The organism is Sphaerisporangium rufum, assembly GCF_016863395.1.
GTDB lineage: Bacteria > Actinomycetota > Actinomycetes > Streptosporangiales > Streptosporangiaceae > Sphaerisporangium > Sphaerisporangium rufum.
In genome coordinates this window covers 1-56,163 of record NZ_BOOU01000096.1, presented here as the reverse complement: position 1 = coordinate 56,163, position 56,163 = coordinate 1, and the positions used below count along the sequence as shown (strand labels likewise).

The 56,163-nt window shown below is 68.3% G+C and carries 37 protein-coding genes, 1 tRNA gene and 1 pseudogene; 28 read left to right on the top strand and 11 right to left on the bottom strand.

Features of this window, described 5'->3' with window-relative positions:
- The 8 genes from Sru01_RS31815 to Sru01_RS31780 form a co-directional block, all read left to right on the top strand.
- A partial coding sequence (locus tag Sru01_RS31815) for a hypothetical protein (RefSeq protein ID WP_203993588.1) occupies positions 1–342 on the top strand: 342 nt, incomplete at its 5' end.
- A gap of 35 nt (positions 343–377) precedes the next feature.
- Entirely contained in the window at positions 378–1,511 is a 1,134-nt protein-coding gene (locus Sru01_RS31810) for a hypothetical protein (protein WP_203993585.1), read from the top strand.
- Positions 1,508–3,964 carry a lantibiotic dehydratase gene (locus Sru01_RS31805; RefSeq protein ID WP_203993584.1) on the top strand — a complete coding sequence of 819 codons (2,457 nt, stop codon included), beginning with the start codon at positions 1,508–1,510 and terminating at the stop codon, positions 3,962–3,964. Before Sru01_RS31810 ends, Sru01_RS31805 begins: the two co-directional genes overlap by 4 nt.
- A gap of 2 nt (positions 3,965–3,966) precedes the next feature.
- A complete protein-coding gene (locus Sru01_RS31800) occupies positions 3,967–4,860 on the top strand; it encodes a thiopeptide-type bacteriocin biosynthesis protein (protein WP_203993578.1) in 894 nt (297 codons plus the stop codon).
- A complete protein-coding gene (locus Sru01_RS31795; protein ID WP_203993576.1) occupies positions 4,817–6,166 on the top strand; it encodes a YcaO-like family protein in 1,350 nt (449 codons plus the stop codon). The genes Sru01_RS31800 and Sru01_RS31795 overlap by 44 nt, the downstream gene beginning before the upstream one ends.
- 16 nt (positions 6,167–6,182) lie before the next feature.
- Positions 6,183–6,839: a hypothetical protein gene (locus Sru01_RS31790; protein WP_203993574.1), complete on the top strand. Its 657-nt coding sequence runs from the start codon at positions 6,183–6,185 to the stop codon at positions 6,837–6,839.
- Positions 6,836–8,545, top strand: coding sequence for a nitroreductase family protein (locus Sru01_RS31785; RefSeq protein ID WP_203993572.1), 1,710 nt, complete (start codon positions 6,836–6,838; stop codon positions 8,543–8,545). The genes Sru01_RS31790 and Sru01_RS31785 overlap by 4 nt, the downstream gene beginning before the upstream one ends.
- A 157-nt stretch (positions 8,546–8,702) precedes the next feature.
- The gene (locus Sru01_RS31780; RefSeq protein WP_203993568.1) at positions 8,703–9,278 is read left to right on the top strand and encodes a hypothetical protein; all 576 of its coding nucleotides are present in this window, start codon (positions 8,703–8,705) and stop codon (positions 9,276–9,278) included.
- 113 nt (positions 9,279–9,391) lie between these two features.
- Here Sru01_RS31780 and Sru01_RS31775 read toward each other — a convergent pair whose 3' ends face one another.
- The gene (locus Sru01_RS31775) at positions 9,392–9,703 is read right to left on the bottom strand and encodes a winged helix-turn-helix domain-containing protein (RefSeq protein WP_203993566.1); all 312 of its coding nucleotides are present in this window, start codon (positions 9,701–9,703) and stop codon (positions 9,392–9,394) included.
- Between the two features lie 355 nt (positions 9,704–10,058).
- Positions 10,059–14,210, bottom strand: coding sequence for an nSTAND1 domain-containing NTPase (locus Sru01_RS31770; protein WP_203993564.1), 4,152 nt, complete (start codon positions 14,208–14,210; stop codon positions 10,059–10,061).
- Between the two features lie 507 nt (positions 14,211–14,717).
- On the opposite strand from Sru01_RS31770, the gene Sru01_RS31765 reads away from it, so the two are divergent.
- Both Sru01_RS31765 and Sru01_RS31760 read left to right on the top strand, forming a co-directional pair.
- Positions 14,718–20,048, top strand: a complete 5,331-nt coding sequence (locus Sru01_RS31765) for a LamG-like jellyroll fold domain-containing protein (RefSeq protein ID WP_203993562.1) — start codon at positions 14,718–14,720, stop codon at positions 20,046–20,048.
- Positions 20,049–20,120: 72 nt separating this feature from the next.
- Entirely contained in the window at positions 20,121–20,711 is a 591-nt protein-coding gene (locus Sru01_RS31760) for a DUF6461 domain-containing protein (protein WP_203993560.1), read from the top strand.
- 64 nt (positions 20,712–20,775) lie between these two features.
- Here Sru01_RS31760 and Sru01_RS31755 read toward each other — a convergent pair whose 3' ends face one another.
- The 3 genes from Sru01_RS31755 to Sru01_RS31745 all read right to left on the bottom strand — a co-directional run bounded on the left by Sru01_RS31755 (position 20,776) and on the right by Sru01_RS31745 (position 25,853).
- Entirely contained in the window at positions 20,776–23,475 is a 2,700-nt protein-coding gene (locus Sru01_RS31755) for an RICIN domain-containing protein (RefSeq protein ID WP_203993558.1), read from the bottom strand.
- Between the two features lie 1,269 nt (positions 23,476–24,744).
- Positions 24,745–24,963 (bottom strand): DUF397 domain-containing protein, encoded by a 219-nt coding sequence (locus Sru01_RS31750; RefSeq protein WP_203993555.1) that lies wholly within the window; start codon positions 24,961–24,963, stop codon positions 24,745–24,747.
- 32 nt (positions 24,964–24,995) lie between these two features.
- Positions 24,996–25,853 carry a helix-turn-helix domain-containing protein gene (locus Sru01_RS31745; RefSeq protein ID WP_203993552.1) on the bottom strand — a complete coding sequence of 286 codons (858 nt, stop codon included), beginning with the start codon at positions 25,851–25,853 and terminating at the stop codon, positions 24,996–24,998.
- Between the two features lie 155 nt (positions 25,854–26,008).
- Here Sru01_RS31745 and Sru01_RS31740 point away from each other — a divergent pair, with 155 nt between their 5' ends.
- The 10 genes from Sru01_RS31740 (at position 26,009) to Sru01_RS31695 (ending at position 42,631) form a co-directional block, all read left to right on the top strand.
- Positions 26,009–26,929, top strand: coding sequence for an ATP-binding protein (locus Sru01_RS31740; protein WP_203993549.1), 921 nt, complete (start codon positions 26,009–26,011; stop codon positions 26,927–26,929).
- A gap of 503 nt (positions 26,930–27,432) precedes the next feature.
- The gene (locus Sru01_RS31735; protein ID WP_203993546.1) at positions 27,433–29,604 is read left to right on the top strand and encodes an AAA family ATPase; all 2,172 of its coding nucleotides are present in this window, start codon (positions 27,433–27,435) and stop codon (positions 29,602–29,604) included.
- 89 nt (positions 29,605–29,693) lie between these two features.
- Positions 29,694–30,797, top strand: coding sequence for an McrC family protein (locus tag Sru01_RS31730; RefSeq protein ID WP_203993543.1), 1,104 nt, complete (start codon positions 29,694–29,696; stop codon positions 30,795–30,797).
- Positions 30,798–32,171: 1,374 nt separating this feature from the next.
- Entirely contained in the window at positions 32,172–33,587 is a 1,416-nt protein-coding gene (locus Sru01_RS31725) for a DNA sulfur modification protein DndB (RefSeq protein ID WP_307812095.1), read from the top strand.
- A gap of 394 nt (positions 33,588–33,981) precedes the next feature.
- Positions 33,982–35,157: a cysteine desulfurase family protein gene (locus Sru01_RS31720; RefSeq protein WP_203993537.1), complete on the top strand. Its 1,176-nt coding sequence runs from the start codon at positions 33,982–33,984 to the stop codon at positions 35,155–35,157.
- Positions 35,158–35,214: 57 nt separating this feature from the next.
- Positions 35,215–36,339: a DUF4007 family protein gene (locus Sru01_RS31715; RefSeq protein ID WP_203993534.1), complete on the top strand. Its 1,125-nt coding sequence runs from the start codon at positions 35,215–35,217 to the stop codon at positions 36,337–36,339.
- A gap of 2 nt (positions 36,340–36,341) precedes the next feature.
- Complete coding sequence (locus Sru01_RS31710) at positions 36,342–39,953, top strand: putative type IV secretion/conjugal transfer ATPase (protein ID WP_239137914.1); 3,612 nt, start codon at positions 36,342–36,344, stop codon at positions 39,951–39,953.
- Positions 39,950–40,786, top strand: a complete 837-nt coding sequence (locus tag Sru01_RS31705) for a phosphoadenosine phosphosulfate reductase family protein (protein ID WP_203993530.1) — start codon at positions 39,950–39,952, stop codon at positions 40,784–40,786. The genes Sru01_RS31710 and Sru01_RS31705 overlap by 4 nt, the downstream gene beginning before the upstream one ends.
- Positions 40,787–41,438: 652 nt before the next feature.
- Positions 41,439–41,948 carry a helix-turn-helix domain-containing protein gene (locus Sru01_RS31700; protein WP_203993528.1) on the top strand — a complete coding sequence of 170 codons (510 nt, stop codon included), beginning with the start codon at positions 41,439–41,441 and terminating at the stop codon, positions 41,946–41,948.
- Complete coding sequence (locus Sru01_RS31695) at positions 41,945–42,631, top strand: integrase core domain-containing protein (protein ID WP_203993526.1); 687 nt, start codon at positions 41,945–41,947, stop codon at positions 42,629–42,631. Before Sru01_RS31700 ends, Sru01_RS31695 begins: the two co-directional genes overlap by 4 nt.
- 37 nt (positions 42,632–42,668) lie before the next feature.
- Here Sru01_RS31695 and Sru01_RS31690 read toward each other — a convergent pair.
- Positions 42,669–42,741: transfer RNA gene (locus Sru01_RS31690), tRNA-Arg, on the bottom strand.
- A gap of 1,695 nt (positions 42,742–44,436) precedes the next feature.
- Between Sru01_RS31690 and Sru01_RS31685 the strand changes: the two genes are divergently transcribed.
- Positions 44,437–45,534, top strand: a complete 1,098-nt coding sequence (locus Sru01_RS31685; RefSeq protein WP_239137911.1) for a D-alanyl-D-alanine carboxypeptidase family protein — start codon at positions 44,437–44,439, stop codon at positions 45,532–45,534.
- A gap of 249 nt (positions 45,535–45,783) precedes the next feature.
- Positions 45,784–46,404: a class I SAM-dependent methyltransferase gene (locus Sru01_RS31680; protein ID WP_239137910.1), complete on the top strand. Its 621-nt coding sequence runs from the start codon at positions 45,784–45,786 to the stop codon at positions 46,402–46,404.
- A 237-nt stretch (positions 46,405–46,641) separates the two neighbouring features.
- Here the strand turns inward: Sru01_RS31680 and cpaB are convergent, their stop codons facing one another.
- Together cpaB and Sru01_RS31670 are read right to left on the bottom strand one after the other, a co-directional pair.
- Positions 46,642–47,280 carry a Flp pilus assembly protein CpaB gene (cpaB, locus tag Sru01_RS31675; RefSeq protein WP_203993522.1) on the bottom strand — a complete coding sequence of 213 codons (639 nt, stop codon included), beginning with the start codon at positions 47,278–47,280 and terminating at the stop codon, positions 46,642–46,644.
- 24 nt (positions 47,281–47,304) lie between these two features.
- Positions 47,305–48,111: an S-methyl-5'-thioadenosine phosphorylase gene (locus Sru01_RS31670; protein WP_203993520.1), complete on the bottom strand. Its 807-nt coding sequence runs from the start codon at positions 48,109–48,111 to the stop codon at positions 47,305–47,307.
- Positions 48,112–48,689: 578 nt separating this feature from the next.
- Between Sru01_RS31670 and Sru01_RS36505 the strand changes: the two genes are divergently transcribed.
- Positions 48,690–48,872, top strand: a complete 183-nt coding sequence (locus Sru01_RS36505) for a hypothetical protein (protein ID WP_307812096.1) — start codon at positions 48,690–48,692, stop codon at positions 48,870–48,872.
- A gap of 14 nt (positions 48,873–48,886) precedes the next feature.
- On the opposite strand, the pseudogene Sru01_RS36500 reads toward Sru01_RS36505, so the two are convergent.
- Together Sru01_RS36500 and Sru01_RS31660 are read right to left on the bottom strand one after the other, a co-directional pair.
- Positions 48,887–49,027, bottom strand: a pseudogene (locus Sru01_RS36500) (FmdB family zinc ribbon protein); the annotation flags it as partial.
- 456 nt (positions 49,028–49,483) lie between these two features.
- The gene (locus Sru01_RS31660) at positions 49,484–50,986 is read right to left on the bottom strand and encodes a potassium/proton antiporter (RefSeq protein WP_203993515.1); all 1,503 of its coding nucleotides are present in this window, start codon (positions 50,984–50,986) and stop codon (positions 49,484–49,486) included.
- A gap of 124 nt (positions 50,987–51,110) precedes the next feature.
- On the opposite strand from Sru01_RS31660, the gene Sru01_RS31655 reads away from it, so the two are divergent.
- On the top strand, positions 51,111–52,205 hold the full coding sequence (locus Sru01_RS31655) for an LCP family protein (RefSeq protein WP_203993512.1): 1,095 nt from the start codon (positions 51,111–51,113) through the stop codon (positions 52,203–52,205).
- Between the two features lie 46 nt (positions 52,206–52,251).
- Here the strand turns inward: Sru01_RS31655 and Sru01_RS31650 are convergent, their stop codons facing one another.
- Complete coding sequence (locus tag Sru01_RS31650; protein ID WP_203993509.1) at positions 52,252–52,875, bottom strand: 5-formyltetrahydrofolate cyclo-ligase; 624 nt, start codon at positions 52,873–52,875, stop codon at positions 52,252–52,254.
- A 12-nt stretch (positions 52,876–52,887) separates the two neighbouring features.
- Here Sru01_RS31650 and galU point away from each other — a divergent pair, with 12 nt between their 5' ends.
- From galU to Sru01_RS31630, 4 genes are all read left to right on the top strand, one after another.
- Positions 52,888–53,799 carry a UTP--glucose-1-phosphate uridylyltransferase GalU gene (gene galU, locus Sru01_RS31645; RefSeq protein ID WP_203993506.1) on the top strand — a complete coding sequence of 304 codons (912 nt, stop codon included), beginning with the start codon at positions 52,888–52,890 and terminating at the stop codon, positions 53,797–53,799.
- 166 nt (positions 53,800–53,965) lie between these two features.
- Positions 53,966–55,201: a molybdotransferase-like divisome protein Glp gene (gene glp / locus Sru01_RS31640; protein WP_203993502.1), complete on the top strand. Its 1,236-nt coding sequence runs from the start codon at positions 53,966–53,968 to the stop codon at positions 55,199–55,201.
- On the top strand, positions 55,198–55,677 hold the full coding sequence (gene moaC / locus Sru01_RS31635) for a cyclic pyranopterin monophosphate synthase MoaC (protein ID WP_275412231.1): 480 nt from the start codon (positions 55,198–55,200) through the stop codon (positions 55,675–55,677). The genes glp and moaC overlap by 4 nt, the downstream gene beginning before the upstream one ends.
- Positions 55,674–56,150, top strand: a complete 477-nt coding sequence (locus tag Sru01_RS31630; protein WP_203993499.1) for a MogA/MoaB family molybdenum cofactor biosynthesis protein — start codon at positions 55,674–55,676, stop codon at positions 56,148–56,150. The genes moaC and Sru01_RS31630 overlap by 4 nt, the downstream gene beginning before the upstream one ends.
- Positions 56,151–56,163 lie beyond the last annotated feature (13 nt).

Below are 56,163 nucleotides of genomic sequence, written 5' to 3'. Positions count from 1 at the left end.
GGGCAATTGGTTCCGCAGGCGGAATCAATTGCCCAGCCGATAGTAATTTCTGAGACCTGTATTTGTGATTCACGTCACACTTCACCTGATCTGCCGGCGCATGCAAGACTGCATTTGTCCACAGAATGGCAATTGGAAAGGAAGGGATTCGTCATGCAGGATCACGGCCTCGCCCCCGATTTCGCCGCGGATTTCGAGCTCTTCGCTCGCGAACTCTCGGGTGACGAGATGGAAGCCGGTCGTTCGTTCGGTTCGAGCCTGAGCAGTGCCTTCACCTTCTCCACCGGCACGTGCAGCAGCGCGAGCAGCGTTTCCAGCGCCGGATCGTCCATCACCGGCTGAGTCTGAGGATCGGTCAGAGGGGAGGTCCCAGTCCGATGTCGCGCCTCGATTCCAGGTCCGCTCCGGCGGGTGATGCGCAGTTGGCCTGGGATCTCCCGGTCGCCTTCGCACCGTCAGTGGAAATCGTCGCCGAGAACGAATCGGGCCTGTTGCTCTACCGGGCGGACAGCGGTCGTTATTTCCGGCTCGGCCGTAGTTCGCGGATGTTCATCAGGTATTTGCAGGAGGGGGTGACCCCCCGCTTTCTGTCGCGGCAGGTCTCGCGCGTTTTTCAGGTAGAGGAGTCGGTCGCCGCGAGAACCGTTGCGGGTTTCCTGTCGGAGATCCGCGGGATAGGACTGCTGGATGTCGCGCCTGCGGCGGAAGGGCTGCGCAATAGAGCCGCCCGCGGCCTGGCGGAGATTCCCATGCGGCGCCTGGTCCTGGTGCGCGACTCCGCTCCACCGGCCGCCGCGGGCAGGCCCGGGACATCCCGGAGCCGGGCCCGGACGGTCGCCGGAGCCCTCGTATGCGTGGTCGCCATGGCGGCGACCGGTGTGGCCGCGGCAGCGGCGATCCGACTGCTCGACGTCCGGGCCCTCGGTACCGCCTCGATCGCGGTGCCGTTCATTCTGCTGCTTCACTTGATGGCGCACGAGGCCGGCCACTGGCTGTCGTGCCGGTACTACGGTGTCACGGTGCCCGAGGCCGGGATCGCCTTCTGGTTCTGGTTCCTGCCCCGGCCTTACGTCGATCGCTCACATGCTTACCGGCTCGACCGCCGGACACCGCTGGTGGTCATCACCATGTCAGGAATCATCATCGATGCCCTGAACGCCGGTGTGGCCGGAACTCTGGCCTTCGCCACTGACGACCCCACACTCCGCGCGCTCGCCGCGGCGGTCGCCTACACCCTCCTGCTGACCTTGGCCAACGACGTCAACCCGTTGTTGCCGAGTGACGGCTTACACGCGCTCGAAGCGGCGACCGGCCACCACTCGTTCCGTCGCAGGGCGATCCAATACCTGTTGAGCATCGTCCTGCGCACGCCCTTCTCGCATCATCACAAGACCGCCAGTCGCCGGCTTCGCCTGCTGTACCTGGGATACGGCGTGCTGGCAGTCGCCTACCTAGGGGTAATGGCCTTGTTCGTCGCTCGCTTCGTCGCCTCCGTCGGAGGATCGACATGACATTTCAGGAATCGGCGACCATCGCCCCCTTCGTCGTCATCCGCTGCTCCGGGTACGCGGCGACCGGGCCATCACGGCTCCGCGCGAATCGCTCGCTGGCCACGCTCGACGAGGCCCGGGTGCTCAGGTCCCAGGCCGCGAAACTCGCCGCCCCGCTGACCGACGCCTTGTACGAACTCGTGCCCACCCTGCCCGCGGCTGAGCGCCGTGCCGCAGTGAGCCTCCGCAGGGACGTGCACAATGGCCGCCTCCCGCGGATCACCGCGGAGGCACGCGACCGGATCGCCGACCGGCTCGCGCCGGACGCACGCCTGGCGCTGGCCCGATGGCTGGCGTGCCTGGAGGGCTCCGAGGCGACCGGCGCGGCCTACCTGGAGATCTTCGCGGCGGAGCTCGCCGAACTCGAAGCCGGACTGTTCGAGCAGGCTCGCACGGATGAGATGCTCCGGGCCCTCTCCCTGGCAGCGCCTGAGGTCATCGCCGCCGTGCTGCGGGGCGGTCCGGCCGTCGCCGGGGCCAAGTCGAGGCGGAGACTGGTGCGCACGCTCTTCAACTACCTCGTGCGGGCGACGGTCAAGACCAGTCCTCTCGGTTGGTTCAGCCTGGTGGCAGTAGGTTCGTTCGGCGGCGAAGGCCCTGAAGGCACCACCGAGGGCGGTTCCTACCGAGCAGTCGCGACGCTGCCCCAGCCGCTGTACGTTCGCCTCCTCCAGCGTTTCTCCGCACACGAGACCGCCGGCCGCCTCTTGCGCTACCACCCGGCGGTTCGTCTGGACGGTAGGCGCATGCTGCGCGCCACGTACTCCCACACCGGGACCAACAGCTTCTTCTGGCGAGAGGATCTGCTCACCGACCTGACCGTCCACCGCGGCCAGGCACCCGCGATGTCCCATGCCATGCCGGGTGCACAGGTGATCGCGGCATTACGCGGGGAGGACGCGGAGGCGGGCTGGCCCCGGGTGGCCCGGTTGACCGACTCGGGTCTGCTTCGCCTGGAGTCGGTCTGGGCCCCCGGAGATTATGACCCCCACCACTCGATGACCGCGCTGGCCGAATGCCCCGGAGTCACCGAGGCGATGGGGAGCGAAGTGGCCGACGCGCTTCGCGACATGCGGGAAGGCCTCCTGAGGTTGCCTGTGGCCGCGCCCCGGGTGCGAGCCGCTCTGGTCTCGCGGATCAGGCGCCGGGCAGCCGAACTCGACGCGATGACGGCCACGGCCACGGCGCCACGGGTCCCCGACCTGGCGGTTCGGGAAGATGTCGTCCGGAACGAGGCCCTCCCTATGCTGCCCAAGTGGGTCGAGGAAGCCCTCGCCGGTTATGGCCGACGACTCTCGGCCTGCCTGCGGGTCCTGCCGCAGTACGTGAGTGCGGTCGATTTCTGGCGGCGGCATATGGCGCCCGTCCACGATTCTCTGGCGCTGCCGGCGTTCCTCGCCCACTACATGACCACGCCCGGCCCGCACCTGCGGCGCAACGTCGACATCAGGCTGCCCGCGGAGTCGGTCGCCGACATCGGCATGGGCCCCTCGACGCTGCGGCCCGCCTTCGCGATCCTGTTCCAGCTCGCCACCCTGGAAGACGGGGAACAGGTGATCGTTTTGAACCAGCTAATGGACGGCGTAGGAGGTGTGGCCGCCCGCTTCCGCAAACTGCCGGCCCCCGGGATCCTCGAAGATCCGCTGAAGGCATGGCTGGAACATCTGGTGCCGGCGGGTTCGCGGCCACTGGAACTCACCGTGGCCGCGGACTGGAACCCCGTCCAGGGGCGGTGCACGGGGCGCGCCCCGGCACTCGACGTCGGCGGCGGACTGGTACCCGCAGGAGCTTCGATGGCCCTGGACCGGTTGCGGATCCGGCTGGACGAGCGCTCCGGAACGCTGGTCGTGGCGGACGAGCACGGCCCGGTCGTCCCCTTCTACTCGGGGATCGTCCCCCGCCGCATCCTGAACGGGTCCGCCAACGTGCTGGCCACCATCGCCAGCCCGTGGTACTGCTCGGCGCCTGAAGCACCGGGGACCGCCTCACTGTTGCTCGATCTTGAGCGGTCCGCCGGAGTCACGCACCGGCCTCGCGAGCGCATCGGCTCGGTGATCACTCGTCGAGCCCACTGGATGGTGGACGCGAACGAACTGCTGGCCGAGTTGAAGGCGCCCGACCCGGCCCTGACTTTCGCCGCCTACCGTGAGTGGGCTCGGGCGCACGGCCTTGCGGACGAGCTTTTCGTCCGCCGTGGGACGACGGAACCCGACCTGTTCGCCAAGTCACGTAAGCCCCTCTGGCTGTCCGGCGCCGTGCCCCTCTCCGTCCTGGGCCTCCTGGACACCCTCACCCCGGGTGAGATCCTCATCATGGAGGAGGCCCTCCCTCGGGCCGGGGTCGACTCCCCGTTGATCGACGGACATCCGCGTACCACCGAGTACGTCGCCCACCTGAGCTGGAACGGGTCCTGATCATGCATTCCTGGCTCTACTGTGCGATCTATCCCGGCGCCTTCGAGCGGCTGGACGGGGTGGTTCAGGATCTGGTCGCGGGGACACACCACCGGCTCGAGACCGCCGGCGAGCATGGCCGCTGGTTCTTCCTCCGGTTCCTCGACCTCGGCGGCCCGCACATCAGGCTGCGCGTTCAGGGGCCGGCCGCACTCCTGGACGACGTTTACACCGACCTCACCGGCCGCTTCCCCGGCTTCCTGCGGGAGATGCGGAGCGATCCGAGCGCTCCGGTCGAGTCCCTGCCGGGACCACTTCCCATGGATTACTGGGAGGCGGTCGACGTCCGGCTCTACGAGCCCGAGTCGCGCCGGTACGGCGGCGCCGAAGGAGTTCATGCGGCCGAGGGCGGCTTCATGCGGTCCAGTGAGATCGCGCTGCGCGCGGTGTGCGAGGAACTCGACCGTCCCCGGCGCCAGGCCCTTGCGGCGCTGACGATGAAGAACGTCCTCCGGCACTGCCTGCCAGGTGCGGAGGAGCAGTTCTGGTCCAGGTACTTCTGGTACTGGACGGGCCGGGACGAGCCCCTCGCGTCCGCCGGCCGTGCGGCCGCGGTCGCGGCGGCCACCCGGCTGGCGCCCGCGATCCGGGCCGCCGAAAACGGCCTACCGCCGCAACTGGTGCTCGACGCCGGGGATTACGGCGACGCGGTCCGCGCCACCGCGGCCGGGGCCATCGCGGCAGGCGTGTCGCTCACCACGTGGCAGTGGGTTTTCCACCTCCTGCACCTGCACAACAACCGGCTGGGGATCACGCCGGCCGACGAAGCCGTACTCGCCGCCCTGCTGGGCGGAGCACCGAAGGAGGACGCCAATGGGCACCGCTCCGATGGGCGGCTCGCCGCCGTCCACCCTTGAGGAGGCGCTAGGGCGGCTGGACCCGCTCATCGACGCCCGAGGCGCCCTCGTCAACCTTGTCACCCGGATCCCGATGACCACCGGGCGGCAACGCTTCCCGGTGTTCACCGCGGCCATGGGCGACCTTGGACGGATCCTGCCCGGCACGACGGAAGCGCCCCAGCGCATGGCCTGGGGCGCCCTTGACGGGGCGGGAAGCGGGCTCGCCGAGGAAGGTGCCCGGCTGACCGCCACGGTGGAGGCGATCGAGCGCTACTCCAGCTGCCTGTGGGACCCCGAGCAGTTCATCTGGGCCAGCGCGCGATCCCTCGGGGACGAGGCGCTGGACCTGAGCCGCGTTCCGCGATGTTCCGACTCGGAGCTGGCCGAGCCCGCCTGCCCGCTGCTGGCACCCGACCCGGACGCGCCGATGCGCTGGGTACGCGGTGTAGACCTCATCAGCGGGCGACCTCGGTGGTTGCCGGCGGTCATGGTCTACCTGCACATTCCCTTCGTGAGCCGCGGCGAGCGGTTCTGGCTGCCGATTTCGACCGGTACGGCGGCGCACTTCGACTACGACAACGCGTTGCTGGGCGCGGTGCTGGAGTGCGTCGAGCGAGATGGCATCGCGCTGACCTGGCTGCAGCGGCTGGCCCTGACGAAGATCGAGATCGACGTCTCAGATCCGGTCCTCGACGAGGCACTGGAGCTCTCCGCCCGGTCCGGCCTGCGCACCCATTTCTTCGACGGGACGACCGACCTGGGCATCCCGACGGTCTACAGCGTGGACATAGATCCACGGGCGGCGAAGGTTCGCACATATGTGATGTGCGCCACGGAGCTGGACCCCCGGCGGGCCATGGTCAAGGTGATGCGGGAGTCGTCCTCCGGGCGGGTGGCCATGCAGTACCGGGAGGCCGACGACAAGCCGCTGGACGATTACCTCGACGTGTTCGACGGGGCGGTTCATATGGCGGCGGCGGAGCGCGCGCAGGCGTTCGACTTCCTCCTCGACTCCCCGCGCCGGCGCCGGCTGTCTGACATGATCCCCTCGATTCCGGAGTCCCCCGCCGAGCGCCTGTCATGGGTGCTGCGCAGGCTCCGGGACGCCGGGTGCACCGCCTATGCCGTGGACATCACCTCCGACGAGGCCAGGACGGCAGGGGTGCGCGTGGTGCGGGTCATCGTCCCCGAACTCGTCCCGCTGAGCTTCGCCTACCGTGCCCGGTTCCTCGGCACCGCCCGGCTCTACGAGGCCCCCGCACGGATGGGCCTGCCGGTGCACGCGGAGCCCGACCTGAATCCGTGGCCGCAGCCCTTCGCCTGATCAGTCCGGAGACAAGATGAACCTGACACATGTCATCGCCATCGGCCCATTCGCGGCCGACGTGGCCAGGGTGCTGCAGCGGCGGAACATGGACGACCGGCCGACCTTCTTCGCCCAGGGACACGGCGTGGCGACCAGCCTGCTGCCCCCGGCGGACGTCTACGTCCTGGTGACCTCGCGGCACGACTCGACGCTGGTGGTGGAGATCGGCGACCTGATCGGGAAGTGGGGTGCGGCATTCGTCCCCGTGGTACATGAAACACGCTGGCTCAGGGCCGGGCCGCTGTCCGTGCCCGACGGGACCGGGGCGTGCGCCGAGTGCTTCGAACGCCGGTCCATCCAGCATTCGGTGATCGGCGGCGCCCTGTCCGACCTGCATGCCTTCTACGCACGAGATCCGGCCGGACCCGGCGGTCATCTTCCCACCCAGGTGCTGACGGCCGCCGGGCTGGCGCAGTGGGGGGTGGATGCGATCCGCAGCGGCGGGTCCGCGGCGCACGGTGCCTACCGGGCCATGAACCTGGCGAAGCCGCAGTTCATGCGGGGCCGGACGCTGGGCGTGCACGGCTGTCCCCGGTGCCATCCGAGATCGATCGCAGCTCCGGACCGCTCGTGGCGCGGTCTGGCCGACCACCTCGCCGCCGTAGGCACCGGAGCGAAGGAGGGCACATGAACACCGAAAGCGCTCTGGACTCGCGGCACATCGCCGCAGCCCTCGCACGTGACCCGCAACTGTCTCTTCCGGACCGTCTCAAGGTCGTGGACGGGCTGGTGATCGCGGAGGTTCGCAAGGGCGAACTTCTCGTCGAGGGCATCGCCAAGCCCCAGCTCTTCACCGGCCGGCACGTCGAATTCGTCCGGCGCCTGCTCCCTCTCCTGGACGGCCGCCGCTCCACGGCTGAACTGGCCCGCATGCTCGGTCTGTCGTCCACCGAGGTGGTCCGGACGGCGCTGTCGCTGCTTTACTCCTGCGGCATGCTGGAGTCCGGCCCGGCGCCCGAAGAACTGCGCGCCCTGGAGCGCACCGCCGTACCGCCTGCCGTGGTCGGCTATCTGAGCCGGAACGTGGACACCACCCGCGACAATCCCTCCGGCGTCCATGCCGCGCTGAAATTGGCACGGCAGGCGGTCGTGGTCGCGGGTCCGCCCGCCACGTTACGGTCGACACTGGTGGAGACGCTCCGCGAGTGCGGCGTGCCGTCGGTGCAGGAGGAGGAGGTGCACCTCGGATCCGCGCCGCTGCCGTCCGCTCCCATCGCCGTCGTGATCGACGACGGCACGCTGGACCTGGACCGCTTGCGCGTGTTCGACGCCTCGGTGCGGTCACGCGGGGGACGCTGGTTCCTGGTCTCGCCGGCCGATCCGGGCATCGTGATCAGTCCGCTCTTCGAGAACGGCTGGTCGGGCTGCCTGTCGTGTTACCTCGCGCAGCGCCCGCTGCCGCGATCCGCCGAGCCGGTGAAGATCCCCGCCTGGCAGGAAGACCTGCTGGCGGGACTGCTGGGCAACGAGGTGTGCCGCCTGGCGACCGGAGTGCAATCGCTGTACGACGAGTCGGCCGTCACCGTCGTCGACGCCGGCGCCTGGACGTGCGAGATCGAAACCTTCGTCCAGCTCCCCGGCTGCCCTGACTGCCTGCCGGGCACCGAGCCGATCGACCACGACGACCTGATCGTGGTCGCCTTCGAGCAGGAGGTCACCCAGCCGCCGCGCCGCTACATCCATGCCAGCTCGCATCAGGGCCACTACAGCACCGCCAACCTGGAGCTGCAGTTCTTCGACCGCCCACGCGACTGGGAGCCGGTCACCGTCACCGGCCAGGTCGGATCGGAGCTCAGCGCCCTGCTGGAGTTCTCCTTCGGCATCCGCGAGATCATTCCCGCGACGACGACGCGAGGGCCCACCCGCCGCCGCTGGGCTCCCACCGGTGGCAACCTGGGTTCCCAGACGGCCTACCTGATCCCCCTGGAGACCGGGCGGGTACGGCTGGAGCCAGTGGTGCACGTATACGATCCGGTGGCCAACCGCCTGCTACGCGGCGGGAACGCGGTCCCCGAGCAGTTCTTGGTCGATGCCGTCCCGGGGGCGGGGACGCGGGCGGAGGCGGTGCTGGTCCTGGTCGGTGATTGCCTGAAGCTCGTGGACAAGTACCAGAGCTTCGGGTATCGGATCATCAACCTGGACGCCGGGGTCGTCACCTGGCAGCTGGCGTTCAACGCGGCACGTCTCGGATGGAGGGTCACCGCACTCGCCGACTGGGACGACAGCCGGTTGATCGACCTCCTCGACATCGACGTCCGGCAGACGCCCATCACCGCCGTGCTCACGCTGCGCCGGACACGCATCGGTCCGGAACGAGGAGGTGTCACCCATGACTGATCGGACTCCCGGGTACAGGCCGAAGGAGATCGTGCAGGACCTCATCGCCCGATCGCGGTCCCGACGAGACAGCGGACCTGCCCGGGGGCGGAATCCCTCCGCCGGGCGGGGCACCGGACATCTCCTTCCGCCGGCGAGCACTCCCACGATCGATCCGATGACCGTGCTGGCGCTGCGCCAGGCCACTCGCTTCTACCGCCCGACCGGCATCGACCAGGCGGCGATGGCCGGCGTGCTGCAGGCCCCTTCCTCGGCCCGGGCCGATCTCGACACCGCGGCGACGGTTCCAGACGTGCGGATCATGGCCGCGGCCTACCGGGTGGAGGGGCTGCGGCCGGGGCTCTACGCGGTGGATCCGGCCGGGAGGCGGATCGACTACCTGGCGGTTCTCCCGCCCGCCCGGGAGTGGCTGCTGCAGGACGAGTTCGCCGACGCGGCCCTGGTGACCGTGATCACCTGCGATCTGCCCGCCGTCGCGACGGCCGGTGCCCATGCCCACCGCCTGGTCATGCACCAGGCGGGGGTGGCCGCGCACAGCATGTGGCTGGCAGCGGGCCGACGTGGGCTCGCCGGATCCATATTCGGCGGGTTGGTTCCATGGGGCGTGCCGCTGTCCGATTTCCGGCCCGGGGGTGTCCGGAGCCCTCTCCTGGCGTTCGCCTGCGGCTTCCCGATGTCCGATCCGGCGGTCAGTCCTTGGGGTACCGCGGGCGGGTGGACAGGTGACTCCTGACCGACGTGAACGGCGCCGGCCGGGGATCTTCCGGAAAGACGTCCGCCGCCGGCGGTGCGCGGGCGCGGATGGGGCCGGCCGGCGGGGCCCGCCGCCGGCCGGCCTTTCTCTCCTCAGGCCAGGCCGCGCGAGATCGCCAGCAGCGCGGCGGTGTGCCGTTGGAACACGGCCGATCCCTGGTCTGTTATGGAAAGCCAGGTGCGCGGCCGCTTCCCCGCGTAACCCTTCTGGATCTCGATGTACCCGGCGGCTTCCAGCGGTGTCATGTTCTTCGACAGCGCGGCCGCGCTGATACCCACCGCATCACGTATTTTGCCGAACTCGACCTTCTTTTGTCTGGATAGCATCGCGATGATCGAGAGTCGAATGGGTGGATGGATCACGGTGTTCAGCTGCTTATGTAAATGCCCGGTGGACTTGTCCATTCGGCGACCCCACTTCCTCTCCCTATCGGATATCGGCGGTACGGGAAGAACCCGAAGCCGGTGTCGTGCCGATTGACGCATGAGTGTGGCGCCGAAGCGACGTGGCCGAGCGGCACTCAGGGTATTTCCGCTGATGAAGACGGTCTGATGACCTTTTCGGACCCGTTCGGTCCGAGAAAGCCGCCAGATGGATCCGACAAGTTCCGGCGCCCCGAGGACACTGGTGGATGACGCCGTTCCCAGCCGTTCGAGCCGCCCCTGGCCGGACGTCGCATCGCCATGAAACGCCACGAAAGACCGAGCGAATCGGATTCAGAGATTATTGTGGCTCATGGAGCCATGGGCGGTTCGTGCGTCAGCGGCAGACCGGGCGGAAGTCCACCTCGGATACGTACTGGGCCCATTCGGCGCGGGTGACCGGGCGGGCGGGAACCGCGCAGACGGCGGCGAACAGATCCTTCGGCATCCCTATGTCCCACAGCCTCGTCGTGCCACCGCCGTTGGTGGCCAGGGTCTGCCCGTCTGGGCTGAAGGCAAGCGAGGTGATCGAATCGGTGTGGCCGGCGAGTGGCGCGCCGATGGGGGCGCCGGTCGTGGTGTCCCACAGGCGCACGGTGCCGTCCGGGCCGCTGGTGGCCAGCGTCCGCCCGTCCCGGCTGAAGGCGAGCGAGGTGATCTCGTCGGTGTAGCCGGCGAACGGAGTGCCGACGGGGGCGTGCGTGTCGACCCGCCACAACCGCGCCGTGCCGTCCCTACCACCGGTGGCCAGGATCGTTCCGTCCGGGCTGAAGGCCACCGAGGTCACCGGGCCGGGGTGGCCGGTCAGCGGAGGGCCGATGGGAGTGCGCGTCCCGACCCGCCACAGCCGTACCGTGCCCGCCCGGCTGATGCTGGCCAGGGTCTGCCCGTCGGAGCTCAGCACGGACCAGATGTTCTGTTCGTGGCGGTCGATGAGCGGAGCGCCGACCGGCTCACCGGTCCGGACGTCCCACGCCCCTGCGTTGCCGTCCTTGCCGGCGACGGTCAGGGTCCGTCCGCCGGGGCCGAAGGCGACCGAGGTGGCCAGGAAGGTGAGCCCGCTGAGCGGCGTGCCGATGGGTTCGCCGGTCCTGCCGTTCCACAGCCGCGCGGTGCCGTCGACGCTGCTGGTGGCGAGGCTCCGGCCGTCGGGCCCGAAGGTGATCGAGGTGATCGCGTCGGTGTGGCCGGTCAGCGGCGCGCCGATGGGAGTGCGGGTCACGGCATCCCATAACCGTACGGTGCCGTCGAGGTGACCGCTGGCCACGATGTGCCCGTCATGCCCGGCGGAGCCGAGGGCGACCGCGGTGACCTGGCCGGGCCGGTCGGCCGGCGAGGCTCCGATGGACGTGTGCCGCCGGATGTCCCACAACCGCACGGTGTCGTCCGCGCTGGTGGTGGCCAGGGTCCGCCCGTCCGGGCCGAAGGCGAGCGAGGTGACCCGGCCGGTGTGGCCGGTCAGCGGCGCGCCGATGGGGGCGCGGCTCTCGGCGTCCCACAACCGCACGGTGCCGTCCGAGCCGCCGAGGGCGAGGATCGGCGGCGACGCCGGGCTGAAGGCGACCGAGACGTCGCCCCGGGGGTGGCCGGGGAGGGTGATCTCGATCGGGGTGCGGGTGCCGACCTCCCAGAGTCGCGCCGTGCCGTCCGGGCCACCGCCGGCCAGCAACCGCCGGTCGGCACTGAAGGAGAGCATGGTGACCGCATCGGTGTGGCCGGTCAGCGGCGCGCCGATGGGAGTGCCGGCCGCGGCGTCCCACAGCCGTACGGCGCCCTCGGAGCCGCCGGTGGCCAGCGTCTTTCCGTCCGAAGTGAAGCTGAGGGCGGTGACGGCGCCGTGCTGCGCGGCGAGTGGCGCGCCGGCGGGGGTGCGGGTGGCGGCGTCCCACAGCCGTACGGTGCCGTCGAAGCCGCCGGTGGCCAGCGTCCGCCCGTCGGGGCTGAAGGCCAGCGCGGTGACGGCGTTGCGGTGCGCGGTGAGCGGGGCGCCCAGCGGGACGCGCCGGGCGACGTCCCACAGCCGGACCGTGCCGTCGTCGCCGACGGCCAGCGTCCGCCGGTCCGGGCTGAAGGCCACCGACGAGACCCAGCCGGTGGCGCCGGGCAAGGGGGCATCGAGCAGCCTGCGGGACCTGACATCCCACAGCCGCGCCAGGCCGTCCCCGACGCTGGCCAGCGTCCGCCCGTCGGTCCCGAAGGCCACCGCCGAGATCGGGAAGGGGGCGGGCAGGACGGCACGCTGGGGGCGGCTGAGGACGTTGAGCATGGCGGCGCGGGCTTCGGGAGTGGGGCTGATCCGCCAGGCCGTCGCCGCGAGCAGCGCGGGAAGCGCCGGGTCGCCGAGGGTGAGGACCTCGCTTCGGGCGGCCAGCCGGCGGGACAGGGCAAGGTCACGCTGACCGCTGATGTCCCGCTGGGCCTTGACGGCCATGCCCGCCGTGGTCGACGCGATGACCAGCAACGTGGCCAGGGCCGCGGTCACCGTGCGGCGCAGCACCGTGGCCCGGCGGCGCGCGACGGCGGCGGCCGCCAGGAACTCGGCCGCGGTGTCCGGCAGGGCCGGGTAGCGGTCGGGATGGGCCTGCCAGCGCGGCCGGGCGCGCAGGACGGAGGCCAGCCGCTCACCGTGGTACAGGAACGACGCCCGCCGCCGGTTGCGGGCCCAGTCCTCGGCGTCCTCCAGCAACCGGTGATACAGGGCCTGGTCGGCCGGGTCCTGCTGCAGCCACCCGCGCAGCCGCGGCCAGGCGTGCAGCAGCGAATCATGGGTGATCTCCGCGGCCTGCTCGCCCACCACGATGAGCCGCTGCGCGGCGAACGCCTCCACCACCCGCTCGACATCGGCGGGATCTGCGCCTCCGCGCCGCTCGACCGGCGGATCCCCGGGCCGTGCGACGGGCCGACGCTGGTAGGGCATGGGCCGGCGGACGGCCCGCCCGTCGGCGGTGAGCTTGGTCAGCCGGTGGAAGACCTGCCGGGCGACGGTCCGCAGGTGGGCGGGCAGCGCGGTGTAGACGGCCTCCGCGCTGGTCTGGACGGCGTGCGCCACCCCGCCCGACAGCCCGTAGCTGCGGCTGGTCAGCCGGTCCCCTTCCCGGTGCTTCCAGGTGACCCGCATCGCCTCCGACAGCAACGGCAGCGCCCCCACCTCGTACCGGCCCTCGGTGGCGACGGCCGGTAGATCGCTGAGGATGGTGTCCACCAGCGCGGGGGAGATGCGTGCCCCGGCCCGCTCGGCGGGACCGGTGACGGCCAGGCGCAGTTCCGGTCCGCTCATCGGGCCGACCAGGAACAGGCCGTCCCGCACCGCGTCGGCCAGTTGCGGGTAGGCCGCGCAGTCGGCCAGGAAATCACTGCGTACCACCGCGATGACCAGAGCCGCGGGGGTACCGTCCGGCCCGCACGGCCGGGTCGCCATCGCGTGCAGCGCCGCGATGAAATCCGCCCGCTGCCCCTCGGCCCCGCCCGCGCCGCCGGACTCGGCGTCCTCCGGCAACGTGAAGATCCGCTCGAACGGGTCCACCACCAGCACCAACCGATCATCACTGGTGGTGGCCGGCCCGCCGGCCGTGGTGCGGGCGACCACCGCGTCGCGCACCAGGGTGTGCGCCTGGTCGGGCGCGGTGCGCAGTTCCTGCCGGATCGGACCGGGGTCGCGGCCGGCCGGCGCGGCCAGCACGCGCGCCAGCTCGTCCCGCGGGGTCGCGGTCGGATGCACCACCGCGACCGGCCAGCCGGCGGATCCGGCGCCCAGCTCGCCGCGGGCCAGCGCCGGTAACAGCCCCGCGTGCACCAGCGAGGACTTGCCCGCCCCCGAAGCCCCGGTCACCACCAGGATCCCCGGCCGGTGCAGCCGGGTGGCCAGCGCGTCGACCAGTTGCGCGGTGAGCTTCTCCCGGCCGAAGAACACCGGTGCCTGGGCCCGCCCGAACGCCGCCAGTCCCGGATAAGGACACTCCCCGAGCGCCGACCGGACCGCCGCCACCGCCTCGGTCACCCCAGCCTCGGCGCCCGCCGCTCGCGGCCCGGCCTCGGCGGTCCCGGTGGTCTTGCACCCGTCGGCCGCGGCGGCCTCGGTGGTTCTCCGCCCGCCGGCGTCGGCGGCGACCTCGCGCACCCTGGCCGGTTCGGCGGTCACCGGATCGGGCGGAGAGGACCGGGCCGCGCGCAGCCAGCGCCGCCACTGCTCCTCGTCGAGCAGCCCGGGGCTCGTCCGCCCGGCCGGCACCCGCCGGCCCCGGCAATGCTCGATGAGCACCCGGACCGTCATCAGGAACGCCGCCTCCGACTCCGGCAGGTGGCGGCCGCGCTTCCAGTCGCTGATCCGCGGCCCGCTCACCGGCCGCCCCCGCCCGGCCGGCCGCCGCCGGTTCACCTCGCCGACGAGGCTCTTCACCGGCAGGTCGGCGGCCAGCTCCAGCAGTTCGGCCAGCCGGGCGGCGAACAACCGCCTCGGCGTCGGCTCCGCGCCATCCTCACCCTCGCTCATCGCCGCCGCCTTTCGGTCCGAACCGGTCCGAGAAACCCGCCGCAACTCCCATCACCTGGGGAAACGCCGCCGAGCTGCGCCCGATCAGGTGCCCCGGTCACTGCACCTATGCGTCAATCGGCGCGATATCACCACCAAGTGATCCACGCCGAGCGTAGTAGGTGAAACGGTCGCCTGCGATCCGACGAAAGGGGCGCGCGCCAGTCCAGAAGGACCAGCCGATCCAGGTGAGCCTGGCACCGATGACACCGTGCGGACCGACCACGCCGGCGACGGCCGGCCACCTCGGATTTCCCGCCGCCGTGCGCTCCTCGGCCGGCGGCACCAGGCCTGCTCCGGCCGAGACCTCTCCCAAGGTCGCGGAGGCCCTCCTCGGCCGCTGCGCCCTGCCCCGGCAGGTGCGCAGAGATCACCAGCGACCCCCTGCCCCGAAGGGTTGTGATGGACACCCATCAACCAGCGTCCGGCCGCCCAGGCCGGACGCGCCGTCGTGCCGCCCTGCTCACGATGCTGGCGCTTCCGCTCTCCCTGCTGAACGCGCCCGCGATCGCCGAGGGCCCCACACCGTCCCCCGCGTCCACGACCGCACCGGCCGCCACCCCCGAGCTGACCGCCGCCTGGGACAAGGCGGCCAAGTCCGGTAAGCCGGTCGAGGTGCCGTCCAAGTTCACCGAGACCATGAAGGTCTGGGCCAACCCGGACGGCAAGCACATGCGAGCCGAGATCTACACCCGCCCCGTCCAGCTGAAGAACCCGGCCGGCGCCTGGGAACGGATCGACACCCGGATCGTCACCGAGGACGGAAAGCTGCGCGCCGCCCGGGTCAAGACCCCGTTGACCTTCGGCGGGCGCGGCGCCAGGCAACTGGTGGCCGCGACCGGCCGCCAGGGCACCAGCGGGCTGAACGTCACCCGGCCCTTGCCGGAACCGAAGATCTCCGGCGGCACCATCACCTATCCGGACGCCGTGGCCCCCGGCGCCGACCTGGTGGTGCAGGCACAGGCCGACGGCTTCGTCTCCCAGGTCGTCTTCCGGCACCGGCCGGCCGCTGCGGTGACCGTACGGCTGCCGCTCACCCTGCCCGAGGGCACCAGGTTCGGCAAGACGGCCGACGGCCTGCCGCAGCTCAAGGACGCCAAGGGCGAGGCGAAGGCCGCGCCGATCGTGCTGACCGCGATGGACGCCAAGCTGGAGGCCTCCCCCGAGGAGGGCAAGAGCTCGCCGGTCACCGCGCGGGTGGAGACCACCGGCAAGACCTCGGAGCTGGTGTTCACCCCGGACCAGAAGTTTCTGGCCGACCCGGCGGTGACCTACCCGGTGACGATCGCGGCCGCCTCGGAGTGGTTCGGCGGCGGCGTGCCCACCGACGCCTGGGTCAGCAAGAACAGCCCGTCCACCAACAACGCCGCCGCCGGATGGCTGCGGGCCGGCACCACCTCCACCAGCGCCGACGTGGCCCGGGTGTACCTGAAGTTCAACACCGACGACCCGGCGCTGCAGGGCGCCACCGTCGTCGACGCCGACCTTTGGGTGTGGAACTACAAGTCCGGCGGCCCCAACGGCCAGCTGTGCGGCGACCCCCTCGGGGCGGGCATCGCGGCCGCCCGCGTCACCTCCTCCTGGACCACCTCCGGGCTGAGCTGGTACAACCAGCCCTCGATCTCCAGCACGATGGAAGGCGGCAACAAGGCCGGCTACAACTACGAGGCCGCCGCCGGCAGCTGGTGCGCCAAGGAGGAGCAGCTGGTGCACCGGGTCACCGGGATGGCCCGCGCCTGGATCGAGCAGGGCGCGCCCAACCACGGGCTGGTGCTGCGGGCCGCCACCGAGACCGCGTCGATCAACTGGCGCCAGTACTACTCCAGCGAGTACAGCGGCGACCCGTACCCGGGTTACCGGCACCCGCCCGCGCTCGTCGTCGAGTACGTACCGGCCGTGGCCGAGTATGTGAGCATGTGGATGGGCTCCAGCAGGCCGCTCAACCGCATGCCGAGTTATGAAGAGGCGGTGGCGGACCAGATACCCGGCTATTCCGGCATTCCGCAGCTCCCTGGCCGGACCGCCGAGGAGGTCAACGCCGCCAGCGGCAGCGATGACCCCTACGACGTCGATCGGGAGGCGCTCCAGCCGCTGCCAGGCGAGGATCCCGAGGTGGAGGCCGAGGTGCCGTGGCCGGCGACCTCACCCACCGCCACTCCCGAACCGGACTCGACCCCACCGGCGGTGAAGGCGGTCACTCCCGCCGCGAACGCCACCGGCGTGCCGGTGGACGCCCGGATGAGCGCCCAGTTCACCGAAGCGGTCACCGGAGCGGAGCTGACCCTCGCCGACCCGTCCGGAACCGCGGTTCCCGGAGATCAGGCACTGGACCCGGGCAACGGCTTCGTCGTCTTCTCGCCGCAGCAGAGCCTGCGCGGCGACACCGTCTACACGGCCACCGTGCGGGGCGCCAAGGACTCCGCCGGCAATCCGATGGCGGCGCCGCACTCGTGGTCGTTCACCACGGGTCCGCCCGACACCGACGCACCCGCGGTGACCGGGGTCGAACCCGGCAGGGACGCCACGAACGTGCCGCCGAGCGCCGCGGTCAAGGTGACGTTCAACGAACCGGTCTCCGACGTCCAGATCGCGGTCAAGGATCCGTCGGACACGACGGTGGAAGGGGCGCTGACCAGCGACAACGGCAACGCCCAGTGGATCCTCGCGCCGGCGTCGCCGCTCGCCGCCTCGAAGGTGTACCGGGTCGAGGTCAGCGGGGGCAAGGATGCCTCGGGCAATCCCATGGCGCCCTACACCTGGTCGTTCACCACCGCGGCGGAGCCGCCACCCCCGGTTCCGGGGCTGGTGGCGGCCTACGGGATGAACGAGGGGTCCGGCGCGAGCGTCACCGACTCCTCCGGCCAGGACAACACCGGTACGGGCAGCGGCACCGCCTGGACCGACGGAAAGTACGGCAAGGCGCTGACGTTCGACGGCTCCGCCGCCTGGGTCACCGTTCCCGACGCCGCACCGCTGCGGCTGACCACCGGGATGACGCTCTCCGCCTGGGTCAACCCGGTCACGGTGACCGGCTGGAGCAGTCTCATCACCAAGGAACTGGCCGCCGGTGCCTCCTACAGCCTGTACGCGGGCAACGGCGACTCGGTGCCCTCCGGCTGGGTGCAGACCGGGCCGGAAGACCCCTCGACGGTGAGCGGGACCTCCCCGTTGCCGGTGAACGCCTGGAGCCACCTGGCGCTGACCTATGACGGGACCACCCTGCGGCTGTTCCTCAACGGACAGCAGGCCGCCGAGACCCCGCTCAGCGGTGGCCTGCACGACGACGGTGGCGCGCTGCGGATCGGCGGCAACTCCGTCTGGGGCGAGTACTTCCGCGGCCTGATCGACGAGGTGCGGATCTACGACCGCGCCCAGACCGCGGCTCAGATCCGCACCGACATGAACACCCCGATCGGTGCCACCACCCCGCCCACCGCCACCCCGACCGCCACTCCCACCCCCGGTCCCACCGGGAACCCGACTCCGGTGCCGGGCCTGGTGGCGGCCTACGGCATGCAGGAGGGCACCGGAACGACCGTCGGCGACTCCTCCGGGCGCAACAACACCGGCGCGGCCCGGGACACCACCTGGGCGACCGGCAGGTTCGGCACGGCGCTGTCGTTCAACGGCACCTCCAGCCGGGTCACCGTCCCCGACGCGGCGGCACTGCGGTTGACGAACGCCATGACGCTCTCCGCCTGGGTGCAACCCACGGCGCTGGGTGAAAGCTGGCGAACCGTCATGATGAAGGAGCACGCCGCCGGCGGTTCCTACGGCCTCTACGCCTCCAACGGCGCCGTCCCGGCGGCCTGGCTGCTGAACGCCGGCGGCCCCGGCGGAGCGGAAGGGACCGCTCCGCTCCCGCTGCGCCAGTGGAGTCACCTGGCGGTCACCTACGACGGCGGCACCAGCCGCCTGTACGTCAACGGGACCGAGGTCGGCCAGGAAGCCGTCACCGGCCCGCTCGTCACCGACGACGGCGTCCTGCGGATCGGCGGCAACGACTACTGGGGTGAGTACTTCAGCGGCCTGATCGACGAGGTGCGGATCTACAACCGGGCCCAGAGCGCGCCCGAGATCCAGACGGACATGAACACGCCCATCAGTGCCGCCGGTGCCGCCGTGGCGAGCAGCGCGGCGCGGTCCACGGGGACGACGGCCACCGCCGCTGGAATAGCCAAGCTGACGGTGCGGAACGGCCGCACCGCGGGCGGCGTCACCGTCGCGTCCACCGCCACCCCCCAGCTCACCGCCTGGCTCGCCGGCCGGCGCGATGGCGCGGCGAAGGTGCAAGTGGAGGTCATCCGGGAGAACGTGGCACGCGGCAGGTCGGCCAAGGTGGCAAGGGCGGCGGGGAGCGACCCGCCGGTCTGGTCGAGCGAGACGATCGCCGAGCCCGGCGATTCCCAGGTGACATTGCAGGTGGCCAAGGGCCGGCTGCGGAACGGCGAGAAGGTGCGATGGCGCGCCCGCGTCGCCGGTTCGGGGAACTCCGGCGCCTGGACCGACTGGCAGTCGCTCGCCGTACAGCAGTCCGCCGGAGCGGGGACATCGGCGGCGGCCCCGCTGGCGGCGACCGCGCAGTTCCCCTACGGATACCCTGACCTGCAGTCGGGGCACCCGACCGCGGAGTGGTGCGAGAACGAGCAGTTCAGGATCGTGTCCAATCGCCCGGAGGGCGCGGTGGGATACGTCCGCCCGTACTTCTACTGCTACAGCCAGTGGCTGGTGCTCCCGGTCTTCAAGGAGACGACCGACCGGGCGGGCAAGAAGACCAGGGTCGGAGTGGGTGCCTTCCAGTTCTCCGCGACGACCGTCATGCACACCTATGTCGGTGACGGGGCCGGCGTCAACGCCATTCCCGACCACTACGGCACTCCGGCGGGCGGAACCGGGCCACGAGACATGAAGGCCTGGATCAAGATCAGCCAGCCGCTCTGGCTCGATACCGCGGGTAACGTCATGACCACCCCGCCGCAGACGTCGATCAAGGCCACCATCAAGGCCGCCCCGGAACCGGGGCATACCGCGGCCGAGTGCCAGGAGATCAACCCCAGGTCGGAGGCACAGCGGACCAGGAGCATGGCGTCCTGGCAGTCGGACAAGTACGAGGAGTTCCTCTTCCGCTCCGGCGGCGGCCTGGGCCCCGACAAGACGGCGACCTGCAGCCTGCGGCCGTGGATCCAGGTCACCTCGTCGCTGGCCACGGTCCCGATCGACACGGTGCCGCTGTTCCAGCCGGAGATCACGCCCGATGTCTACTGCGACACCAGCCCGGCGATCGTGCGTTACAAGGGCGGTTGCCGCCTCAAGTACGCCCGGATGATCTACCAGATGAAGCGGACCGACCCCCTCATCGGCCAGGTCGCCCTCCACGTGTGGCAGGCGTTCTACCAGCCGGAGACCACCAGGCCGCGGGCAGACAACAAGATCGTTCCGGGGAACGCGGACTTCCTGCCCGGACGCCTGCAGGAACCGAGGGACCCGCGGGCGAAGGCGCTGCATCGGGCCGCGCGCTACAAGGACCTGCCGGCCGGCTGGTCGGATATTCCCACCAAGAACGGCAAGAGAAAGGACACGCTCTGCCTGACCGAGTGGTCGGCGGCGGAGAGAAGCGGAAAGCAGTGCGACGAGTATCCTTTCGCGACGACGCATGAGGGTGCCTACTCCGCCGGGACCAACGTCTCCGTCAAACCGATCGACCGCTTGCACAACAGGGATGCGGGCAACGATCTGAACTTCTTCTACGAGAGATTCCGGATTCTCGACGGAGACAGGTTCTGGGTGCGCATCAAGTAAGTCACGGCTCGACTCCGGGCGGCTCCCGTCACGCGACGGGGGTCGCCCGGCCCGGCTGATCGATGAGGTTCTGTGAACGCCAGAGAAGTGACCGGCATGCTGGAGAACGCGGGACTGTTCGAGCAGTTCTGCGGGACGTGGGTCCGCGGCCTGCCGGCCGAGGACGTGGCCCGCGTGCTCGGCGCGGATCCGTGGTCCGCCGGCCTCCGCACGATGCACGAGTTGAACGCCGAGCGCTGGCGGCTACCCGCCGACCGGCCCGTCCTGCTCGCCGGGCCCATCGGCGACACGCACACGCTCGTCGTCGAACCGCAGAGCTACCTGGGCGCGGAGCCGGATCGCCTCCGCGCCCTGTCCCGCGACGGCGGGGAGGCGATGAACATCCACTGGACCGTCAATCTGGACAGCGGCCTGGCCCTGGCGCGCGACGGCGTGATCGTGACCGCGCTGTCGCTGACCGCCGCGGCGGCCGGGCGAGAAGGAACCGATCCGGCGCACCTGGACCAGGAGCTGGCGGCCGCCGGATTCGCTCCCGGACAGGACCTCGGCGAGCGCACGGCGGTGGCCTTCACGGTCGCCGGCCGCCTGACCGGGCGGATGCTCGGCGCCGATTGGTTCGGCAGCCCGCAGCGGGCCTATCTCGGGACCAGGCGACGCCGCTGAGACCGGCCGGGTGGGCCGCGGGCGGTGCGTTGTCGACCGCCCGCGGCCCGGTCAGGACCTCACGTCAGCTGCGCAGGGTCCACTGCTGGTTGGTGCCGCCGTTGCACGCCCACAGGATGATCCGGGTGCCGTTGGCGGTGCCGCCGCCGTAGGCGTCCACGCACAGCCCGGACTGCACCCCGGTGATGGTGCCACTGGAGTTGATGTTCCACTGCTGGTTGGCCTGCCCGTTGCAGTCCCAGATGACCAGCTGGGTGCCGTTCGAGGTGCCCTGGTTGGAGGCGTCCAGGCACTTGGTGCCGAACACCTGCAGCTGCTTGCCGGAGGTGTAGGTCCACTTCTGGCTGGTGCCGCCGGTGCAGTCGGCCAGCTGCGCCTGGGCGCCGTTGGTCGCCGCGCCGCCGCTGACGTTCACGCACCGGCCCGACTGGGCGCCCACGATCGTGCCGCTCTGCCCGCCGGGGTTGCCGCCGCCGTTCCCCTGCCGGACCAGCGACTTCGACTCGGCCGACCGGTTCCCCTGGGCGTCCACCACGTAGAGCCGGTATTCGCCGGCCGTCGTCGGGACGGCGATGGAGGTCGCGGTGCCGTCCGCCCGGGTCATCGTGGGGCCGGCGGTGAAGCTGGTCGTGCCCAGCGGAGCCAGCCAGACCGACTTGCTCGCGTCCCCGGTGCTGCGGATGGGAATCGACGTCGTCCCGGCCGCGGTGAACGTGCTCGCCGGCAGCACGTAATCCGGCAGCGAGAGATTACTCTGCGGGATGATGCCCCGGTACGCGTCCTGCAGCCCCGAATTCACCGCGATGCCGTAGGCCGCCGCCGGCCAGACATAGTCGGAGGACACGATGATGTCCTGGACCGTGCTGTTCGGCAGGTTCTTGTTGGAGACCTTATTGATGGGGCCGTACGTCTGCGTGATGCTCAGGTCGTGCTTGCGGCCGAAGTCGTCGGAGTTGATGAGCCAGGTGACGTTCTTGTCGACGCTCAGCACGTTGTCGCGGAACGTCATGTACGCCGAACCCTCGTCCGGGTGCAGCCCGTACTTGTGCCCGGACGGGACGCCCTGCAGGTAGTTGTTGGTGATCGTGGTACCCGGCTGGGCGCCCAGCGTGTAGATCGGCGCGGTGTCGCTCAGCCGCTGCACCGTGTCGATGATGTGGTTGTAGGCGATGGTGTTGTTCTTCGCTGTGTTGGTCGGCCGGTTCGGCGCGATCGAGCCGGACGACCCGTCGAAGTTCCACCACCCCCAGCCGAGCGTAATGCCCGACCACGGGGACTTCTCGATCCGGTTGTGCTGGATGGACAGCCCGTCGGCGAAGTACGCCGTGATGGGGCTGTGCCCGTTGAACAGCACCGCGCTGTCGTAGATGTAGTTGTTCTCGATCTTGATGCTCTTGGGCGCGCCCTCGACCGCGACCGGGTACTTCTCCCGGTTGGAGGAGGTGTAGTCGCCGATGTAGACGTGCTGGGGGTGCCCGACGGCGATGGCCGACCCGGCGATGTCGTTGGTGGAGTTCCCGATCAGCTGGGTGTTCACCACGTCATTGGTCAGGCTGATCCCGTCGACCCCGGTGTGCTGGACCCGGTTGTTCTGCAGCACGAGCCCGTCGGCGTTGTCGACCTGGACGGCGCCGGGCGCGGTGTCGACGTTGCGGTAGTAGTAGGCGTGGAAGTTCTGCTTGGCGTACGCCTGCGCGCCGAGGTTGCCCTGCTGGGCCTGCTTGAGCACCGACCCGGCCACGTTGAACAGATTCCAGTCGGAGTGCTGCACGGTGAGCCCGGAGAAGGTGATGTTCCGCACCCGGTTGCTCGTCGAGTTACCGGTCACCTTGAGCAGGGTCGACACGTTGTTCGGCGCGTAGACCGTCGCGGTCGACATGTTCTCCGACGCCGCCTTGTAGTAGTACAGCGTCCGGCTCCACTTGTCGAAGAAGAACTCACCCGGCGAATCCAGGAACTCGTAGGCGTTCATCACCTTGTGGCTGCCGCCGGTCTGCGCGTTCCCGTTGAAGGCGCCCTGCGCGATGGCCGCACCCGGCTGCTGGAACTGCGCGATCCGGTTCGAGTTCTCGGTGATCACCCCCCGCACGCCCACGATGGCCGTGGTCCAGGTCGTCGACGTCTCGATCTCGATGTCGTCCTGGTTGCCGCCGATCACCGGGAAATCGCTCGTGCTGTACTTCGCGCCCGCGCACTGCGAACCCGACTCCCACGCCCAGGACGCCTGCCCGGCCGTGATGTTGTAGGTGCCCCAGCAGCCGGCCGAGTTCATCGTCTTCGACGCCATGAACGCGCGCTTGTCGTTGACGTAGAGCGCCCGCAGCTTGTTGGCGCGGTTCAGCGGCGCCTTCCAGATGTTGCCGCTGTGCTGCGTCCACCCGGTCACCTGGACGCCGCCGTTCAGCACCGGCGTCTCGTTCTGGTAGGCGGAGTAGAAGACCCGGTAGCCGTTCGTCCCGGAGTCGGCCGGTGTGAAATCGATCGTGCTGCCGACCGGATAGTTACCGCCACGGAGATACACGTAGATGTCGCCGGTCATATTGGCATTCACCGTACGAACGACGTCCCGCGCGCGCTGCACGGTCTTGAACGGTGCCGCGAGCGTCCCAGGGTTGGCGTCGTCGCCGTCGGGGGCGACGTAATAGGTCGCCTGGGTCGCCGCCGAGGCGGCGGTACTCCCTGCGAGGGCCGGCAGCAGCACCGCGGCGACGAACACCGCAAGCGCTGCCAGCGCCTTCCCAGTGGTGGACAGGGCTGACTTCACGCTCTGTTCCTTTCGCTGGTTCCGGGCTCGTCGGAGAGACCGGATGTCATTGCCGCGGGTTCGCCCACCGGGCATTCGCCGCAGGCGGCTGGTGGGCTCTAGGTACGCGAAGGGGATCTCTGCGGCGCCGGCGGAGCCCTGGCCGTCCGCCCGGCGCCGCGCTGACCAGGGTCACCGCCGCCGGGGCGCGAGAGGTCTTCTCATGACACGCCCCAAGAAGCCATGGCAAACGCAGCGTTACGTGTGTGACGCCATAACGTATGACGTATGCCGATTGATGTCTGGGTAATGTCGCATTAACAAAGGTGTCTGGCAACAGTCGAATGCGCGGGGAGAGCGCGCCTTGGATCACCCGGGCGCCGCGGCATCCGATGATGTTGTAAAGCGCGGTGCCGGCCCCGCCGGCCGGGGTGGGGCCTGACAGGTTCCGCTCGCCCTTCCGCCCGACGGCCCGCGGCCCCGATCACCCAGGTCAAGAGCCGCTCATGCCGCCCCCGTACCGGTGGCCGGCGCCCCGGCGGGGTCCGGACGGCGGGGCCTCCAGTGCGGCCTCATGACGGACAGGCCGGAAGCGGAGACCGCTCACATCGGCATCGATTAAGCGCCGTTATCGATGAAAATTTCAACGACCTTGATCGCCCACCCCGGCCGTCCCGGGGCCGCCATGCTCACCCGCAAGCCCGCTCCGGACGCCCCGGGGACGCCGTGCCCACCCGCGAGCCCGTTCCGGACGCCGTCGCGCCTTCGGCCGCCCCAGCTCGGCCGGCCCGGTCACCCCGGCCGGCCGGTCAGCTTGGACACCTGGTCAGCCGGTCGATCCGTTGCCCGGTCCCGATCAGTCGTTCGCGCCGGTCACCCAGCTCGCGCCGGCCTGCCGCTCGCGCTGTTCACTCCCAGCCTGGCCAGTCCGGTTGTTCTGGTCGGCCGGCCAGTCCGATTACCTGGTCGGTCGGGTTCTGCCCGGCCCCGGTCGATCACTCGCATCGGTCCCTCATCCTGCTCCGGCCAGCCGCTCACGCTCGCGCCGGTCAGCCGTTCGCGCCGCTCGCGCCGGAGAGCCGGTCGCGTGGGAGAGTCGGTCGGATCGGTCGCACTGGGATAGCCGGGGAGCCTGGGCACGTCCGATCGGAAGACCCTCCCGTTTCCGTCCGCTGGATGGTGGTACGGCGGCGGCGGTACGCGAGCTGGCGTCCAGAGCACCAGGTGACTCGCGTACTTGGTGATTCGCGCACTCGGTAACTCGCGTACCACCGCCCGGTCGGCGTTTCGTCAGCGGAGCGTACCGGCGCTGACGCCGTGCAGGAACGCCGTCCACTCGGCGAGCGGAAGAGCCAGCACGGCGCCGTCGGGGTTCTTGGAGTCCCGGACGAAGCGGAGCCGAGGACCGGCGCTGCCCTGCCCCGGCCCGGGCGTCCCGATCTCGACGCAGTTGCCGCCCTGTGCGCTGCTGCGCCGGCTCTTCCGCCAGGTGACCTGTGCCATGTCCATCCGTGACCCCACTTCTCCCGTGCGTCGAGGCGTCAGACCAACTCTTCGGCCACCTTCGTGATCAATGCGCACGACTCGTCGGGACCGAGCGCACGAGCCCGAAGATGGTCGAAAATCGCGTTGTAAGTCTCTACCTCGTGTGGGTCCTCCAGATAGAGGCATCCTGCCCGATACTCCACATAGACGACGTCCGGATCCTGCCGCTCGGGGAACTCCAGGATGGAGAACGAGGTGTCCATTCCTGGGTGGGAGCCCACCTCGAAGGGCAGGACCTGCAGGGTGAGATTCTTGTGTCGCTGAGCGTCGACCAGGTGGCGAAGCTGCTCCCGCATCGTCGCTCGGCCACCGACGAGGCGACGGATGGTCGCCTCGTTAAGTACCACCCAGAGGGCGGGCTCCCCTTCATCAGGGAACCTCCGCTGCCGCTCCTTGCGAAGGGCCACCCGGCGCTCGATCTCCTCCTCGGTCGGAATCGTCGTCTCCGTCAGCATCGTCGCGCGGGTATATGCCTCGGTCTGGAGGAGCCCGGGAATGAGCTCTGACTCGTAGGCCCGGATCGCGACCGCCTCCTCCTCCAGACTCACGTAGGTCTCGAACCACTCGGGCAGCGCGGCGTTGTACGGATGCCACCAGCCCCGCTGGCGTGCCTCCCGGGCCATTTTCAGCAGCGCGTCCCGCTGCTCCCCGGTGACCCCGTAGATCTCCAGCATCAGGGTGACCTCGCCGACCCGCGGACCGGATTGCGCGATCTCGTACCGGGTGACCGTGGCGGGGGCGCACATGAGCGCCTCGGCCACCTGCTCGCGGGTCAATCCCGCTTGCTTACGGAGCCGGCGGAGTTCCGCGGCGAGCCGACGGCGCCGCGCGGTGGGGCTGGTACGTGGACTCATCAGGGGTTTCCTCCCGGTTCGTGGACAACGACCCTTCGGTGCACGAAGAAAGAGCGAACTAGTTCACTGCATTCGCCCTACGCCGCTTGCTAACCCTGTGCACACTAGCCCTCACAGAGCGTGCCCGTCCGTGGCTTGGCGCAATTGTCTGCACTTTGGAGGTCGAGATGAAGCGGGGACGGCACCACCACGGCAAGCCCGTCGTGCGGGTACCCCCGCGAACCTGGGACCCCGCGCAACAGGCCATCGCCCGCCGCCTGAACGCGACGGAGCCGGAGTGGCTCATCTGGTACGGAACCTGGAGCCGGCACTTCTACGCGGCGCCGCTCCACCCCACGCCCAGCACCCCAGTCCTCCAGGCCCGCACCGCAGACGAACTCCACGAACTCCTACGCGAAGCCGAATCACCGCGCCCGGCGGACGAACAACACGAACCGCTACGCGAAGCCGAAATCCGGCGTCCAGCCCACGACCAGCACGAACTCCTCCGCGAAGCCGCAAGCCTGCGCCCGGCGGACGAATTCCACGGACGGCGGCGCGAAGCCGAAACACCGCGTCCGGTCGATCCGCCCACTCCCGGCCGCGGATCCATCAATCCACAACGCCCAGCGACCGCCGTACCCCTACCACCAGAAGGAGCATCGATGATCGAAACGCCAAGCGGGTTGCGTACGGTCTGCTGGGACCTGCCGGATGACCTGGCGATGATCGGTAAGACCCGCCGGCTGGTCGGCGTGGTTCTGGCCGGTTGGGGCCTCGCCGACCTGGCCGACGACGCAATCCTCGTCGTAGGAGAGCTGCTGGCGAACGCCGTCACCTACGGCGAGCCACCGATCAGGCTCTCCCTATGGGCGGCACCCGACCGGTTCTGCATCCGCGTCACCGACCACGGCCCCGACCAGCCCCGACGCCTCGACCTCGGCCTGGACGCCGTACACGGCCGCGGCCTCTCCATAGTCGCCGCCCTCGCCCACGAGAACGGCGTAACCCGACCCGCCACCGGCCCCGGCAAAACCCTCTGGGCCTGCTGGCGCCTCCCCACCTACAACCCCACCCGAACCCCCACCAACACTTGACAGGCCGGAGCCCGCTATCAATCGTCGGGACCGTACGGACCGCCGAGGGCCATCAGCAAGCCAGGTGGCTTCCTGTCGTTCAGGAAATCCGACGAGATGGACCTGGAGCGGCCGGCGGCTTGTCCGGCTATCGACTGTGCTTGTGGCGAGCTGCTGCATGGCTCTACCTGCGTATGCCACATCGCGCTGTGGCCGAAGAAAATAGTCGAACTCCGCCGACAAACCGCCCGAAAGGGGATGAGGCTGCTGATCGTCGAGAAAGCGCATCTGCTACCTGCGAGAAGTACCAATCGTCCGATTTATTGCCCTGCTGAGGCTCTCGTGAGCCGTCCTTCGGGTGGTGATGGCCTCATCCCGATCGCGGTTAATGATCGACGCGCTGGAGATCCCCAAGTGCGGCAGTCCGTCAAAACTTAATGACGAGAAACCTTTGCCGTCTTCTTTGGGTAACGTGAGACAGCAGGCCTGTGGAGTCACCGGAGATGTACGAGGAAGGATCTGCAGTGGGCTGGGACGAGGGCATGATCGTATGTCGCGCGGCGCGTAAGGTGGTCGAAGGCGGCGTTCTGACCGGTGAATCATCGTTTGTTCCCGGCTTACGCACCTGGACACCGGGTGCCGCAGACGAGCTTTTCCGTCGGTTCGTAGAGAACTTCGACGGGTCGCCTGACGAGTTCCTGGTCAAGCTCAACCGGCAGATCGCCGAAGGTGGCAACGAGGCGATCGTGCTTGCCGCCGAGCTGCTCTATCTCAACGTCATGCCGCTGAGCTTGGCCACAATCGGCGTCAATCGCAAGCTCGAGATCTTGAACAGAGTGCTGTCATGGGCATCCTTCGAGGTGAAGGTACCCGACGAGTTGGCTGCGGCGGCCTCACCGGGTTATCTGAAGGGGGGCCAGGCGTTCCTCAACTACCGCTGGGCCCAGTTCGCGTTCCTCATCCGCCTCACGCGCCTTTTAGTGAAGCTACCGTATGGCGAACGCGAATCGGCTCTACGAGATCCGTGGCGCTTCCGAGATCTGGCCGAATCGGTGATTCCGGACTACGACGGCAAGTCACGGGCTCGTGCCCAGTTCCACGTGCTGCTGTTCTTACTGTTCCCTGACGTGTTCCTCCCGGTCTCGGTCGAGAATGCCAAGCGGCTGATCCGGGATGCCTTTGCCGATCTGCTGGCCGAGCCGTCGGAGGATCTAGATCGCGACCTGTGCACCATTCGCCGGCGGATAGAAGCAGAACACGGACGGTTCAGCTTCTATGACGAGCCCTGGAGGTCTCGATGGGAGCCACGGCGGCCGCAGAAGGGCTGGCTGGTGCGCGGGGCGAACGTCGACGGTGTCAATGCGATCACCCAGTGGCTGGCCGAAGGTTTTTGCTCGGTAAGCTTTTGCGAAATTGATCAGCTTCCGGCCGGTGCGTCCCGCCAGCAGATTAAGGAGGCTGTCGCTACAGGTCTTCCTGACGCCAACCGAAACAGTAAGGACGTCACGGCCGGGCAGCTGTGGCGTTTTCTCAGCGTCTTCCAGCCCGGTGATCTCATCGCAACCGTCGACGGTGATGCCATCTATGTCGGCACCATCACCAGCGATGCTTACTACGACCTTTCCGCTGGCCGTGGCCTGGCTCGCCGCCGCTCGGTCGAGTGGAACCCGAACGCGATGAGCCGTCGGACCCTCCCTGAGGAAGTCCAGGCCAAACTCAAGACCGCGATGACGATCGGCGAGCTGACCAGTGTGATGGCGGCACTAGCGACCAGTGCCGGGCTGGAGGAAAAGCTCACCGACGAGGTGCTGGCCCAGGACGAGACCCGCAGCCTGATCGTCCCAGTACTTCCCCAGAGGTTCGCCGACGACCTGCTCATGCCACTTCCCTGGTTGCAGGAGACCGCCGACTTGCTGACCGCCAAACGACAGATGATCCTCTACGGCCCACCCGGTACAGGCAAGACCTACTTGGCCACCAAGCTCGGAGAGGAGCTGGCCGGCCCCGATCGCACAAGCCTGGTGCAGTTTCACCCTTCCTACGGGTACGAGGACTTCGTCGAAGGCTTCCGCCCTCGGCTCGGTGAGAATGGCATGGTCGGCTTCGACCTGGTGCCCGGCCCGTTCAAGAACGCCGTGGAGGCCGCCGAGAAGGAGCCGGAGCGGCCGTACGTGCTGCTCATCGACGAGATCAACCGCGCTAATCTGGCCAAGGTGTTCGGCGAGTTGTACTTCTTGCTGGAATACCGCAACCGCGAGATCACTCTGCAGTACTCGCCGGACGACCCGTTCAAGCTGCCCAAGAACGTTCTCGTCATCGGCACGATGAACACCGTCGACCGCTCGGTGGCATTGATCGACGCTGCCATGCGCCGTCGATTCGTCTTCCGTTCCCTGGCCCCAGATCGAGCCCCGGTCGACGGGCTGCTACGCCGCTGGCTGGAACGCGAGAAACTTCCCGTCCTGCCCGCGCTTCTGCTGGAAGAGGTCAACCGCCGCCTGAACGATCCGGATCGCGCCGTCGGTCCCTCTTACCTGATGACCCCCAACGTGGCCACCCGGCGCGGACTGGAACTCATCTGGAAAGGGGAGATCCTGCCCCTGCTGGAAGACCAGCTCTATGGCAAAGTCGATGACATCGAGGCCGATTATGGCCTGCCGGTCCTACTTGCCGCGCTCGGCCACACTTTGCCGTGACCCTGCGTCTTCACCTAGCCGAGGCCACCGCCGGCCCGTCCCGGTCCCTGACTCCAGCGCAGGTTGTCACGCTGGCCACCGTTCCCGACTTGGTCACCATCAACCCGACCGCGGGCGGGCGGTGGCGGCTCGCGGGACGCCAGCGCGTTGGGACCATACGGCTTGGCCGCAACGACGGTGCCGTTGAGCTACGCATTCAGCCGAAACTGCCCGTCCGGCGAATCTTCAGCCTGCTCGGTGACTACGACGACATCTGGCAACACCGCCAGATCTCAGCCGCTACCGACGACCTGTTCGTGGCCGCACTGGTCACCGTGTTCGCTCGCGCGGCAGAGCGGGTTCTTCGCGGTGGTGTTTTGCACGGTTACGTCTATCGCGAGGATGCTCTCCCCGTCCTGCGAGGCCGAATCCGGACCAGCGCTCAGCTGAGCCGCCGGATGGGGTTGCCAACTGCGATCGAGGTTGCCTACGACGACTACCTGACGGACATTCCCGAGAACCGGATACTGCTAGGCGCGATCGACCTCGCTCAGGCCCTGCCCGGGGTCGCGGGCACCACAGTCGCGTTGCTGCGTCACCTGGCGGGACGACTTGTCGGCGTTACCCCCATCCGGCCAGGTGCACTGCTGCCGCCGTGGTGGCATACCCAGCTCAACGAGCGCTATGTCCCCGCACTCCAGCTGGCCGAACTTATCCTTGCCGGGGCCTCTCTACAGCCGGAGGGATCACAGGCGATACAGATCGACGGATTCATCCTGAACATGGCACAGATCTTCGAGCGCTTCCTCACTCGGCGACTAACCACAGCGCTTCCGCAGCACAGTCTCCGCTGCGTCTCTCAGCAAGGGCACCGGCTCGATCAGCAGAAGCGGGCACGCTTCCAGCCTGACATCCTCATCTACCGCGACGGCCGGCCGATCGTGGTGGTAGACGCGAAGTATCGGAACCTGGATGGTACGCCGCCGACAGCGCATCTATTTCAGATGATCTCGTACTGCACTGCCCTCGGCCTCACCGAGGGGCACCTTGTCTACGCTGCTGGCACGCCGCCGGCGGAGCCATACCGAATCAACAACTCGGATATCAGGGTCCACCTGCATGTCCTCGATCTCAACCAGGAGTCCACTGACCTTGCAATCGCCGTAGCCACATTGGTCGACCGGCTCGCAGCATCTTCCGAGGACCAAGCGTAACGACCTCCCTCAGCCCGACACCCACAAGACGGACTCGTAACCACAGCTACCTCCTTACACACCCGAAGTGACAATCTCGGCACCCGCTTTAGGAGAGCGCGGGCGGAGGCGCTCGTCCACATGGTCTGACCTGCTGAAACATCATGATTAGCCCGGACAGTTGACTTGATCATCTCGCGCATGTCCCGCATCGCCCGTTGACACGCTGAGTGAGCACGGTCATCACGTCACCCCGGACGGCAACACCTGATGATTGCGATCTCTAAGCGCTGAAGCAGCGTCGCGCACTGCAAGACAAAGGCTCACGGGAAGCCGACTGGTGGCCGGCATCGTTGCCACCGGCCCACTGTGTCCAGAGACGAAGCCCGACGAGGCCTACCCGAGGTAGAGCCGATCGCTCTCCTGTGCTACCAGGTGTGAGCTTGCTCCCCTTCGACAGCAGCGTCGAGGTCCTGCCCTTCTTCCATGCCCTACGTCAACGCGCCACCGATCACGCTCGTACACCCGCAACCACGGAGCAACCGCCCTGGTCTACTTGCCCTCGCCCAATCCACCGCCTGCAGCCGAACATGCTCCGGCTGCTCCTGTTGGCGGACGTGGACCGACAGTGTCCAACCGCGTAGTACGTCATGCCACACCAAGAGCAATCTGTCACGGATTCATGACTCTATGTGGTCAACTTTCGTGGCTATGACGCAGCTCTAACGCTCCGCGGGTGAGCCTACGGTGATGAAGCTGGAGTTAAATCTTTATACACGCTTACGTCTGCTCTTGGCCTAGTCTAGTCATCTGGAGGTGAAACCAAGCATCCAATGCAGGACAAATCGCCAAGAAACGGCATATCGGACCCCTTCGGGTCATTGGTTAGGCGGTATGGAGACGTCCCCAGCCCGAGTCTGCGACTCGACCTGGGCTTACTCCGTCTGCTGGATCGAGCACACTGCCAGAGCCTGGAACAAGACCTGCAAAGATTCGCAGGACCATGGGAAGTGAGGACGGCCACGGATCAGCTTGCAGAGACCTTGCCGGACATGCCGGGTTTGTACATGTTCGTCTGGCGACCACCATTCACATTCAAGCTAGCTAGAGATGGCAACCGCGAAGGGCCGTGCTTTACCCTATATATAGGTCAAGCTGGAGGTGATAAGTATTCTTCAGGAACGCTCCGAGGAAGGTATAAAGGATATCGGAAATACCTAAATGGTGACCCTGAAGACATATGGAGCGATGGAACGGTCCCTACTAAGAGAGACGGACTTCTTGCCCGATATCTTCCACTTCGCCCCCTCGAATACTGGTTCACGCCAATGGAAGATCAAAAAAGGATAACACTGCTCGAAGATCGTTTAATCAAGCTTATCAATCCGCCTCTGAATGTTAGCCAAGGCCCGAAGCTGCGTCCGCAGCCTCCTAAGCCAGCATTCGACGTTGGCTCCTAAGCTGCTAAAAAAGGAGAGTGTCATGCCAACTAAGACTTTCGTGCCTGCGTTTAAGGCTAGAGTAGGCGAATGGGAGTACTACCTATGCCTTATGAGTTATGCCCAGGTCGCGCGGGAGGTGCAGTTTGCATACGAGCTCGGCGGAAACAAGGACCTTGGCACAATGATTCAGCGTGGCGTGGGTGCCCGCACGGCTGAGATCACCGAGTACCTCCTCACGAATCCTCATCGCTTCCTAGGGTCACTTGTTGTAGCGGCATGGGGAGGGCATCCTGAGTACATTCCCCTCACCATGGAAGAATCCGCGGAACAAGGGATGCTTGCGGGGGTAGACAGGGAGTTCGGCGTACTCACCTTTGATGGGACGCACCAATTCTTTGCGCTCGACGGGCAACATCGCCTCCGAGCAATTAAAGATGCGATCAAGAGGAAGCCTGATCTAGGTAGCGAAGATATTGGCGTGGTGGTCGTTCCCCACTTCGATAGCGAAGAAGGAAGAAGGAAGACGCGTCGCCTTTTCACGAATATCAACAAGAACGCTGTAACAACAAATAAGCAAGAGAATATCGCCCTAGACGAAGATGACGGTTTCGCCATCCTGACCCGTCGCTTCCTAGATGATCACGAGTTCATCTCCAAGCAGGGGGTTGTGCAAGTATTTAGCAAACAAGGAACCGAAGGGGAACTTAAGCTAGCGACTCGACAGGTGCCCGTTGGGCAGTCGGCGTGGACAACGATCGGAGTTCTCTATGACATACTACGAGAGCTCGGGTTCGATCTAGACGGCAGCATGCATAAAGTGTCAGTGCGTGCCACCGATGAAGTGCTGGATGAAAGCTACGAGATCCTTTCGGAGCGCATGGAAAGCCTCTTAGATTCTTGTGGCGAGCTGCGCCGGCTTTACCTCGGTGCAGCATCTCCTAAAGAGCTCAGGACGCCTAAGGGGCATGAGCACGATGGCCACCCCTTCATGAGGCCTATCGTCCAAACTGCTGTTGTTAAGACGCTTCGGCACGCGATTGAGCAAGGTACTATCGATTGGGACGAAGGATTCCAAAGACTCTCCATGCTGGACTGGAGAATGGGTGCAGCCCCGTTCGTGGCCGCCTGGAATGAAACCCCCGGCGAAAGAGCGACGGGTAAGATGGCTACGGGCAAGGATATATCCGATCTGCTGCTAGAACTACTTTCTGCTCATGTCGCGCCTAAATCGAAAGCGCAGATCGAGAGGGCAATCAGATCATATCGTTCCGTTAAAGGCAAAAGGTATCCGGTTCCTATCGACGATCTCGTAGATGGAATTATTATTTCCCCTGTGGCGTCATCGATGGCGGCTGAGGAAAATAATTGATAATCCCTCCGGTCTGATGGCCAGATGAAACGCTGGTTCATCTGGCCATGTAGATACACTACGAATGCGCGCTCTAGCGTAATTCATCCAAGGATCTACCTTGCAGTCCTGGTTGCACTTTTCGATCGGCTTGCCCCCTCTTGGGTCGGCCAGTGCTGCGAGGGCAGATCTGCACGCTTGTTCAGCGATGCAGCCGCTACGTTGCTCACAGTCACGAGTGTTGACGTTCTGTTGACAAGCCCTCCTCGGTAAGAGGCGTTTTGTTACGCACGAAGCCATCCGCAACGGAGAGGGTTCGCTAGGATCTCAGTGCACTCCTGGCGAGAGAAGAGGTCGAGGCGACAGAACCCTCCAGGAGTGCCTTGGGGAAGCGAGGCGGCACTTGGAGCTGAATATGTCGGCTGAGGCCAATCGTGCGGATGTGGTGTATCTGGACTACAACGCCACTTCCCCTCTACGTCCAGAGGCGCTCGAAGTGATGTTGGACACTCTGCGAAGCGTCGGCAACGCTTCTAGCATCCATACAGCAGGCCGTGATGCGGCCGCTCGTGTCGATCTAGCACGTCAACAGGTTGCTCACCTGCTCGCCTGTGCGCCCGGCGAGTTAATTTTCACCTCCGGGGCCACCGAGGCGAACAATCTCGCGCTCCATGCGGGCTATTCGGTCGGAGAGACCCTCGCAACCACTGCTGTTGAACATCCGGCGATCCGTGAGGCAGCGCGCGCCATTACTACGGACGGTCGCGGTAGTTTGGTCGAGCTGCCCGTGGACCGGGACGGCGTGGTCAACCTGACGCCTCTGGAGGTGGCGATTCGTCAGGGCAAGGTGTCGCTTGTCTCGGCAATGTTGGCCAACAACGAGACTGGGGTTCTGACCAACATGGATCCCATCATCGGACTGGCACGTGAGGCAGGGGCGCTGGTTCACACCGATGCCACACAGTATGTCGGTCGGCTCCCGCTAGACCTGAATGAACTTGACGTTGACCTCCTATCGTTGTCCGGTCATAAGTTCGGAGGCCCACAGGGTGTCGGCGCCCTGTTCGTTCGTCGCGGAACGTCGATGCCTTACCGCCCTCTCCTAATCGGAGGTGGTCAGGAGCGTGGCTGGCGTGCAGGAACGCTGAATGTTCCGGGCATCGCAGGACTGGGGGCCGCTGCCAAGGCTGCACAAATGCAGCTGCATAACGAATCCGCTCGTGTCGCGTCTCTACGTTATGTGCTCGAGGATGGATTGACTTCGCGTCTGCCCGACTGCTATATCAACGGCGCTAGGTCGCCACGGCTGCCTGGTGTTACGAATGTTACCTTCCCCGGGCTGCCAGCCGACGCACTTTTGGCCGCGATGCCAGAGATTGCTGCCTCGAACGGCAGCGCCTGTGCCTCCGGCGCACCCAGCCCAAGCCATGTGTTACTGGCGATGGGGCTCAGCCGACAGGACGCTGACTCTACTGTGCGTTTCTCCTTGGGTTACGCCACCACGGAGCACGAAATCAAACAAGCCATAGAAGCCACTGTTCTCGCGGTTAAAGAGGTTCGAACAGCCATGGCGGCTACCGCAGAGCCATAACCGTCGGCCCTCAAGCATGACCGAGCTCCATTTTGACTGATTGAAAGGTCTCCACGCATGACCGACAGCCGGCTAGTAGAAGCGACAGAGCCGAGATTCGCCCGGCACGAAACCTTCGCTCCTCGCTATGGCTGGCTCTATAAAGCCCACACCGAGGTTGTTCGAGATGGCGAGGGCGGCAGCGACATTTTCCACCGAGAGAACGCGCCTGTGCTGCTGGGCGTCGGCCGGAACATGGTGAACGCCATCCGCTTCTGGTCGCAGGCATTCAAGCTCACTCGAGAACACCCACATCGGGACCCTTCCAACCGAGCCTACATCGCCTCTCCGACCTGGAGGGCGGAGTGGCTGCTCGGTAAGAACGGCGCGGACCCTTACTTGGAAGACACTGGAAGTCTGTGGTTGCTGCATTGGTGGCTGCTGTCCAGTGAATACGGGGAGCACGGAGCCAAGTGCATGGTGCCCAGCTGGTACGTGATGTTCCACCTGGCGCCGTTCTCCAAGGTCACAACCGCAGAGATGGTCACTCTGATCACCCGGCATGTACACGAAAGCTATCCCGAGAACGCTATGCCGGCCGCAGAGTCGATCAAGCGAGATGTGGACTGCCTCATCAAGATGTACGCCCTAGACCTGGAGCCCAATCCGCAGTCGCAGGGCAGCTTTGAAGATCAGCTGATGAGTCCCTTCCGGGAGCTCGGCTTGCTGGAAGGTCAAGGCAAGGGCAAGAGCCGCGTCTGGCGGTTCACCACCCGGTCTCGGGTCAATCTTCCAGCAGCGGTGCTGCTCTACGCATGCCTTGACTACGCCTCGCACGTCACTGGCGGCAACTCCATCTCTCTGGCCCGGCTTGCCAACGAGCCAGGTGCTCCCGGTCGAGCCTTCCGCATGCGAGAGCCCGAGCTCATCAAGGTCATAGAACCGCTCGTCGCGGAACAGGATGATCTACAGATCACTGACTCGCTGGGCCAGCGGAGCCTGTCCTTTGCCGTAGATCCTCAGCAGTTGGCCTGGGACATCCTGGATCGGCATTATGGGAACATCCGCCGCCAAGCCGACCTTCCGACCCCTGAGGAGTGGAAACAGCGCTACCCCGGTCTGGAGCACGCCAGCAAGGGCCGCAAACGCGAACAGCAGTCTGAGCAGCCCATAGTTCTGGAATTGACCGAGGAGCAGGTGTGACCATGGCCACCAACCCCCTTCATAGCCTTCGTAAGGACCGCGCCAGCGCTCAGCTTCCTGCCGGCGTCACGCTGGTTGGGTCGGAACTACGTTCCACCAACCTCGAGCGCGACGTCCGCGACCCACACTTGAACTCTCCCTATGTGGGGGCCAGGGCACTGGACGTTCTGAATCGTGTTGCCAACGCAATGGCAGACCTCAAGCGAACACGTGCATGGTCCTTCACCGGTCCTTACGGCTCAGGAAAGTCGACACTATCGAACCTGCTTGACGCCTTCTTAGGCCATGACCCGGAGCGGCAGGACGAAGCTCGGCAAGCCGTGGAGGCTACGAGCCCAGGACTCGCTGCACGCATGGAGCAGGCACGTGACGAACGTGCCGAGAAGGGGTTCCTAGGTGCCGTGGCGACCGCGCGCCGTGAACCCTTGGCCGCCACTGTGTATCGAGCACTGGCTGCCGCCGTGGAACGCAGGTGGGGGAAACGGCCGCCGGAGGACGTGGCACAAGCCCTCCGTGCCTGCGCAGAGCGTGAAATTCCGACAACCGAGAGCCTTCTGGACGCGCTCACCGCATTGTGTGAGACAGGCCACCCGGTTTTGCTGATTCTTGATGAGTTCGGTAAGTCACTGGAATACCTTGCCGCCTCGGGCGACTCTGGCAGCGCCGAGAACGATGTATTTCTGCTGCAGATGCTCGCCGAGAAGGGCGCGGGGCGGTCGGGACTTCCGCTGTTCATCTTCACCCTGCAGCACCTGGCCTTCAGCGACTATGCAGCACGATCTAGCCTGATCCAGACCAAGGAATGGGCCAAGGTCCAAGGTCGATTCGAAGACATCACCTTCACGCCGAATCTTGGCGATGCCGTTCACCTTCTGCAAAGACGTCTCGATCAGTCCGGCGTCGCTGAAGCTGGTCAGCAGCTCATCCGCAGGCAGGCGGAAGCGGCCGCCCAAGCCTGGGTCGAGCACGGCCTCGATTCTGTGGTTCACATCTCCCCGGAGATGTTCGCCGGCCTCTATCCCTTGCATCCCCTTACCGCCGTGGCGGCACCGCTCCTGGCCTTCCAGATCGGTCAGCATGACCGCAGCCTCGTCGGGTTCCTCACCAACGACGAGCCCTACACGGTCCGCCGTACCATCGATGAAGCCTCAAGCTCCGAGCCGGAGCGGGCCTCCACCATTCTGCTGCCCCAGCTTTATGACTATTTCTTCGCTTCCGGTCGCACCACCATCCTGGCCTCGTCCAACGCCAGCCGCTGGCTGGAGGTCGACAACCGGCTCAACGAAGCCCACGGGCTTCCCCCCGAGGACCGAGACATCCTCAAGACGATCGGCATTCTGAACCTTATCGATGTCGACGGCGTTCTTCGGGCAACCCCGGCGATGATCCAGCTCGCTATGAACGATCCGAGCAACGCTGCGGATCCTGAGCGGTTTGAGATGCTGCAGCAGCGGCTGCAACACCTCGTCGAAACCGGGTTCCTCACCCACCGGTCCTATAGCGATGAGTACCGGGTCTGGCAGGGAACCAACATCGATATTGATGCCCGGGTCAAGGAAATCGCCGGCCACGTCGCTCCTAGCCATGTCGTCGACCACCTTGGCGAGCACCTCGGAACGGTTCTGCCCAAGGAGGTGGTCGCTGGAGCGCACATGCAACGCACCGGGATGTTGCGGTACTTCCGCACCGCTATCAGTCTCCAGGCCGACAAACTCGAAGGCCCTGGCGTCGTGAGTGACGCGGCCGACGGTATGATCATCTTCCATCTTGGAGAGCCCGGTACGCGGCCGCTGGTCAACTCTCCATTGCCCGTACTTATCGGAACCACGAAAGACCCTGCCGCCATCCTCAATGCAGGGATCACCCTCAGGGCCCTCGAGGACCTCCGACACCAGGATGACATCGATCTCGTGGCGGGACGCGAGATCGAGGAGCGCATCGCGGGAATTTCGCAAGAGCTGGGAACTCAGCTAGACGAGGCATTCAACCCGCAGAGCGACGATTCCTCCTGGCACCTCTGGCAAAGCGGGCAGGACACACATTTCGAACGGAGTGAGCCCATCGAGGCCCGCAGCTACGGTGCGTTGGTGTCGGCTGCCTGCGACCGGGTGTATCCGCAGACACCGCACATCCGCAACGAGATGGCCGGCCGTCATGAACTCACCAGCAACGGAGCGCGTGCACGACGTGTGCTTCTGTCCGACTTGGTGACTAATACGGGGCTGGCGCTGCTGGGATATGACACCACTAAGTACTCGCAGGAACGGGCCATGTACCACGGTGTCGTGGAGTACCTGGGCCTGCACCGTGCTGCCAAGGAGGTCGGCCAGGCGATACAGGCCCAAACCATTGCCACCCACGGTGTCTCCCGGCCGGATCCGAAGAAGCATCCGGAGGTCACCCCTACCTGGGAGCGCCTAGAGCAGGCACTCACCGATGCCGCTCAGCCCACCCCGATTGTCGACATCTATGAGCAGCTGATGGCGCCGCCCTTCGGCGTCAAGGCTGGCGTTGTCCCGATCCTGATGGTCGCTGCGCTGATTCTCCGTAGCTCCGACGTCGCGCTGTTCGAAGAGGGAAACTATTGTCCGCGGCTCACCCCGGAGATCATTGAGCGCCTGCTTGCTGATACAGGGCCCAACCGATTCACGGTCAAGGCCGTACCGATCGGGGAAGGACAGCGCAGCTTGGTTGTTGAGCGCCTCGCTGCGGCTCTCAATGTGGATGCTCCTCGTTCTCGTACCGCCCGCAACCCGGCGCTGCTGGCAGTGACTCGGGCCATGCTCGAGCGCGTCATGGTTCTTACTCCCTACGCGCGCTACACCAAGCGCCTCACTCCGGAAGCGCTGCAGGTCCGAAAAGTCCTCTTCGAGGCAACCGACCCCGACCAACTGGTATTCACTGCCCTGCCACAGGCACTTGCACTGAATGCCATTCCTGCCAACGCGACTAAAGACGAGCAGGCCGCCGGCTCGTACGTCGCTCGGGTGATCAACGCCCTGGACGCTATCTCCGGAGCAAGCACAGCACTGAGGCGAGACGTCGTAGCCGCGATAGGTCAGGCGTTCGGTATCGCCGGTGACCTTCCCCAACTGCGGCCAGGGCTAGCAGAGGCACTCAGCGGCTTCGCAGACGCAAGCCTTGAGCTTGATTTGCAAGGGTTCGTGTCTCGTGTCCTCAACACCAGCCTGCCGAATGAGGACTGGCTCGACCCGATCATCATTCGCCTCACGAACAAGGCGCTCGGCGACTGGACCGACCAGGACGCCGACGGCTTCTACCTGCGTGTCAAAGAGGTGGCCCGCCGCCTTGACCGTGTCGGCCACCTCTACCAGGTGCAGGAGGTACCAGCACCTCAGACTCGTGCGCCCGAACCCAAGCAGATCGACACTCACCTGCTGACACTCACCACACCTCAAGGAACAGAAGTACGCACGCTCATCCATGTGCCTAAGAAGGTCAGGAACACTGCCGAGACTCTGGTTGTCGGTGTCATTAGGCAAGCTGAGCAAGAGCTAGGGCCTGGCGGTGCGCGCATCTTGCTTGCCGCCCTAGCCGAGCGTCTCACCGCGACGGACTCTGGCCACGACCCCCAGAGGGAGGAGAAGCTGTGACCAAGGCCAACGACTCTGGCAGAGGGACTCGGCACGTGCTGGGCATCTCTGGAGGGAAGGACTCCTCAGCCCTGGCCATCTACATGCGGGACTGGGTCCCCGAGATGGAGTACTTCTTCTGCGATACCGGCGCCGAGCTTCCCGAGACCTACGAGTACCTCAATCGGCTGGAAGCTGCGCTTGGCAAGCCGATCGAGCGGCTCAACTCCAATCGCGATTTCGATCACTGGCTCGAGGTGTACCAGGGGACCCTTCCAAGCCCTCAGATGCGTTGGTGCACCAAGAACCTCAAGATCAAGCCGCTGGAGGCTTGGGTTGGCGATGATGAGGTCATCTCCTACGTAGCCATCCGTGCGGATGAGAACCGCCTCGGCTACGTCAGCACCAAGCCCAACATCACCGCCGTCTTCCCCTTCCGTGAAGACGGCATCGACAGGACCGGGGTCGACCGGATACTCGACGAGGCCGGTATCGGCCTGCCAGCCTACTATGAATGGCGTACCCGTTCGGGCTGCTACTTCTGCTTCTTCCAACGTAAGCATGAGTGGGTTGGGCTTAAGGACCGCCATCCGGAGCTGTTCGAGAAGGCCGTCGCCTACGAGGAGAAGGTCAATTACCAGCAGACAGCCATGAAGGGGCGCAAGTACACCTGGTCGCAGGGCGAGTCGCTCGATGAGCTCATCGCCCGACGCCAAGAGATTGAGGCCAAGCACCGCGACGCGATGGAACGGGCTGCTCGACGTCGCAAGCCGAATCGCCCCCTTCTCGAGATCCTCTCCGACGCCCACGATGAGGATGACGACCAGGTCGGATGCGCTGTCTGTCACCTCTGAGGCACTGTGACCTCTCGCTCTCCACCCTTATGCCAGGGAGGGGAGCGAGAGGTCACACCAGCTTGACCCGTAGTCCATCGATACCAGCGCAGCGCTTCTGACCTTCCCTCGTAGCGTGGAGACCGAACTGGGAGAGGCTTGGCCGTACGCTCCTATGACCAGCGGCACGCGGCGGTGTCGCTGTGGCTCGACGCCGGGGCCGGCGGCTACCGAGGTGGTCAAGCGCGCCGGTTACGGTGATGACGTCCTGTTACGGTCTACGCCAAGTGCGTGAAGGGGCAGCAGCTTCCCGCCAATCGCAAAGATCGGTGACGCACTCGAAGGTTGATCAAACTCGCTGTGCTGCGGACCCCGGGTCAGCTCGGGGTTCTTTCTTTGCGCAGGGCTGAGCTGGGCAAACGGGTGGGCCGCCATCCCGCGTATATCCCGCGACGGCTGACATAGGGCTGCACACAGTGGACTATGGCTGCTCAAGATCGAAAAGAACCAGCGGGAAAGGGCCCTGGTAGTGGACGGGTTTGGGCTGGTTGGTCGGTGCCCCCGGCAGTGTGCTGGTTCAGGACATAGGAAACCCATGTCTCAGGACATGGGAAACCCGGGTGGAGTGTGTCTCCGGAGATAGGAAACCGGGGCGGTCAGGAGTGTGGCCGGTGTGTCGAAAGCCAGACTCCTGATCACCGCTGTCGTCGTCGAGGGCCGCTCACCGGCCGAGGTCGCCCGGGCCTACGGGGTGTCCAAGGGCTGGATGTCCAAGCTGCTGGCGCGTTACCGGGCCGAGGGCGAGGCGGCGTTCGAGCCGCGGTCCCGGCGGCCGCTGACCTCACCCAACGCGATCGACGCCGATACCGTCGAGCTGATCGTCCGGTTGCGTAAGGAACTGACCGGCCAGGGCCTGGACGGCGGGCCGGACACCATCGCCTGGCACCTGCGAACCCACCACCGGCGCACGGTGTCGCGTGCCACGATCAGCCGCTACCTCACCCGGCACGGCCTGGTGACACCCGAACCGAACAAACGACCCCGCTCCTCCTACATCCGCTTCCAGGCGGCCCTGCCGAATGAGACCTGGCAGGCCGACTTCACCCACTACCGCCTCACCGACGGCGCCGACGCCGAGATCCTCACCTGGCCGGCGACCATTCTCGGTACGCGCTGTCGGTGACCGTCCACGCCCGCATCACCGGGCCCATCGTCGTGACCACCTTCGACGCCGCCGTCGCCGCGCATGGTGTTCCCGCCTCCACGCTCACCGATAACGGCATGGTGTTCACCACCCGCCTGGCCGGCGGCCGCGGCGGCCGCAACGCCTTCGAACACCGACTGCGCCGCCTGCACGTCCAGCAGAAGAACTCACGCCCCAACCACCCCACCACCTGCGGCAAGGTCGAACGCTTCCAGCAGACCATGAAGAACCGGCTCCGCGCCCAACCCGACCAGCCCACCACCATGACCGGCCTGCAGGCACTGCTGGACCGCTTCCTCGCCGCCTACAACCACCAACGCCCGCACCGCTCGCTACCCCACCGGGCGACCCCCGCGGCGATCTACCACAACCTGCCCAAGGCCCGGCCCGCCATCACCCGCGACCACGACCACCACAGCCGCGTCCGCCACGACCGCATCGACCGATCCGGCATCGTCACCCTGCGCCTGAACGGCCGCCTGCACCACATCGGCATCGGCCGAACCTACGCCCGGACCTGCGTCCTACTCCTCGTCGACGACCTGCACGTCCGCGTCGTCCACGCCATCACCGGCGAACTCCTGCGCGAACTCACCATCGACCCCACCCGCGACTACCAGCCCCAGGCAAACCCCAAAAACAAGAAACCCCCGAACCCGTAGGTTCGAGGGTTTCCGATGTCTTGAGACATCACATGAGTGCCCCCGGCAGGATTCGAACCTGCGGCACCCGCTTTAGGAGAGCGGTGCTCTATCCCCTGAGCTACGGAGGCGGGATGTGGTGTCAAGCGTACCGAAAGCTGGGTGCGGCGTGGGCCCGGGCGGGGGCCACGTTTCGGGATCGTCTCCCATGTCTGCGCTGAGCTGGGGTAAAGGCGGGACATGCCAGCAACGTACTGTAGCAGGCTGTGACTACTGTCACGCACTGTGACTGGAGTGCGACGAAAGCCGGCGCGCAGGCGTGGCGGGATCCGGCCGCGGGTGCTGGGCGCGGCGATGCTGGCGCCGGCGGTGCTCGGGCTGGGGCTGGTGGTGGCCGAGGTCACCGGGTACGGCGACCGGGCGCGGAGCGCAGGACGCCATGAGGCAGACCTGGTTGCGTCACCGTGGCGGGACGCCGCCCCTACTACCCGCGCCTCGGCGCGCGGAATCAGCAACGATTCGTTCGTCAGCCCGGTGCCGGCGCCGCTGCACGCGAACCAGGGGTACGACGGTGCGGTGCCGCCTGCGCAGGAGGAGACGCCGCAGGGGGAAGAGGTCGTGGCCATCTTCCGGATGCGTACCCGGCTGCTGGAGGCCGGTTATCGGCGGCCGGACGGTGGTGGGTGGGGAGCCGTCCGCGACGAGGCAGGGCTGCGGGTGGGCACGCCCACAACGGGTCGAGCGGGTGAGCCGGCGCGGCTCGCCGGGGCTGGTGTGGGCGATGGGGAGCGGCGGCGCGGGGCGAAGCGGCGGCAGGGGCGGCTGATCTTGGCCGATGGGCCCGGTGGTACGGCATCGGGACGTGGCGGCGCTGCTGCGGGACGGCGGGACGGCGTGGGTGATGGGCCACGGAGTGCGGTGGCCGCCGGCGCGGGACGGGCGGAGCGGCCCGTCGGGGTGAGTCCTGCGTTGCGAGATGGCCGCGCTGACGGGGGTGGCCAAGTGGACGGCCCCGGCGGAAGCGGCGGGACCAGTGGGGATGGCCCGGCTGGTGGCGGGCCGGCGCCGGCGACCGGGACGGATGGGATGGCAGGGGGAGCGGCGGGTGAGAAGGCGGCCGGTGGGCCGGAGCGGGTCCGCGACCCGTCGCCGGTGCCGGCGACTCCCTCGGCGCGGCCGGCCCGTACCGGGGAGCGGTTGATGTCCCCGGATGTGGTCGAGACGGCGTTCACCGTAGAGGAGCCCTCGGATGCGGCGGGAGCTGTGCCGGTGGCTCCGGCCGCGTGGCGGGGCGCCGCGACGCGGCAATGAGATCGAGGTCCGGCTCCGCCCGGCCTGCCGTCACCCCCCTGGGCGGGTGCCGGGGTGCAGGGAGTGAGTGTCATGGATGTTTGTGCGCGGTCAGATCGAGGTCCGGCTCCGTCTGGCCTATCGGTCACCCCTGGGTGGGCGCCGGGGTGCAAGGGGTGAGTGCCATGGGTGCTTGTGCGGAAGTGAGACCGAGGTCCGGCACCGCCCGGCCTACCGGTCACCCTGGCCGGGCGGTGGTGCAGGGATGAGTGCCGTGGGGTGCTTGTCCGGCGGTGGTGGGTGCGGGTGGAACGTGCCTTGTGCCATGGGTGAGCAGGGCGTTTCGCTTGGTGACCGATTGCGGCGCTAGGGACGGTGATTGGTGGAGGTATGTCGGCGAATCCCGGGTGGGCGAGCGGGATAAATGCCATGATCCGTACGTAACGCCTCTCGTGCCTACGGCTCGGGCATTCGCCCTGCTGTAGTAACGTGCAGGCCGGGTCCAGGTCACGGTTTCGCAAATGGAGGGATCGAGCGTGCCATCTCCTCGATCCGCCGGCCTGGTCGCGCTGGTGACGGTGGCGATGGCCTGCGTGGTCAACGTGGCCCAGCCGGACGCCGCCCAGGCGCGGCCGGTCGCGCGCGAGCAGGCGGGCGGCGCGCCGTCGGATCCCGGCAACCTCACCGAGTTGCGGCGGGACGCGGAGAAGTCGTCGCAGGCGCTGGCCGAGGCCACCAAGGCGCTGGAGAAGCGCCAGGCGACGTTGAGCAAGGCCGACAAGGAACTCAAGGTCAAGCTGGACCAGTTCCGGGTGGCGACCGCCCGGCTGTCCGAGATGCGCCGGCCGCTGTCGGAGCTGGTGCAGTCGCTGTACCAGGCGCCGTCCGGCGGGGACATGGCTCCCTTCCTCAGCGGTCAGGACGAGACCAAGAGCCTGCGCGCGCTCAGCGATATGACCTATCTGGTGTCCGGGCGGGACGAGGTGCTGCAGGACGCCGGTCGGCTGTACCAGCAGCAGCAGCGGCTGGCCGCCGAGGCGCAGGAGCTGCGGGCCACCAAGCTGCTGGTGGAGGCCCAGCTCGGCGTGGAGATCGAGACGCTGCGGAAACGGTCGGCGACCGTGGTGCGGTCGCTGACCAAGGCCCTGGTGAAGCTCGGGGTCAAGGTCAACCAGGGTGGGCGTTCCGGCGGGACGGCCTGCGACCCTACCCGGGTCAGTGCCGCCACCGACTACCCGAACGGGCTGCTGCCCAAGGATGTGCTGTGCCCGCTCCAGCAGTCGGGGCAGGAGTTGCGCGCGGACGCGGCCATCGCGTTCGTCGCGCTCAGCGAGGCCTACCGCAAGCGGTTCGGCACCCGCATCTGCGTGACCGACAGCTACCGCAGCCTGGCCGGGCAGCAGGCGGTCTTCTACCGCCGGCCCGGGTTCGCCGCGGTCCCCGGGAAGAGCAACCACGGGCTGGGGATGGCCGTCGACCTGTGCGGTGGCGTGCAGACCTTCCGGTCGCCGCAGTTCAACTGGCTGGAGGCCAACAGCAAGAAGTTCGGGTGGATCCATCCCGACTGGGCGTACAGCAGCCCCTTCGAGCCGTGGCACTGGGAGTACGACCCCAAGCTCGCCGCCAAGCTGTGATCTCCGCCGCCATGCCTGGTCGCGTCGGCATCGGTTGACGTCGCGCCGCTCGTTGCCCTCGTGGCGACGCGTGAAAATGGACCCCTTCCGGTAGTCCCGGCTGTTCGCCGGATCCCTTCGCCAGCCGGGTGACGTGCCGGCCTGGCCGGGCGTCACTGGCGTGGCTGTCCAGGGGTGTCACGGGCGTGGCTGTCCGGTGTCAGCGCTGGCATGGTGAAATGGGGCTTTTCTAGGGTTGTGGGGTGGACGGTGGCGCGGACGGAGCGGTTGCGGCGGTACTGGGACCGGCAGTCGGCGTCCTACGACCGGATCATGGCGGTCGCCGAGCGGCGGTTCTTCGCCGACACCCGGCCCTGGCTGTGCGGGCAGGCCACCGGTGACACGCTGGAGGTGGCGTTCGGCACCGGCCTCAACCTGCCGTACTACCCCCGCGAGATCCGGCTGACCGCGGTGGAGTGGAGTCCGGCGATGCTGGAGATCGGCCGGCGCCGGGCCGCGTCGCTCGGCCGTGAGGTGGACCTGCGGGAGGGTGACGCCCAGGCGCTGGACCTGCCGGACGCGAGCTTCGACACCGTCGTCTGCACGTTCGCCCTGTGCTGCATTCCGGACGAGGGCCGCGCGCTGGCGGAGATGGCCCGGGTGCTCCGCCCCGGCGGGACGCTGCTGCTCGCCGATCATGTGGCCTCGCCGGTCTGGCCGGTCCGGGCACTGCAAGGGCTGCTGGACGCGGTCACCGTTCCGCTGCAGGGCGAGCATTTCGGCCGGCGGCCGGTGCGCCGGGTGCGCGCGATGGGGTTCACCCTGGAGCGGCACGAGCGTTTCAAGCTCGGCATGATCGAGCGGCTGGCCGCCCGCCGCCCGGGTGGTTGACCGAGCGCCAGGCGATGGCGTTCCCGCCGGACCGCAGGGCTGGTCGACAGCTCCCCGCGCTGGGTGAGCCCTGGCGATGGTGGTGCACCGGCTGGGCCGGAGGCCGGTCGAATGTTGCTCTCGTCGAGCAGGTGGTTCGCACCCCGGACGATGGAGCTGTGGCCGCGGGCTAGGGGGCCTGGTCCGATCTCGTCCGGGTCGATCATGCGGGACGAACCGGGCGTGCGGCGCGCATGATCAGTGAGGCTGGCCGTGGATGGTGATGGAGAGGCGGGAGCCGGCCGCGGCCTGGGCCAGCCGGATGGCCTGGTAGCCGGTGGTGGCCAGCACCACCAGCGCGCCGCTCTCGCCGGGCTCCGACTCGGTGTCGCGGGCGGTCACCGGCGGGAGGATCACCCGGACGGCCTCGGCCACCGTCGCCGTCCGGGCCTCGACGTTGTCGTCCCAGCGGGGCGCGGCCGCGATCACGTCGATCACGTCGCCGGTGCGCAGCAACCGGGCGGACGCCGCGTCGGTGACCCGGATCGGGGTGGCGCGGGTGCCGGGGCCGTAGGCGTCGACCAGCCCAGGGCCGAGCAGCCGAGCGTTGGTGAGCGGCTCGCCCCGCCGCAGCGGCGCGGCGAGGATGCGGCCGGTGGCCCGGGTGCGGGAGGTGAGCGCGCCGTCCGGCACCGCCTGCTCCGGCAGGCGGACCATGGTCAGATCGGTGGCCCTCAACACGCCGGGGGTCAGGTCGCGGGCGGCAGCCAGCACCTCCCGGGACGGGACCGGCCGGATGGCGAGGCCGGCGCAGGCCAGCGCGGCGGCGGCCAGCGCGGCGGCCAGCAGCCGTCGCCGGCGGTTGATGATCCGGAGCGCCCGCAGGACGATGGGCATGCTGACTCCAGCGGATGGCGTGGATCAGGGGAGGGGGAAGGGGAGCTTGACGCCGGCCAGTGCTTCGCCGCAGGGGCAGGTGCGTTCGGCGGGCAGCTCGGTGACGAGCGCGGCGACCAGGGAGCGCATCCGCTCGCTGTTGGCGGCGAAGAAGGCGAAGACCTCTTCCTGGGTGACGCCCTCGCCCGACTCGACCCCGGCGTCCAGGTCGGTGACCAGGGCCAGCGTGGTGTAGCAGAGCGCCAGCTCGCGGGCGAGCACCGCTTCGGGGAAGCCGGTCATTCCGACGATCGACCAGCCGTTGCCGGCGAACCACCGGGACTCGGCCCGGGTGGAGAAGCGCGGCCCTTCGATGACCACCAGGGTGCCGTCGCCGGCCACCGGCCAGCCGTCGCCCTGGGCGCGGGCGACCGCCAGGGCGCGCCCGGCCGGGCAGTAGGGGTCGGCGAACGGCACGTGCACCGCGCCGCCCTCGTCGTAGTAGGTCTGCGGCCGGCCCGAGGTGCGGTCGACGAGCTGGTCGGGGATGACCAGCGTGCCGGGCCCGAGGTCGGCGCGCAGCGAGCCGACGGCGCTCGGCGCCAGCACCTGGCGGACGCCGAGGGAGCGCAGCGCCCACAGGTTGGCCCGGTAGGGGATGCGGTGCGGCGGGAACTGGTGCGACCGGCCGTGCCGGGGCACGAACGCGACCGTGCGGGAGCCGATGTGCCCGACGGTGACGGCGTCGCTGGGCGGGCCGAACGGCGTGCTGACCTGGACCTCCTCGGCGTCGTCGAGGAGGGAGTAGAAGCCGGAGCCGCCGATGACCCCGATGTCCGCTTTCATGACCATGGCGCAGACATTAGTGGGCGTGGCACGGGGGACGGTGGCCGGTGGTGCCGGCTGTGGAAAACGTGGCGGATCCGGAGCCGGCGACCTGCACTTATGCACAGCCTGTGGATAAGTGCGGGATGGGGGCGCCGGTGTGAGATCTGGCTGCCGGGTTAACGTGGCTTCGCCGGTGAGCCGGGGCGTGGCTTCACCATCCAGCGGTGGCACGGCGGCAAGTGGCTCAATGCGGGCGGCTCGGCGCGGCTAGCGCGCGTTCAAGGCGGTGGAGGTCGCGGTGACGGCCGGACGGAGCCCGCGAGAAAATGCGATCGGGCCCGCCGGCGAGGCCTGATCAGGTGCGGTCGCTCCGACCTGTCGGCGTCTGCGAGGCCCCGTCAAGTGCGGCCCTCGACCGCTCCGCGTCCAGGGGCCGTCCGGGGTGGCTCATGGTCGGGCGGCGTCCGGGAGCCGTCGCGGGCCGGAGGGCGTTCCGCGTCCGGCCCGGAGGTCCCGGGCCGGGTGGACGGCGAGGGTGAGTGGGGGGCCGGCCCGATGGCCGGGCACCGCGCCGGTGGGCGGTCGGGGGTCAGGCGGCCGAGGTGCTGCTGCTCTTGCTGCCGCTGGACGAAGAGGAGCCGGCGGACGAGGCCGCGGCGGGCTCCTTCTTGGCGGTGGAGCCGGAGTCGGACCCGGTCCCCGAGGACGAGGAGCTCGAGGAGGACGAGCCGTTGGCGCTCGTCGTGGTGCTGGAGGAGCTGGAGGAGCGGTTGTCGGTCCGGTAGAAACCGGAACCCTTGAACACGATGCCGACGGCCGAGAACACCTTGCGCAACTGGCCCTGGCAGCTCGGGCACGTGGTGAGCGGCTCGTCGGTGAAACGCTGGACGGCCTCGAGCCCCTCGCCGCAGGCTGTGCAGGCGTACTGGTAAGTGGGCACGGACTCCTCCTCGTATGGCTCGCGCAGATTGGCACTCTACCGGTGCGACTGCTAATGGTACGCAGCCGATTAGGCTAAACGCCACCCAGACGGCTTCTAATCCCTCCCACACCGTGTGTAGGAGCTCGCCACAGGGTTGTGGTGAACCGTCGTACGGGTGGTGACCACCATCTCAGGGGATGATCGCAGGAATGCCTGGAGTCCCGCTCGAACAGTTCTCATTAGGCCCGTGGTCGAGGGCCGGTCGGGGCGCCGGGGGCCGGCGGGGCCGGCGGGACGAGGGCCGGACGGAGCCGGCGGGGTGGGGGTGCGAGCGCCCGACGGGCTCCGGGAGCGGAGTGAGAAGTGCGGGCGCCCGACGAGCTCCGGGAGCGGAGTGAGAAGTGCGGGCGCTCGACGGGTTCCGGGGGCGGGAGGAGAAGTGCCAGCGCGTGGCGGGCGCCAGGGGGGTGGAGGTCATTCGCCGCGCTCGCCGTACCAGCCGGCCAGCTTGCCGCGGCGGCTGACCGCGCGCAGCCGGCGTTCGACGGTCTGCCGGCAGGCGGCGGTGGTGACGATCAGCAGCTGGTCCCGGGCGCGCAGCCGGGTGCTGGGCTCGGGCACGAACGACCGGCCGTCCCGGACGACCATGGTGACGGCGGCGTCGGACGGCAGCCGCAGCTCGAAGATCTCCACGCCGTGCAGCTCGGAGCCGGGCGGGATGCTGACCTGCAGCAGGTCGGCGTGCAGCTCTTCCAGCGGGGCGCTCTCCACTCCCAGGTCGCGCGCCTCGTCCGGCGCGCTCACCTTCAGCAGCCGGGCCAGGTAGGGCAGGGTGGGCCCCTGCAGCATGGTGAAGACGATGACGATGATGAAGACCTCGTTGAACACCCCCTTGGCGCCGGGCAGCCCGGCGGCCCAGGGGATGGTGGCCAGCACGATGGGCACCGCGCCGCGCAGCCCGGCCCAGGACAGGAACGCCTGCTCCCGCCAGGTGAGCCGGCCGATCCGGGCGATCCGTACCAATAGCGCGGAGGCCATGACCGACAGCGGCCGGGCGGCCAGCAGCAACGCGACGCCGGCGATCAGGCCGGGGACGATGGCGGCGGGCAGCTCGTGCGGGCTGGCGAGCATGCCGAGCATGACGAACAGGCCGATCTGCGCCAGCCACGCCGATCCTTCGGCGAAGCCGCGGGTGGCGGCCCGGTGCGGCAGCCGCATGTTGCCCAGCACCAGGGTGCACAGGTAGACCGACAGGAATCCGCTGCCGTGCAGCAGCGTCGCGCCGCTGTAGGCGATGAAGGCGAGGGCGAGCACCGCGATCGGGTAGAGGCCGGAGGCGGGCAGGGCCACCCGGCGCAGCGCGTAGCCGCCGATCGGGCCGATGGCGAGGCCGATCGCCGCGCCGATGGCGAGCTCCAGGGCGGCGTCCACGACGACGTGGCCGAAGGTGGGCAGCGGCGCGCCGGACGCGCTCAGCATCACCACGACGATCACGGTGGGGGCGTCGTTGAACCCGGACTCGGCCTCCAGCACTCCGGCGAGCCGGGGCGGCAGCGGCAGCCGGCGCAGCACGGAGAAGACGGCGGCGGCGTCGGTGGAGGCCAGGACCGCGCCCAGCAGCAGCGCGGTGCGCCAGTCCATGCCGAGCAGCCAGCGCGAGGCGAGGGCGAGGGTGACGATGCTGACCGCGACGCCGAGGGTGGCGAGCACCAGGGCGCTCGGCACCGCCTTGCGGACGTGTTCCCAGTTGGTGGTCAGGCCACCCTCGGCCAGGATGATGGCGAGGCCGACCATGCCGATCTGCTGGCCGAGTTGCGCGTTCTCGAACTGGAGCCCCAGGCCGGCCTCGCCGACGAGCAGTCCGAGCCCGAGATAGATCAGTAGGCTGGGCAGGCCGGTGCGGTGCGCCACCCGGACCGAGGCGATGGCCGCGATCACGACGACGGACGCGAGAAGCAGCCAGACGTCCAGCGTCACCGGTCTCCCTTCTCGTGTTTTGCACCTATTCTTTCGTATTCATACGGTCCACTATCCCGGTGCACTGCTTTGGGCTAGCGTCACCTGCGACACATCACGCACTAAAGCAACTTCAGGTGACCAGGTGACCGACGAGAAGTCCCGGATCCTCGGTGATCTCGACGCCCCCCGCGGCACGGCGGAGGATGGCCCGGACGGCGCCGGGCCCGACCGCCCGGCCACGCCGCCGGGGAGACCGCCCAGGAGACGGCGGCCGTTCCGCCGGCTGATGATCGTGATCGGGCTGCTCGTCGCGATGGTGCTCGCCACCGGGTTCGCCGTGGTTATGGAGCGTCAGATAACGCTGAACGGCAACATCGAGCGCATCCCTGGAGCGTTCCCCGACGGCGCGGGCCGGCCCGCCGTCGGCGCGGACGGCGCGCAGAACTGGCTGCTCATCGGGTCGGACCGGCGTCCGGGCGAGTCGGGCGGCCAGCGGGCCGACAGCATCATGATCGTCCATGTTCCGGCCGCGCGCGACCGGCTCACCCTCATCGGCATCCCCCGCGACTCTTATGTCCGCATCCCCGGACGCGGAAACAACAAGATCAACGCAGCCTACGCCTTCGGCGGGCCGAAACTGCTGATCAGCACGGTGGAGCAGCTGACCGGCGTCCGGATCGACCACTTCGCCGCGCTCGACTTCCAGGGCTTCGTCACCATGACCCAGGTGATCGGCGGGGTCGACGTCGAGCTGGCCCAGCAGGTGTACGACCCGGCCAACAAGGTGACCTGGCCCAAGGGCACCGTGCACCTGGAGGGGGAGCGGGCCCTGCTGTTCGTCCGCCAGCGGTACAACCTGCCCGGCGGCGACTTCGACCGGATGCGGCGGCAGCAGGCGTTCGTCCGCGCCCTCGGAAAGAAGATCATCAGCGAGGAGACGCTGACCAACCCGTTCCGGCTGAACGACTTCCTGGAGGCGTTCACCCGGGCGGTCAGCGTCGACTCCGGGGTGACCATGAGCACCCTGCGCGACCTGGCGCTGGAGCTGCGCGACGTGCGGCCGGACAAGATCGACTCGACGACCATCCCGACCCGCGGCACCGCCATGGTCAAGGGGGCCAGCGTGGTCCGGGTGGACCGTAAGGCCGGCAAGGCGCTGTTCGACGCGGTGCGCGCCGACACCCTGCCGGACTACTTCACCAAGAACGGCGGCCTGGCCGACCTGGAGATCCGCTGACCCTGCCGGGGACGGGCGGGGAGGCGATGACACTCCGGTGGACCGCTCACCAGGAACGGCGGGCCGGGCGGGCCGGCGATCCGGCTCCCGGCGGGCCGGCGAAGGTGACGATGCCCGACGGGAGGGCGGCCATGGCGACCGGCCGGTCGTGCGGCTCGGCCGGCACGCCCTCGACCAGCTCGCCCTCGTGCAGCAGCGCGACCGTCGGCACGTTCGGGCCGACCCGGGCCAGCGCCCGGTCGTAGGAACCGCCGCCGCGGCCGAGCCGGACGCCGGTGACCCGGTCCACCGCGAGCGCCGGGACGATCACCAGCGCGGCGGTGCGGATCGCGTCCACCCCGCGCCGGGTGTCCACCGGCTCCAGGTGGCCGCGCGGCCCGGGGGCCAGCGAGTCGGGGCCGTCGTACACCGCCCAGTCCAGGTCGAGGTCCGGGCGCAGCACGGGCAGCAGCACGGTCGCGCCGTGCTTCCACAGCGCGAACACCAGGCCGTGGGTGGCCGGCTCGGTGCCCATGGACCAGTAGCAGGCCACCAACCCGGCCATCTGCACCCAGGGCCGGTCGAGTAGCGTTTCCCTGATTGCGCTCGCCGAGCCACTCTGGTCGGGGAGTCCCGCCCGGGCGGAGATGATGCTCCGCCGCAGCTCTGCCTTGCCCACTCGGACCTCCATTAAGGTGCACCCATGGCTGACCACGATCCTGTGACGAAAGTAGTCATCCCGGCGGCGGGTCTCGGCACGAGATTCCTGCCGGCGACCAAGGCGACGCCGAAAGAAATGCTGCCGATCGTCGACAAGCCGGTCATCCAGTATGTCGTCGAAGAGGCGGTGTCGGTCGGGCTGCTCGACGTGCTCATGGTGACCGGCCGCAACAAGCGCTCCCTGGAAGACCACTTCGACCGAGCGTACGAGCTGGAGGAGGCGCTGGCGTCCAAGGGGGACGACGAGCGGCTGTCCCAGGTGCTCGAGCCGGTCGATCTCGCCACGCTGCACTACGTCCGGCAGGGAGAGGCCAAGGGGCTCGGACACGCGGTGCTGTGCGCCAAGCAGCACGTGGACGGCCACGCGTTCGCCTGCCTGCTCGGCGACGACCTGATCGACCCCCGCGACCAGCTCCTTAAGCGCATGATCGAGGTGCGCAACACCTACGGCGGCAGCGTCGTGGCGCTGATGGAGGTGCCCAAGGAGCAGGTCTCGCTGTACGGCTGCGCCGAGATCGAGCCGACCGGCGAGGATGACGTGGTCCGGGTGACCGGGCTGGTGGAGAAGCCGCCGGCCGACGAGGCCCCGTCCAACTGGGCGGTCATCGGGCGGTACGTGATCGACCCCGCGGTGTTCGAGGTGCTGGAGAACACCCCGCCGGGCCGCGGCGGCGAGATCCAGCTGACCGACGCGCTGCTGGAGCTGGCCGGCCGGCCGTCCGAGCAGGGCGGGCCGGTGCACGGCGTGCTGTTCCGCGGCCGCCGGTACGACACCGGCAACAAGATGGACTACCTGCGGACGGTGATCCGCTTCGCGGCCGAGCGCCCGGACCTGGCGCCGGAGCTGCTGCCGTGGCTGCGCCGGTTCCTGGACGAGCTGCCGGCCGAGCGGTGACGGCTCGCGCCACAGCCCTGCCCGGCCGGGCGGTGACGGCCCGCGCCGGCACAGGCCCCGGCCTTGTGATGGCTCGCCCCGGAACAAGGCCAGGCCTCGTGGTGGCCCGCGCCGGCGCAAGGCCCGGTCGCGCCGCAGCCCGTCCCGGCGGCGCGGGCGGGGCGTCGTGAGGCCGGTCGACGAGCACCTGGCCGCGATCCTGGCCGCGGTGCGCCCGCTGGACCCGGTCGAGCTGGACCTGGACGAGGCGCTCGGCGCGGTGGCCGCCGAGGACGTCGCCGCGCCGGTGGCGCTGCCGCCGTTCGACAACTCGGCGATGGACGGGTACGCGGTGCGGGCCGCGGACGTGGCCGGCGCGCGCGAGGACGACCCGGTGCTGCTGCCGGTCGCGGCGGACGTGCCGGCCGGCGACACCGCGCCGCGGCGGCTGGCGCCGGGACAGGTCACCCGGATCATGACCGGCGCCCCGCTGCCGGCGGGTGCCGACGCGGTCGTCCCGGTGGAGTGGACCGACGGCGGCACCGGCACGGTGGCGATCCGCCGGCCGGCGCCGCCCGGCAACGCGATCCGTCGCGCCGGGGAGGACGTCCGGCCCGGCGACGTGGTGCTGCCCGCCGGGACGGTGCTCGGCCCGGCCCAGCTGGGCATCCTGGCCGGGGCGGGCCGCCGGGCGGTGCTCGCCCGGCCGGCGCCCCGGGTGGTGGTGCTGTCCACCGGGGCCGAGCTGGTCGAGCCCGGCACGCCGCTCGGGCACGGGCAGATCTGGGAGTCCAACGGGGTCACGCTGGTCGCCGCGGTCCGGCAGGCCGGCGGCCGGGCCGAGCGGCGCCGGGCGGTGCGCGACGACCCGGCCGAGTTCCTCGCCACCCTGAACGGCCTGCTCGGCACGGCGGACGCGGTGATCACCAGTGGCGGCATCTCGATGGGCGCCTACGAGCCGGTCAAGGAGGCGCTGGCCTCGCTCGGCACGGTCTGGTTCGGCAAGGTGGCCATGCAGCCGGGCATGCCGCAGGGGTTCGGCCTGCTGGGCGACCGGCGGGTGCCGATCTTCACGCTGCCCGGCAACCCGGTGTCGTCGTACGTGTCGTTCGTGCTGTACGTGCGGCCGGCGCTGGCGCTGATGCGCGGGCTGCCGGCCGGCCCGCCGGCCACCGTGCCGGCCCGGGCGGCGGCGGCGCTGCGCTCGCCGGCCGGCAAGCGGTCCTTCCTGCGCGGCGTGCTGTCCGGCGTGGACGGTGCGGACGGTGCGGACGGCGCGGGCGGGGAGGCGCGGGTGACGCCGGTGCACGGGCAGGGGTCCCATCAGCTGGCCGCGCTGGCCGCGGCGAACGCGCTGATCGTCGTACCGGAGGACGTGACCGAGGTGCCCGCGGGCGCGGTCGTGGAGGTGATCCCGCTGTGAGCGAGCCAGGCCGGCTGACCCACCTGACGGAGTCGGGGGCGGCCCGGATGGTCGACGTGTCGGCCAAGGACGTCGGCGTCCGCACCGCGCGGGCGAGCGGCCGGGTGCTGCTGTCGCCGGCGGCGGTCGCGATCCTGCGGTCGGGCGAGGTGCCCAAGGGCGACGCGCTGGGCGTGGCGCGTCTCGCCGGGATCATGGGGGCCAAGCGCACGCCCGACCTGATCCCGCTGTGCCATCCGATCGCGTTGCACGGGGTCGAGGTGGACCTCGCGGTGGCCGATGCCGGGGTGGAGATCACCGCCCGGGTGCGCACCGCGGACCGTACCGGCGTGGAGATGGAGGCCCTCACCGCGGTGACCGTGGCCGCGCTGGCGATGATCGACATGATCAAGGCGGTCGACCCGGCCGCGACGATCGCGGACGTGCGTGTCGAGGAGAAGACCGGCGGCAAGACCGGCGTCTGGACCCGGCCGTGAGGGCGCTGGTGGTGACCGCGTCCACCCGGGCCGCCGCCGGTGTTTATCCCGATAAATCGGGACAACTGCTCCGGGAGTTGCTGGCCGGTGCCGGCTGCGAGCCGGTGGACGGCCCGGTGGTGGTGCCGGACGGCGACCCGGTCGAGGCCGCGATACGCGACGGCGTCCTGGCCGGCTACGACGTGATCGTCACCACCGGCGGCACCGGCCTCACCCCGCGGGACCTCACCCCGGAGATGACCCGCCGGGTCATCGACCGGGAGATACCCGGCATCGCCGAGGCGATCCGGCAGGCGTTCCGCGACCGGGTGCCGACCTCGATCCTGTCCCGCGGCCTGGCCGGCCAGGCGGGCACCACGATCATCGTCAACCTGCCCGGCTCCTCCGGCGGCGTCCGCGACGGCATGGCGGTGCTCGCCCCGGTGCTGCGGCACGCCGTCGACCAGATCCGCGGCGGGGACCACCGGCGTTGAGGGTGGCCGCGAT

Bases quoted from the DNA above. Each gene is read 5' to 3' on its own strand.
- Sru01_RS31750 (WP_203993555.1), bottom strand. From the start codon at position 24,963: ATGGACATGGCACAGGTCACCTGGCGGAAGAGCCGGCGCAGCAGCGCA.
- Sru01_RS31720 (WP_203993537.1), top strand. From the start codon at position 33,982: ATGTCGGCTGAGGCCAATCGTGCGGATGTGGTGTATCTGGACTACAAC.
- Sru01_RS31810 (WP_203993585.1), top strand. From the start codon at position 378: ATGTCGCGCCTCGATTCCAGGTCCGCTCCGGCGGGTGATGCGCAGTTG.
- Sru01_RS31785 (WP_203993572.1), top strand. From the start codon at position 6,836: ATGAACACCGAAAGCGCTCTGGACTCGCGGCACATCGCCGCAGCCCTC.
- galU (WP_203993506.1), top strand. From the start codon at position 52,888: ATGGCTGACCACGATCCTGTGACGAAAGTAGTCATCCCGGCGGCGGGT.
- Sru01_RS31710 (WP_239137914.1), top strand. From the start codon at position 36,342: ATGGCCACCAACCCCCTTCATAGCCTTCGTAAGGACCGCGCCAGCGCT.
- Sru01_RS31715 (WP_203993534.1), top strand. From the start codon at position 35,215: ATGACCGACAGCCGGCTAGTAGAAGCGACAGAGCCGAGATTCGCCCGG.
- Sru01_RS31670 (WP_203993520.1), bottom strand. From the start codon at position 48,111: ATGGTCATGAAAGCGGACATCGGGGTCATCGGCGGCTCCGGCTTCTAC.
- Sru01_RS31765 (WP_203993562.1), top strand. From the start codon at position 14,718: ATGCTGGCGCTTCCGCTCTCCCTGCTGAACGCGCCCGCGATCGCCGAG.
- Sru01_RS31745 (WP_203993552.1), bottom strand. From the start codon at position 25,853: ATGAGTCCACGTACCAGCCCCACCGCGCGGCGCCGTCGGCTCGCCGCG.
- Sru01_RS31650 (WP_203993509.1), bottom strand. From the start codon at position 52,875: ATGGAGGTCCGAGTGGGCAAGGCAGAGCTGCGGCGGAGCATCATCTCC.
- Sru01_RS31775 (WP_203993566.1), bottom strand. From the start codon at position 9,703: ATGGACAAGTCCACCGGGCATTTACATAAGCAGCTGAACACCGTGATC.
- Sru01_RS31795 (WP_203993576.1), top strand. From the start codon at position 4,817: ATGGGCACCGCTCCGATGGGCGGCTCGCCGCCGTCCACCCTTGAGGAG.
- cpaB (WP_203993522.1), bottom strand. From the start codon at position 47,280: ATGCCCATCGTCCTGCGGGCGCTCCGGATCATCAACCGCCGGCGACGG.
- Sru01_RS31800 (WP_203993578.1), top strand. From the start codon at position 3,967: ATGCATTCCTGGCTCTACTGTGCGATCTATCCCGGCGCCTTCGAGCGG.
- Sru01_RS31805 (WP_203993584.1), top strand. From the start codon at position 1,508: ATGACATTTCAGGAATCGGCGACCATCGCCCCCTTCGTCGTCATCCGC.
- Sru01_RS31780 (WP_203993568.1), top strand. From the start codon at position 8,703: ATGACCGTGCTGGCGCTGCGCCAGGCCACTCGCTTCTACCGCCCGACC.
- Sru01_RS31770 (WP_203993564.1), bottom strand. From the start codon at position 14,210: ATGAGCGAGGGTGAGGATGGCGCGGAGCCGACGCCGAGGCGGTTGTTC.
- Sru01_RS31725 (WP_307812095.1), top strand. From the start codon at position 32,172: ATGTTAGCCAAGGCCCGAAGCTGCGTCCGCAGCCTCCTAAGCCAGCAT.
- Sru01_RS31790 (WP_203993574.1), top strand. From the start codon at position 6,183: ATGAACCTGACACATGTCATCGCCATCGGCCCATTCGCGGCCGACGTG.